The organism is Epibacterium sp. HA2-3 (assembly GCF_055693725.2).
Map to the genome: position 1 here is coordinate 369,150 of NZ_CM172490.1, position 54,735 is coordinate 423,884.

A 54,735-nucleotide genomic window follows, 5' to 3' on the forward strand; every position below is an offset into this window, starting at 1 on the left:
TTCTGAGCCATTACCGCAAGGCCGGAGATGGCGCGGTTCTCGCCGGGGCGAGCCCCTTTGAGGTAGACCGCGCTCTGGTGAACTTTGGCCTTGCCATGGGGCCCTACGCGGTGAGCGATCTTGCAGGGCTGGATATCGGCTGGGCCACGCGCAAGCGGCTTGCGCCGACGCGGGACCCGCGAGAGGTCTATGCCGAATTTGCCGACCGGTTGTGCGAAGCGGGGCATTTTGGGCGCAAAACCGGCAAGGGCTTTTACGTCTATGATGACGGCGGGCAGACGCCCAACGCAGAGGTGATCGACCATATTGCCGAGGAACGCGCAGCCAAGGGCATTGCCGCACGCGAAATCCCCGAACAGGAAATCGTGGATCGCTATATGGCGGCGATGATCAACGAAGCGGCCCGAGTCGTTGAGGAGGGTATCGCGCTGCGTCCGCTGGACGTCGATGTGACGTTGCTCAACGGCTATGGGTTCCCCCGCTGGCGTGGTGGTCCAATGCAATATGCCGACACCGTGGGTCTGGAGAAAGTCCTCGCCGACATCGAGCGTTTTGCGCAGGAGGATGACTTCCTCTGGCAGCCTGCACCGCTTTTGAAACGATTGGTGGCAGAGGGAAAGACCTTTGCCGATCTCAATAACGCCTGATCGCCCAGAGAGGAAAAGACTATGAAACAAGCAGTTATTGTCTCAACGGCCCGGACCGGCCTCGCCAAATCCTATCGCGGGGCGTTCAACGACACCCATGGCGCGCAGATGGCAGGGCATGCCATCGAACATGCCGTTGCCCGCTCCAAGGTGGATCCGGCGCTGATTGAGGACGCATTTATCGGCTGTGGCTACCCCGAGGGCTGGACCGGCGGCAATATCGCCCGCCAAGCCGTTGTCCGCGCAGGACTGCCCGTGACGGTGGCGGCGGCGACGGTGAACCGGTTCTGCTCCTCGGGTCTTCAGGCGTTGGCGATGGCGAGCCATGCGGTCACTATGGAGGGCGCCTCTGCCGCAATTGCGGGCGGGGTCGAAAGCATCAGCCAGATGCCCCCCTCGCGTCCGGCGCAGCGCCGCGACGCCTGGATCGAGGCCAACAAACCCGATGTCTACATGACCATGATTGAGACGGCGGACGTGGTGGCCAAGCGCTACGGCGTAAGCCGAGAGGCACAAGACGAACTCGCGCTTCAAAGCCAGATGCGGACTGCTGCCGCGCAGGCTGCGGGCAAATTCGACGATGAGATTGTTCCGATTACCGTCACCCAGAAACTCACCGACAAGGAAACCAAGGAAGTCTCTTACAAAGAGGTGACCTTTGCGATGGATGACTGCAATCGCCCGAACACCACGCTCGAAGGGCTGGCGGGACTGAAGCCGGTACGAGGTGAAGAACACTTTGTAACCGCGGGGAATGCCTCGCAATTGTCTGATGGTGCTGCCGCGCTGGTGGTGATGGATGCTGATCTTGCTGCAAAGCAAGGGCTGGAGCCCCTAGGCGCGCTCAAGGGGTTTGTGACCGCCGGCTGCGAGCCCGATGAGATGGGGATTGGCCCTGTCTTTGCGGTGCCGCGCCTGCTGGAGCGTCATGGTCTGAAGGTCTCCGACATCGATCTGTGGGAGCTCAACGAAGCCTTTGCCTCACAGGCGCTCTACTGCCGGGATCGGCTCGAGATTGATCCGGAGATCTGCAACGTGAACGGCGGGTCGATTTCCATTGGCCACCCCTTTGGCATGACAGGCGCACGGATGAGCGGGCACCTCTTGTTGGAAGGCAAACGGCGCGGCGCAAAGCTCGGCGTTGTCACCATGTGCATTGGCGGCGGCCAGGGCGCTGCGGGGCTGTTCGAGATCTTCTGACGCGGGTCCGCCCCGCGGAACATCAGCCACGACGTCCAAGTCCGGGCGTCGTGGCCCCAAAAGTGCAAATGCCCCAGAAAACAACTGTGAGACTATGGCAAAGGCGTTGAGGCAGCAGCAAAACTCTCTTTTCTTGACGCGAGAGAACTTTGTATGATGGTGCCTCCCGGTGACGGTAAAGGACGAAAAATGATGCGTGATCTTGAGCAGGATCGCCGATACGCCAACACCCTGGCGCGTGGGCTGAAGATATTGCGCGCGTTTCGTCCGTCCGACAACGGCTTGGGCAATCTCGAAATCTCGGAGCGCACCGGTATTCCGCGCTCCACCGTCTCCCGGTTGACGTTCACGCTCTGTGCCTTGGGCTATCTCACGCATGGGCGTCACTTTGACAAATACCGGCTTGGGCCTGCGGCGCTCGCGCTTGGCAATATCGCGTCTGCAGCGTTTGGGTTTGTGACGGTGGCCGCACCGATCATGCAGGAGCTTGCCAACAAGGTGAATGCCCTCGTCGGAGTTGCGATTCAGGACGATGGCACCATGCTGATCGTAAAAACCTGGCGGCCCGAGGGGTCGGGAGCGATCTGGCTCGATGTGGGCTATCGCATGCCGGTTCTGACCTCTTCATCGGGTGTGGCCTACCTTGGGGCGTTGACGCAGGAGGAGCGTGAAAAGCTCGAGGCGCTTTTGCCCGAGGAGGGGGCCGAGATCTGCGAAGAGGTCTGGCAGCACCAGAGCGCGCAGCTGCGGCGTGTGGGCTATGCCTGTGTGGCAGAGGATATGCGCTATTCTCGCGCGATCCATGCGGTCGCAACCCCGTTTCGCCCCTCCGAAATCGGCGAACCGGTGTCGATCTTCTGCGGGGCCAATGTGGATGATCTGAGCACCGAACAGATGCATGTCGAGGTCGGCCCCGAGCTTGTGAAGGCGGTCAACAGGCTGAAGCTGCTCACGGGGCACGCGGTTTCGGCCGTAGCGTCGGCCTGAGATTGACGTGCTTTCTGTTCTGTCGGGGTCACTGATTTCTGAGCGGATGCACCATCAGGGCGCCTGCGCCTTGATGGGAGCGTGGCCAGCGACACGATCAGCCGCTGTTTGAGGGCGATGTTTTTTGTGGAATTTGTTTGCGCTAACACTTGCGTCTGGAGCGCTCTTGGGCGACAGTCGCGCGGGTTTTGGCCAACGATCAGCAAAGCGGTCGCGAAATGACCGCTGGGGCTTGACCCGCGCGCGCTTAGCCTGTTTGACCCATGGCAACTGACAACCTGAGCATCGGCTTTGCCCGCGCCTGTTTGGTGTGGCGAACTGGAGGGGCTAAGATGTGGAATCTGATCGCTGACGTCGGCGGAACAAACATGCGGCTGGCGGCCGTGAATGCGGAGGGGGAGATCCTCGAGCAAGCCCGGTATGACAGCAAGGGCACGCAGAACCTTGAAGAGGCCTGTGCAGATTTTGCAGCCCATCGCGGCAGCGCGCCTGGCCGTGCCGTCATTGCGGCGGCAGGTGTGGTGCGGGGCGGCTCCGTTCAGTTGACCAACGCCAACCAGAGTTTTTCCGAACGCGGGATTGCCGTAGCCCTGCAAACCGAGCGGGTCAAAGTTCTGAATGACTTTGAAGCCGCTGCCTGGTCACTGGCGTCGGTGAGCGCGGGGGATGTGACCGTGCTGCAGGGGCAGGCGGTGTTCCCCAAGGAACCCTGCCTGATCATCGGCCCGGGCACCGGGCTTGGCGTGGGGGCCCTGATTTGGGCCAATGGCGAACCCTGCGTTGTCCCTGGCGAAGGGGGGCATGTTGCCATCGGCCCGCGCACGGCCGATGAGGTCGCGATCTTTGAGGCGCTACGCGAGGAATGGCCCGAGATCGGCATGGGGCCGGGGCTTGCGGTAGAGGCCGAAGGCATCCTCTCGGGCACAGGGTTGCCTTACTTTTACCGCGCGGTTGCGCGCAGCATGGAGCTGACCGCGCCGCTCACGACTGGGGCGGAGATTTTTCAGTCCGCGCAGGCGCGGCTCGACACCGCAGCGGTGCGTGCGGTGTCGCTCTTTGCGCAGTATCTCGCCGGAGTCGCGGGGGATCTCGGTCTCGTCTTCGCGGCCAAAGGGGGCGTGTTCGTCACCGGGGGCGTTGCCGCCGCAAACCCGTGGATCTTTGATGCCGCCTTTGTGGAGGCGTTCAACGCCGGTGGGCGCCACACCGCGTGGCGCGAAGAGCTGCCACTGCATCTCTATCATCAGCCCAATTTCGGCCTGATCGGCGCGCGCAATTATCTGCGCGCCCGCTGAGGTCGATGCGCCGTATTTGAGCCGCATCATCCAGCGCGCCCTGGCGTGTGTCCGGCCAGTCTCATCTTGATATTCCAAGACAGAAGGCCAAGCATTGCAGTCATTCTTTTGACCGAAGCGGAGTTTCACAGCCTCTATGACGGATAGCACATTGCCTTCGCCGCAGATTTTTACCTTTCGCGGTCAGCCGGTGATCCGGGATGCCGAACTTGCAGAGCTGTTTTCCTACACAACCGGGAATCTCAACAAGCTGGTGAACAATAATGCCGACCGCTTTGGAGAGGATTTTGCCTTTCGGCTGACTGACGAAGAGTTTGCCGAGTTGAAATTCCAACTTGGAATATCAAAAACGCATGGAGGACTGCGCCATCCTCCGATGATGTATACCGAGCATGGTGCGGTGATGGCGGCGACGCTGATGCGATCGCCACGCGCAGCAGAGGCCTCGCGGTTTGTGGTCCGCAGCTTTGTGGCTGCGCGGCGTGGCCTGATGGCGAAGGCGCAGGGGCAGAACCTGCCACTATCGCTGCCAGTCAATGATCTGGTGCCCATCGCCGGGCGCGAGCGTAGCGGTCTCGTCGGAAAGCTGGATGCTGCTCTGGGGCGGGTGCTCGATGCCATTGCTGATCCGGTGCAGGAAACAACGGTGCGCGATGAGGCGCGCCAGATCGCGCTTGAGGGGCTGTCGGCGATCAAGGCGCATTTGAAAAAGCAGGACATCGCCAATGAAAAGACATTGGCCGAGGTGCAGAAGCTTTTGAAGGAGGCCGAGGCGATTGATGCCGAAATTTCGGCCCGCCACATCGAGAACAATCATCGCCAGATGGCATATCTTGCCAAGCAGTTGCGGATTGTTATTGAAGTGCAGCGTTATCTGGATCAGGGCGATGTGGACACGCTGTTAGCAGTGTTGAAGGACCTCGGCACCTGATGCCGGGTCGTCCAGCGGAGCGCCTGCGGCGCGGGCCGTGCTAACTCTCACCGGATGCCGCATCGCTGCGGCGGAGTGCTCCGGAGACTTGCTGCAAATGCTGGCGCATGGCGGCGCGGGCGTCTTCGGCGGATCCGGCGCAGATGGACTGCGCTATGTCGCGGTGCAGCGCCGAGAGGCGCGCGATGTCGTCGCCCGTGAGCGCTGCGCGCCGCGTGCGTTGCCAGTCGCCTGCACGTCGCAGGGTGCGAATTTCTTCAAAGAGTGACAGGAACAGCGGGTTTCCAGCCATCTCGGCAATCTTGTAGTGAAAGAGATCATCCGCGTGTTCGTAGCGCTCAATATCGTCCGCCGCGAGGCTGTGTTCCATAAGTTGAAGCAGGCGTGTCTTGTCCTCTGCGCTGCCGCGCCGGGCGGCATGGGCAGCGAGCGCCGGTTCGAGATCGAGACGGACCTCCATCAGATCGCGCGGCGTGACGCGTCTGGCAAGCGTGCTCAGGCGCTCCGCAGCCTGCACGGGAGGTGGCTGCAAAAACGTACCCTGTCCGTGACGGCGAAAGATCAGCCCATCTCGCGCCATCGCGTCCAGGATGCCACGCAACTGGGTTCGAGAGATCGAGAGCTGCGCCGCGAGGATCCGTTCGGGTGGCAGGCGGCCATCGGGTGACGCGCCCGCATTGAGGATGGCTTCGCGCAGTGCTTGCTCCGGAGGGTTGGGGTGGCTCAGAGCCACCCCATTTGCTCCGCGAGATCGGCAAACATGCGCAGGGAGGTCGCCATCAAAAAGACCCCAAACGAGAGTTTGAGTGCACGGCGGGGGATCGAGTGGGCCAGTTTCACGCCCACCCGGGCAAATGTGGTCGAGAGCGGAATGATTACCGCCGCCAGCAGAAGGTTCACGTAGCCCAGCGAGAGCGGCGGCAACCCTTCGGCGCCAAATCCGGTGGCCATATAGATCACTGCACCGGGCAGGCCAATGATGAACCCGATGGCAGCCGAGGTGCCGACCGCCTTGCGAATGTCATATCCCAGAAAGCTCAGGGTTGGGACGCAGACCGTGCCGCCGCCGATGCCCATCATGGCCGAGACCGCTCCGGCAAAGACGCCGAGTGCAGCCCAGACCGGTTTGGAGAAGGAGCGGGGCTCTGGGGAGTCGTTGGGTTTGCGCAGCATCAGGTCCAGGGCCACGGCCATCGCGATGGTCGCAAAGACCACCAGAAGGACGATGCCTGACACTAGCCCGCCCAAAACGCCGCCGATAACCACGCCGCCAAGGATGGAGGGTGCCCAGAGCTTGAGGAGCGCCATGTCGATTGCGCCCTTCTTGTAGTGGCCATAGCCCGACGACAGCGCGGTGAACACGATTGTCGCAAGCGATGTGCCCACGGCGACCTGCATCGTCAGGGCAGGGTCCATGCCGGTGAGGCCAAGCGCAAAATAGAGCGCGGGCACGATGACAATGCCGCCTCCGACCCCCAAGAGCCCAGCAAGTATGCCCCCGGCGACGCCTGCACCTGCGGCCACGCCCAGCAAGGGCAAGAGCGTTTGAAATTCGAGCATATCTGTCCTGTCCCTCTCCGGGTGTTGATGGGAATACCAATTTGAAATTGGTTTAAGCGCTGCGCAACTCGCGCGTCAAGCCCCGCAACGGATGGCACGGTCCGGCGCTTGCGTGTGGTTCGCGGGTGTCAGCTTGTGGCAGTGAAACCGGCGTGAGTATCAAGGAGATACTGCGCAATCAGGGGTTTGGCGGCCGCTCCAAGGGCCGAGGCATGCGGGCCGATCTGGCCCTCCTGGACGTCGGGTAGGATCAGGCCGCGGGCATCCAGCTTGGGGAGCTCTTCGCGAATGCGATCGACCAGGCGTTGGCGGATGGACCTTGGCAGTACCCCATCTACCACAACAGCCTGAAAATCAATGACCGCGCAGGTGGTCAGCGCTGCACGCGCCAGGGCGCAGGCGGTTTCTTCGAGCCATTGATCCACCTGCGGGGCAAAGGCACTCCAATCCTGCGGTTGCTCCCAGAGCGCGCGTGGATCAATATCGGCCTCATTCAGAAGCCGCTCGAGCTCGCGGATGGACGCGCTGTCGAGCAGGCGGCAATTGCTGCCATCAGCTCGTTGCGAGGGCAGGGGCCCTAGAGCCCCCGCATTGCCCATGCCGCCTTCATAGACGGAGTGATTGAGCACCACGCCACCGCCAATGAAGGCCGCGATGAAGAAATAGATGCTGTCGCGCCAACGGCTGCTGGCGCCGAACATATGCTCGGCTCGGCATGCTGCGGTGGCATCATTGATGACAAAGACCCGCAGGGGGCTGAAGCGGGCAATTTCGATCGTCGGATCCAGCGCGCGCCATGCGGTGAGGCTGGACTTTGGGGCGCCGACTTGTGCATGCCAGCGCCAGAGATCAAAGGGGGTCGCAACGCCGATGCCGCAGATCCGCGCCTGTTGCTCCGGGCTCAGATCGGCGCTGATGTCTTCTATGCCGGTTTTGATAAACTCAAATACATCGTCAGGTTGCGGATAGGCGTATCGCAGTTGCCGCTCGGCGCGCAGCCCGCCTCGAAAGTCTGTGAGCACCAAATCCGTACTGCGCCGGCCAATCTTGACACCAAAGGAAAACAGGCCCTCGGGATTGATGCCCATCGGGACCGAAGGCTTGCCCACGCGGCCTTTCTGGCTCTCGCCGCGCAGCACCAGACCGTCCTGTTCGAGCTTGCGCAGGATCACAGAGACGGTCTGGGACGACAGCCCGGTGCGCCGTGCCATTTCACTGCCGGGTAGGGCGCCACCTTGGTGCAAGAGCGTGAGCAACAGGCGTTCATTGTAAGCACGAAGCTCACTCTGGCTTGCGCCGGTGGAGTAGGGGCGTGGATCTGGCATGACTGGTCTATGCGCTCCTCCTGCATTTGAGGCAAGAGCCTGCATGGGTCGCTTTAATAAATCAACTTTATTTATTTATTGACAGAGATGCGGAATCACGGCTTTGATGCAGGCATCGACCGCAACAGCCCCACGGAGGAAGAGGGCTGAGCGACGCAAACTGACTGAGTAGAATGTTGTTTCTGGGAGGAGACCATGAAGAAACTACTGCTGACCACCATTGCCGGTGTGGGCTTGCTGGCGGGTGCTGCGCAAGCGGATGAAAAGGTGACGGCCTGCCTGATCACCAAAACGGATACCAACCCGTTCTTTGTCAAAATGAAAGAAGGGGCGACCGCCAAGGCCGAGGAGCTGGGCATGGAGCTCAAGGCGTTTGCGGGCAAGATCGACGGGGACCATGAAACCCAGGTGGCCGCGATTGAGACCTGCATTGCAGACGGCGCCAAGGGTATCCTGCTCACCGCGTCTGATACGTCCTCGATTGTACCCGCTGTTCAGCAGGCGCGCGATGCGGGCCTCGTGGTGATCGCACTCGATACACCTCTCAACCCGATTGATGCGGCTGATGCGACCTTTGCCACCGACAACTTCCTTGCTGGCGAGCTGATTGGCCAGTGGGCGGCAGCGGCCCTTGGGGATGACGCGGCTAATGCCAAGATTGGCATGCTCGATCTGGCCGTGAGTCAGCCCACCGTGGGCGTGTTGCGCGATCAGGGCTTCTTGCAGGGCTTTGGCATCGACATCGGGGACCCCAACAAATGGGGTGACGAGACCGACCCGCGGATCGTCGGCAATGACGTCACGGCGGGCAATGAGGAAGGTGGCCGCAAGGCGATGGAGAACCTTCTCGCCAAAGATCCAATGATCAACGTGGTTTACACCATCAACGAGCCGGCTGCTGCCGGGGCCTATGAGGCGCTGAAGTCCATCGGTCGGGAAAACGATGTGCTCATCGTCTCCGTCGATGGCGGCTGCCCTGGCGTGCAGAACGTCAAGGATGGCGTGATCGGCGCCACCTCGCAGCAATACCCGCTGATGATGGCCTCGCTGGGCGTTGAGGCGATTAAGAAATGGGCCGAAGAAGGCGTGAAGCCGGAGCCTACTCCGGGCAAGGCGTTCTTTGACACCGGCGTTGCGCTGGTGACGGACCAGCCGGTTGACGGTGTTGAAAGCATCGACACCACAGAGGGCACCAACCTCTGCTGGGGCTGATTTGACCCAAAGGCGAGGCCCACGCGGCCTCGCCTGATCCGGAAATGACTGCCTTTACCTCGAGGCGAGGCGTCAAGAGGCGTACTTAGCACTCAATTCAGTCGGGCGGCGCGCCTTCGCCGCCCCTTTGGCCCTATTACAACAATGATAAAAACAAACCCCGCCGTTGCGGGTGATTTGGAGGAGTATGATGTCAACCCCGCAGAGCTATGAAGCCGCGGTCGCCGGAAGCCCGGACAAGGTCGCCGAATTTGATCAGGGCCCGCAGAGTTTCATCCAGAAATTCCAGCACGCCCTGCATGTGACGCCTTCGCTTGTGCCGTTGATCGTGCTGGTGCTGTCCATCATCATATTCGGCCTCTTGTTGGGGTCGAAGTTCTTCTCTCCGTTTGCGCTTACGTTGATCCTGCAACAGGTTGGAATCGTGGGCATTGTCGCCTGTGCTCAATCGCTGGTTATCCTCACCGCGGGCATCGATCTTTCGGTTGGGGCCATCATGGTGCTCTCGTCGGTCGTGATGGGGCAGTTTACATTCCGCTATGGCCTGCCACCGACCCTCGGGGTGGCCTGTGGGCTTTTGTGCGGCACGCTCTGCGGCTACATCAATGGCTGGCTCGTTGCGAAGATGAAACTGCCGCCGTTCATTGTGACGCTCGGCATGTGGCAGGTCGTCCTGGCATCGAATTTCCTCTATTCTGCCAATGAAACCATCCGCAGCCAGGTGATCGCCGAAGAGGCGCCCTTCCTGCAGTTCTTTGGCGAGAAATTCAAAGTGGGCGGTGCGGTCTTCACCTACGGTGTGATCTTCATGATCGTCTTGGTGCTGGTGCTTGCCTATGTGCTGCGTCACACCGCCTGGGGGCGACATGTCTATGCGGTTGGCGACGACAAGGACGCAGCCGAGCTGTCGGGGGTCAATACCGACAAGGTGCTGATCTCTGTCTATATGCTCTCGGGTCTTATTTGCGCCTTTGCGGGCTGGGCGTTGATCGGGCGCATCGGTTCGGTGTCTCCCACCTCGGGGCAACTCTCCAATATCGAGTCCATCACCGCGGTGGTGATCGGGGGCATTTCTCTCTTTGGCGGGCGAGGCTCGGTGCTTGGCACGTTCTTTGGCGCGCTGATCGTGGGTGTGTTTACGCTTGGTCTTCGACTGCTCGGGGCAGATGCACAGTGGACCTATCTCCTCATCGGTGTGCTTATCATTGCCGCCGTGGCCGTGGATCAGTGGATCAGAAAGGTGTCGGTATGATGGAACCCATTCTCAAAGGCCGCAATCTCGTCAAACGCTACGGGAAGGTCACGGCGCTCGATCATTGTGACTTCGACCTGATGCCGGGAGAGATTCTCGCGGTGATCGGAGACAATGGCGCGGGCAAGTCCACGCTGATCAAGGCGCTCTCGGGCGCGGTGATCCCGGACGAGGGCACGGTGGAGCTGGAAGGCAAACCGGTGAATTTCCATTCGCCGATCGATGCGCGCGAGTCCGGGATCGAGACCGTCTATCAGACCCTCGCGATGTCGCCTGCGCTCTCGATTGCCGACAATATGTTCATGGGGCGCGAGCTGCGCAAACCCGGCTGGCGCGGGCAACTCCTGCGGCAACTGGACCGTAGCCGGATGGAGGAGATTGCCCGCCAAAAGCTCAATGATCTGGGGTTGATGACAATCCAGAACATCAATCAGGCGGTGGAAACCCTGTCGGGCGGCCAGCGCCAGGGCGTTGCGGTGGCGCGGGCGGCGGCCTTTGGGTCGAAGGTGATCATCCTGGACGAGCCCACGGCCGCGCTTGGGGTGAAGGAAAGCCGCCGCGTGCTGGAACTGATCCAAGACGTGAAGTCGCGGGGCATTCCGATCATCCTCATCAGCCACAATATGCCACATGTGTTTGAGGTCGCGGATCGTATCCATGTGCATCGTCTGGGGCGCAGGCTCTGTGTGATCGATCCCAAAGAGCACGAAATGGCCGATGCGGTGGCCTATATGACCGGCGCAAAGGAGCCTGATGCGGAGCTGTCGGCGGCATGACCCTCGCGGCGCTCTGCCAAGGCGTTCTGGAGCGGCTCGACCCTCGCCAGCCGGGACGACAGTTGGTGGCTCTCTCCGGGGCGCCCGGAAGCGGCAAGTCCACCCTGTCCAACCCGCTGGCCGCCGCTCTGAGCGCGCAGGGGCTCCTTGCGGAGGTGGTGCCAATGGACGGGTTTCACCTCGACAATCGCCTGTTGGAGCCACGCGGGCTGCTGGCGCGCAAAGGCGCACCTGAAACCTTTGATCTCGAGGGGTTTCAGCGTCTGTGCCATGCGTTGAAACACCAAGAGCGTGTGATCTACCCGCTGTTTGACCGGGCGCGCGACATAGCCATAGCGGGTGCAGCCGAGGTCGGGCCGGAATGTCGTGTGGCGATCATCGAAGGCAACTATCTATTGTTTGACGCGCCCGGTTGGCGCGATCTGGCTGCAATCTGGGACGTGTCAATCCGGCTTGAGGTTCCAATGGCGGATCTTGAGGCGCGGCTGGTGCAGCGTTGGCTGGATCACGGGCTGGATCATGCAGCGGCGGTGGCGCGGGCGCAGGGCAATGACCTGGCAAATGCGCGCGCGATCGAGGCCGCGCGCCTGCCGGCGGACCTTACATGGCCGCAGGCCTGAGTTATGGACCTACAAAAGGAGTGCGGGCGTGAAACGCTCTGAGGTGAATGAAATACTGGACCGGAGTTGGTCTTTCATCAAAAGCCACGGGGTGCATCTGCCCCCGTTTGCGCACTGGACACCCGACCAGATGCGGGCGCCGGAGGCAGCCGATATTCGGTCGCGCGGCTTGGGATGGGATATTACCGACTACGGTCAGGGGCGGTTTGACGAGTTGGGTCTGTTCCTTTTTACCGCGCGCAACGGGAGCCATGAGGATCTGAGCGAAGGCCGCGGGATGCTTTATGCGGAGAAGATCATGATCTCGCGGGCAGAGCAGCTGTCTCCGATGCATCGTCACAACATCAAGGCCGAGGATATTATCAATCGCGGCGGCGGCACATTGGTGATCGAGCTCTTTGCCCCGGATCGCGATGGAGGCATTGATCGCGCGGCCCCGGTGACGGTGGCCTGCGATGGGATCGCGCGCACGCTTCCTGCGGGCGGCAAGCTCAAGCTCGCACCCGGTGAAAGCGTCACCCTGATGCCGGGGATCTGGCATGCGTTCTGGTCCGAGGGAGGCGATTGCCTGATTGGCGAGGTGTCGACCGTCAATGATGATCGCACCGACAATGTGTTTGAAATGGAGATCGGACGCTTCAGTCAGATCGAAGAGGATACAGCCCCGACGCATCTTCTGGTCTCAGACTACTAAAGAACGGGTTGGTTTTATGCGAAACACCGGGGCGGCGCCCTGCTGCGCCCGTTTGACTTAGCGAGGTGCGCTGCCCTGCGCGCGCCCCGGTATCTTTCTCAAGAAGATGAACCAGGACACTATCTGTGCTGAGGAACCCTTGTAGTACGGGGGCTGGAGTTCGATAAGACTGTTCCAACGTGGATTTGGTGGCTTTCAGGCGCTCAGAGGGGCGGGAAGCACTGTTCCAGATCTTGATACTGCGGGACCCAACCCGTCGCTGCTCGAAGGCGCGCTCCACTGAGCCTCTGGTCGAGCATTGGCCCCTCCGCCCAGTGCCCTGCAAGTGCCTGAGCCTTGGCGCGAGAGAGGGAATTCACGGTTCCATCATGTCCGTGGGCACGGGCGAGCGTTGCGGCGATTGCGCCGATCTCGACCCCGCATTGAGCAACCGCGTTGAAATGCCCGGTTAGGTCTGGGTTCTCTGCGAGCAACCGATAGACAACCGCGAGATCCTTGCGGTGGATCAGTGGCCAGCGGATGCTGGCGTTCCCCCACAGTTCAATCGGGCGCTCTGCCGCGATGTCTGCAAGCATGCGATCAAAGACGCCGCCTTCTTGATGGTACACCATTGCTGGATGCAGTGTGGCTGTGGAGAGAGTGGGCGCCCTCATCAGACGTTCGGCCTGATTCAGAAAGGGGCGAAATGCAGGAATTGGGTTAAACCCGTCTGCCTCGTGTAGAATTCGACCTCGGGTGTCGCCGTAGAGCCAGCATCCCCCGGTATAGATCACGCGCAGGGCAGCAGCGCGCGTCTGGGCCGCGTTGATCAGCGTGTCGACAACCTGACGGTCGGCGGCGGCCATCTCTTCATCGAAGGTGATGGCGGCATGGATCACCACATCCTGGCCCTCAAGCGCAGGGGCCCAATCCTGAGGCGCGCGCATGTCGCCGCGACACACTTTGGCACCCTGCGCATCTACGGTCCTGGCCGCTATGTCAGAACGGCAAAGTGCGGTGACATGATGCCCCGCGGCCAAGAGTTCGGGCAGGAGGGCAGTGCCGATGGAGCCCGTGGCCCCCAAGAGGAAAATACGCATGGTTTTGTCTCCGGTAAAACGTCTCTGGGATGTTGTCGGATCTCAACCATGATTGAGGGCAAGCGGTATTTCAGCGACGGGAATGATTTTGGGGCAATCCATCAGTTTTATCAGCCGCAGCGATGCCATCGACCCATTTGGCCCGGTCTGACCAGCAGATGCCCGCGCTGATCGTGACTTCGGGCACCTGATCGAGACAGCCTGCGGGGATCACAATGCAATCGGGCTGAACCTGAGGCATGGGACTTGCACAGGTGGGGCAGAAGCTGCGGCAGTGGCGGCTGTTGTTGTGCTGGTACTGGCGCAGATGTTCCGCGCCACGGGTCCAGTAGATCAACGCGTCGGGAGCGAAGAGATTTGCAGCATGGGCGCTGCCCGTTCCTTTGCGGCAGCGCGAACAATAACAAAGGAAGAAGGCGGCGATATCACCCGTGAGTTCAAACGCAATGGCGCCACAGAGACAGCTTCCAGTGTAATCTTGCGTCATGGGCGCTCCGTTGGTTGTGAGGGTGCGCGCAGGCTGTCGTGGCTTTGGGGGCGGGTCAAGCCTGGGTCTGTAGAAATGTACCGGGCGCCGCTGGCTGGCGGCGCCCGGTACAGGTTCTGTAAGGTTGATCATGGCCCCTTCAGCGGGCGAGCGTGCTTGCCTCGCGGGCCAGGTCTTCAATGGCTTTCCAGTCGCCTGCCTCGACGAGTTTGGCCGGTGCAACCCAACTGCCGCCTGCGCAGACCACGTTGGAGAGGCTCAGATAGCTTTCGGCATTGCTGGGGCTGACGCCCCCGGTGGGGCAGAATGAAATCTGCGGCAAAGGCGCGCCAATGGCCTTGAGCGCGGGCGCGCCCCCGGAAGCTTCGGCGGGGAAGAATTTCAGCATGTCATAGCCACGCTCCAAGAGCGCCATGGCCTCAGAAGCGGTGGCCGCACCCGGCAGCATCGGCAGATCCGCAGCCAGAGCCGCATCAAGCAGCAGGGGTGTGGAGCCGGGGGAGACGCCGAACTTTGCGCCAGCTTCAACAGCAGCGGTCACGTCTGCGGGCGTGACCAGCGTCCCGGCACCGACAACACCGCCTTCGACCTTGGACATCTCGCGGATCACATCAAGTGCAGCCGGGGTGCGTAGGGTGACTTCGAGGGCTGGCAGACCGCCAGCGACCAGTGCTTCGGCCAAGGGGCGGGCGTGGGCGACGTCATGCACAACGAGGACCGGAACGATCGGGGCGAGGGCGCAGATTTCGCGCGCCTTCGCGCTGGACTGTTGCGGGGTAAGTGTCATGAGGTCAAACTCCAAATACGGTTGCGCCGGTGTCGGCAGAGGTCACGGAATTGCGAAACAGGGCAAAGAGCTCGCGCCCAGTGCCGTGTCGATAAGAGGTAAGATCGGCGGTTGCCGCCGGGCGGTCTAGCACGCCCTCTGTCAGGACTTCGAGATCGCCCGATACCGCATCCACCCGCACAACGTCGCCATCCTGCAGCTTGGCGATTGCGCCGCCATCGAGGGCCTCGGGGACGACATGGATCGCGGAGGGAACCTTGCCAGAGGCACCCGACATCCGACCATCGGTCACAAGCGCCACTTTCTGCCCGCGTCCTTGCATGATCGACAGGAAGGGCGTCATCGAGTGCAGCTCCGGCATGCCATTGGCCTTGGGTCCTTGGAAACGGACCACGATCACGACGTCGCCTTCATCAAGCTCACCCGCCTTGAAGGCCGCTTTGGCCTCGTCCTGGTCGTGGAAAACGCGCACGGGTGCCTCAACGACGCGATGTTCTTCGGCCACGGCAGAGATCTTCATCACCCCGGTGCCGAGGTTGCCTGTCAGGCGTGCAAGGCCACCGGTCTTTTGGAACGGATCCGAGGCAGGGCGCACGATCTTGTCGTTCAGGGATTCCGTGGTGCCCTTGCGCCATGTGAGCGCGCCACCGTCGAGGAAAGGCTCCATCAGATAGGCGCCAAGCCCCTCGCCGGTCACGGTTTTTGTGTCGGGATGCAGATAGCCATTCTCAAGGAGCTGCCCGATCATGTATCCAAGCCCCCCCGCGGCGTGGAAGTGGTTCACATCCGCCAGCCCGTTGGGATAGACGCGCGCCAGCAGCGGCACCACATCGGAGATCTCGGAGAAATCCTGCCAGTCGAGGATGATGCCGCCCGCGCGGGCCATGGCAATAAGATGGATCAGCAGGTTGGTAGAACCACCGGTCGCCATCAGCCCGACCATGCCGTTCACAAAGGCCTTTTCATCAAGAATATCGCAGGTCGGCGTGTAGTGATTGCCAAGCGCCGAGAGCGACAGCGCGCGTTTGGCGCCTTCGCGGGTGAGGGCGTCGCGCAACTCGGTGCCGGGATTGACAAAGGACGACCCGGGCAGGTGCAGCCCCATGAACTCCATCAACATCTGGTTGGTGTTGGCGGTGCCGTAGAACGTACATGTGCCGGGGCCGTGATAGGCGGCCATTTCGGCCTTGAGTAGCTCGTCCCTGCCGATCTCACCCTTGGCAAACTTTTGGCGTATCTGCGCTTTTTCGTCGTTTGAGAGACCAGAGGTCATCGGGCCTGCGGGCAGAAACACGGCGGGCAAATGGCCAAAGGCCTGGGCGCCGATCACAAGGCCGGGAACGATCTTGTCGCAAACGCCCAGAAACACGGTGGCATCAAAGACGTTGTGCGACAGGGCGATGCCGACGGACATCGCAATACTGTCGCGCGAAAAGAGCGACAGCTCCATGCCTGCTTCGCCCTGCGTGATGCCATCGCACATTGCGGGCACGCCACCGGCCACCTGCGCGGTGCCGCCCGCTTCGCGCACCGCTTCACGGATCAGCATGGGGTAGGTTTCAAACGGCTGATGCGCCGAGAGCATGTCGTTGTAGGCGGTGACGATGCCGAGGTGCCCGCCAGTGCCGGTGGCCAGTGTCTCCTGATCCGGGCCGGTGGCGGCATAGGCGTGGGCCTGACCGGAACAACTCAGATGCGCGCGGGCCGGGCCTTTGGAGGCGGCGGCGCGCATCCGCGCCAGGTAAGCCTCGCGCGTGGGGCGGCTGCGTTCGATGATACGGTCAGTGACGGCGGCGAGTGTTGCATTGAGCGACATTGGCGTGCCTCCTTTTCAGATCTCAGTACAGGGTCAGGCGCCGATGGAGCGCCAGCGGCGGCCATCCCGGTGCAGCAGCAAAAGCGCATCCTCGGGGCCGGAGCCGCCTTGGTCATAGGGTTGCGGCGCGCGGGTGGATGTGTCCCACGCGTTGATGATCGGGTCGGCCCAGGTCCAGGCGGCCTCGACCTCATCGCCGCGCATGAACAGGGTCTGATTGCCCCGGATCACATCCATGATGAGACGCTCATAGGCGTCCTGCGGGCGACCCGCTTCGGGCAGGCTGTCAGCAAAGGTCATGTCGAGATCCGCAGACGTCAGGCGCATGCCTCCGGGGCCGGGATCTTTGATCGTGGTTTTGAGCGTGATGCCTTCGTCGGGTTGCAGGCGAATGACCAGCATATTGCCATCAATCGCATTGTCCTCGCCAAAAATATTGTGCGGCGGTTTGCGAAAATACACCGCAATCTCCGACACGCGCTCCCGCAGGCATTTGCCGGTGCGCAGGTAGAACGGTGTCCCTGCCCAGCGCCAGTTTGCCACCTCGACCTTCATCGCGACAAAGCTCTCGGTGCGCGACTGCGGGTCACCTGCGTGGTCAAGGTAGCTGTCATCCCCGGATTTGGCGCGATACTGGCCACGCACGATGTCATCTGCGGCCACGGGTACGAGGCTCTCGATTACCTTGAGTTTTTCATTGCGCACCGCATTGGGGTCAAAGGTGGAGGGAGGCTCCATCGCGGTGAGGCACAGAAGCTGCATCAGGTGGTTCTGCACCATATCCCGCATGGCGCCGGATTTGTCGTAATACTCGCCCCGACCCGCAACCGAGATGCTCTCGGAGACGGTGATCTGCACATGGTCGATGTGATGCGAATTCCACTGCGGCTCAAAGAGCGAATTGGCAAAGCGCAGCGCCATCAGGTTCTGCACCGTTTCTTTGCCAAGGTAGTGGTCGATCCGGTAGATCTGGCTTTCTTCAAAGTGCTCGCGCAGGGCGGCATTCAACGCCTGTGCCGAGGCCAGATCGTGACCGAAGGGTTTTTCCACCACGATGCGGCTCTGGTCGTCCGCGATGCCTGTGGATTTGAGCCGCCCGGCGATGTCGCCAAAGAGCGAAGGCGCGACTGAGAGATAAAACGCCCGCACTACGCCATCGCGCAGCTTGCTGCCCAGATCCGACCAGCCGCCATCGCCCTTGGCATCTACCGATGCGTAATCCAGAAACGACAGAAACCGCTCCACATCTGGTTCTGCATCGGCGGGGATGTCGCCAAATTCCTTGAGCGCATCGCCCACGAGGGTCTGAAACTCACCCTGATCCATCTTGGAACGCGAGGCACCGATGATGCGGCTGTTGTCGTCGAACTGGCCGATCTGAAAGCGGTGGAACAGGCTTGGCAGGATCTTGCGTCGGGCAAGGTCGCCGGTGGCGCCGAACAAGACGAAGTCGAAACTGTCGACGGGGATGACGCGGGATACCATGGGTGTCTTCCTCTTGGTTGACGGTCAGGTGGAGAGTTTGGCGAGCAGGCCGCGGGTGGAGGCGTCTTTTTGGGATGCATCTGCCCCTTCGACCATCGGCAGAAGGCGGGTCGCCAGTTCTTTGCCCAGCTCAACCCCCCATTGATCAAAGGAGTTGATCCCCCAGATCACGCCTTCGGTGAACACACGATGTTCGTAGAGAGCAACGATCTGACCAAATACGAATGGCGTCAGTTTGGGGTAGGCGATGGTCACCGAGGGACGGTTGCCGGGAAAGCTCAGATGCCCGGCCATACGGTCGGCATCCACCCCGTCAAATCCGCGCGCGATGGCAATCTCGCGCGCCTCATCCCAGGATCGCCCCAGCATCAGCGCCTCGGACTGAGCAAGGCAGTTGGCTTTCAGAAGATTGTGCTGATGGGCCAGCTCGGGCTCGTGACCTGTTGCAGCAATCAGGAACTCGGTGGGGATCACCTGCGTACCCTGATGCAGCAACTGGTAAAACGCATGCTGACCGTTGGTGCCGGGCTCGCCCCAGACCACGGGACCGGAGGCGCGGGGCAGGGGGCTGCCATCGAGCGCGACGGATTTGCCGTTGCTCTCCATATCAAGCTGCTGAAGATAGGCGGGCAGGCGGGACAGGCGCTGATCATAGGGCAGGACCGCGCGCGAACCATAGCCGCAGATGTTGTTGTGCCAGACGCCAATGAGCCCGAGCAGCGCAGGCAGGTTTTCCATCAGCGGCGCATCACGGAAATGCTGATCCATCGCGGCTGAGCCTGCGAGGAATTCGCCAAATGCCTCCGGCCCAACGGCAATCATGATCGGCAGACCGATCGGCCCCCACATGGAGTAGCGTCCGCCCACCCAATCGGCAAAGCCAAAGACACGGGCGTCTGGAATGCCCATCGCGGCCGTTTTGTCCAGTGCTGTCGACACGGCCGCCAGATGGGTCGAAACATCTTCACCCAGCGCGCCTTTGAGCCACTGGATAGCGGTCTCGGCATTGGTCATCGTCTCGATGGTGGTAAAGGTTTTGGAGGCGATCACGACCAGAGTGGTTTCCGGGTTCAGACCGGCCAGCACGTCATGGATATGCGCGCCATCCACGTTGGACACAAAATGACAGGCGGGCCCGTCGTGATAGGGGGCAAGCGCCAGCGTGGCCATCACCGGGCCAAGGTCAGAGCCGCCGATGCCGATGTTCACAACATCAGTGAAGGCTTTACCGGTCTTGGTCTGGTAGCTGCCCTCCCGCAGGGCGGTGGCAAAGGCGCCCATCTGCGCCAGGACCTTTTGGATGCCAGGGACGACGTTTTCGCCGTCCACCTCAACGACTGCATCCTTTGGCGCGCGCAGGGCCGTATGCAGCACGGCGCGGTTCTCTGTTGAATTGATCTTGGCCCCCGACATCATCGCCGCGATCCTCGACTTCAGATCCACGCTTTCGGCCAGTTGGACCAAAAGGTCGCGCGCGGTATCGTCCAGCGCGGTCTTGGAATAGTCCAGCAACATCTCACCGGCAGAGGCGGAGTAGCGCGCGAACCTGTCGGCGTCCTGTGCAAAGTAGTCGGTGAGCGGGGTGGCCTCGGTCGCGGCGCGATGGGCTGAGAGTTGCTGCCAAATGTCACTCATCAAGTGGGCTCCTCGTTATTCGCATCGAATAGGCGGCGCTGGTGGCGCGCCTGCGAGATCCGGTTCGCGGCCTGTATGCCAAGTTAGCGCTAACAATGCTAGTTCAAATTCCAAATTTTCGCAAACTTGCCACTGACGGGTTGGTCTTTGACGCCTGCGGATCCTGAGCCAAGCCCAAAGGCGCGGGGCTGGCGAGTTCAAGTCCCAGCTTATCGCATGCGCGGTGGTCTGGTCCAAGCGAAGGTCGAAGTTTTTTGCGCCTTATGTGAACCGCTTCATATTTTGCATGCAAGCTGCACGTTAAACCTGCTGGTGTGAGGGGCGAATGTTGCCCTTGTCGCCAGAGGATACCGATATGATCCAACATATTAAAACAGGTGCATTGGTGGTTCTGATCGTCGGCGTGAGCCTGACCAAATCCTATGCACAAAACGAATATTGCTCTGATGTGGTCCCTGCCGGACAGATGGCCCAGACACAGGCAGACCAGACACAGAGTATCTAGGTCCAAGACCCGCGGTCTTTGGCCTGGTCCCAGATATAGGTCCCCGACACCTCGTGAGACGCCGCTTCGGGTTTGCCCGGGCGGCGTTCTCTTTATGTCACCGCGCCCGAGTCGATGCCGCCGATGTCAAAGAGATGGCGCAGCACGGTGTCGACTCCTTCGCCATGACGCAATGCAGTAAAGGCAAATGGCAGCCCATTGCGCATGCGCGTCGCATCGCGTTCCATCACCTCAAGCGAAGCCCCCACGTGGGGGGCAAGGTCGGTCTTGTTGATAATCAGAAGGTCTGAGCGGGTGATGGCCGGGCCACCCTTGCGCGGGATCTCTTCGCCTGCGGCCACGTCGATGACATAGAGCGTCACGTCCGCCAGTTCCGGCGAGAACGTGGCCGAAAGATTGTCACCACCGCTTTCGATCAGCACGATTTCCACCTCGGGGTGACGGTTTTGCATCTCGGCCACCGCCGCGAGATTGATCGAGGCATCCTCGCGGATTGCCGTGTGCGGGCAGCCGCCGGTCTCAACGCCGATCACCCGGTCCTGTGGCAGGATTTGCTGGCGCATCAAGGCCTCGGCATCTTCCTGTGTGTAGATGTCGTTCGTGATGACGCCGATGGAGTGATGATCCTTCAGCGCGCGGGCAAGCTCTGCCGTGAGCGTGGTCTTGCCTGCTCCCACGGGGCCGCCGATGCCGACGCGGAGCGGTCCATGGGGCGCATTTGTCTGCGATGTCATGAGCGAAAGATCCTCGAATATTGGGTTTCATGGCGCATGGAGGCAATATCAGCGGCAAAACTCGCACCAAAGAGATCGTCGATCGTACCGGAGAGCGCCGCGTCGACCGTCCTGCGCAGTTGTGGCCCGCAGGCGTTGAGGCGTTGCTGTGCCTCCGTCTGTCCAAGCGAAAGAAGCCTTTGACCGGCCGCAACAAGGTTGGAGAGGAAGGCATGCAGATACATGTTCAGCGTAAGATCCAGCGCAATATCATTGAGTCTGGCCGCGTGCCCCACGGCCACGGGGTAGGTGAGGCTAGGCAATGCTGTGTCCCAGATCGCGGCCGTGGTCCGACAAAAGGCCGCGCCCTGCAGGTCGGTCTCATGCAGACGTTCCGCCGAGGGGCAAAACGCGCGCGCGGTGTCGTCGATCTCCGCCAGCGACGCTGCGGTTTCTGTGCGATAGGCACAGGCCAAGAGCAGCGCATCCGAGCGCGCGCCACCATGGGTCAGCAGGTCGCTCAGCCAGTCCGACAATGTGTCCCCGTCGCGCACATGCCCCTCTGCGACGGCGCCTTCGAGTCCGTGCGAATAGGCAAAAGCCCCCACCGGATAGGCCGGCGAAAGCCATTGCATCAGCTTCAGCGTCGCCTCACTGGTCATGGGAATGGTCGTGGCTGTGGCCAGGATCTGCGTGATCGTGGTGCTGGCCGTGATGGTGCGTATGGCCGTGTTCATGGGCGTGGGTGCGCCCGTGACCATAAGCGCCGCCTTCGGGCGTGAAGGGCTCCTCCACCTCTCTGAGCTGCGCGCCGAGCTGTTCGAGCATGGCCCGGATCACATGATCGCGCTGGATCAGCAGCCGGGACGCCTCGATCTGGCAGGGGGTGTGGCGGTTTCCGATGTGCCAGGCCATTCGCGGCAGATGATCGGCGGTGACCTCCAAAAGTGGCTCTGGGGCCGCAACCACACGGATCTCGCCGCCGCCTTCGAGCAGCAAGACACCATCGTGATCAAGTGATGTCGTATGCGAAAGGTCCACCAGCAGACGCTCTCCGCTCTCACAGGTCAGAACCTTTCGGCGCAGGAAGCGGGCGTCGTAATCAAGCACCACGCAATCTCGCGGGCTTTCGTCATGGGGGTGCCCGTGATAGTGTCGGGCGATCAGCCGGGGGGTGCTCATGATCGGCCCCCCCCGCTGGTCAGGTTTTTGATGCGCGATGCGCGGGTCGTCAGACGTACATGATGTCCGAGAAGACGTGCTTTACAACGTCTTCGCGCTTCAGGCCGCGCTGTGCCAGTTCTTCGTCCGACAGCTCCATCAGGGTGCGGGCGCGGTTCACGCGGTGGTTGGATTCTGCGAGATGCACCAGACCATTGCCAATCGCGCGGAAAAAGCCTGCGATCAGGCCGAGCGGATTGAAGGGGGCGCTGGTTTGTGCGTTCGATGCGTATGCCATGGGGACGTGCTCCTGTGTTCAAGACTGTCTCTCCCGTGGCTTCAACATAGCCGCATCGCAGCAAATAGGTTAGCACTTCTGACGCATTCCCGGCATGCGTCAGAGGCAAGGCTGTTGCGGTTGGCAGGGTCTCATCGGTCACTTCACGCTCCTGATGGATTGATATTCATAGGTTTCTTCGCCTTCCGCCGTGATATTGCCCGCGAGATACGAAATCCCGAGCGCGGGCAGGTAGTGCAGAACATCGCGATCCGTGAGTGGAGTTTCGCTGTAGTGGACATGGACCGGAAGGACGTCGTAGGTGCAGTCGCCGTAGCTCTTCTCGAATTTTGGCTGCGGGGTGAAAGTCTGCGTCTCCTGGTCAATGTAGCCCACGTCATTATAGGCCACTTTATAGCTCCATTCCGCGAGGCCATTGGTCTCGGTTTCCGGGAGAAGAAGCGCGTCCGCCGCGACAGGAAAGGCATAGGTCAGCCGGGTGTTCGGCTGCAGTTCGCCGCGCTCGAGCTCGATGATTTCCAGAACATAGAGCCCCTTTGCGAGCAACACCCGCGTGGCGCCGGAGGCTTCTGCGTCATGCGCGTAAACGCTCTCGATCAGACCGGGGCGCAGCTCGCGAAATGTCTCGGAGTCGCCTTCTTCGAACTCAAAAATGATCCCCCCCTCAGTCAGATCCGACGCAGTCGGACATGCCTGTGCCCACAGGGGCAGCGGCAGAATGGCAGCAAGAAGAACGGCAGAAAGGCGCGACATTATGGGCTCCTGAATTGAGGGTCGCTCAACCTTAGAAGAGGAAATATCGCTGTGCCAAGGGCAGTTCCTCGGCGGGCTGACAGGTCAAAAGCTCCCCATTCGCGCGTACCTCATAGGTTTCAGGGTGAACCTCGATCTCAGGCGTGGCGGTGTTGAGCTTGAGTGCTGACTTTCCGATCCCACGTGTGCCCTTTACCGTAAGTGTCTGTTTTGCAAGACCCAATGTCTTACCGATGCCTGCGGCCTGCGCGGCCTCGGACACAAAGGTGACGGCAGAATGCTCGACCGAGCGCCCGTAAGCGCCCCACATGGGACGCGAATAGACCGGCTGCGGCGTCGGAATGGAGGCGTTGGGATCGCCCATTTGCGCGCAGGCGATGGTGCCGCCCATCAGGACCATCTCGGGCTTTACACCAAAGAAGGCAGGGTTCCACAGCACCAGATCCGCGCGCTTGCCAACCTCGATAGAGCCGATTTCATGCGCGATCCCATGCGCGATCGCCGGGTTGATGGTGTATTTTGCCACATAGCGCCGCACGCGAAAGTTGTCGTTCTCACCTGTTTCCTCGCTCAGGCGGCCGCGCTGTTTCTTCATCTTGTCTGCGGTCTGCCATGTGCGAATGATGACCTCGCCCACGCGTCCCATCGCCTGGCTGTCGCTTGCGATGATCGAGAAGGCCCCCATGTCGTGCAAGATGTCCTCGGCGGCAATGGTTTCGCGCCGGATCCGGCTCTCGGCAAAGGCCACATCCTCGGGGATGGATTTGTCGAGGTGATGACAGACCATGAGCATGTCGAGGTGCTCTTCGATGGTGTTCACGGTGAAGGGGCGGGTCGGGTTGGTCGAGGAGGGCAACACGAACTCCTCACCGCAGATCTTGATGATGTCCGGTGCGTGGCCACCGCCCGCACCTTCGGTGTGAAAGGCGTGGATGGTGCGGCCTTTCATGGCCTTGACGGTGTGTTCCACAAACCCCGACTCATTGAGCGTGTCTGTATGGATCATCACCTGCACATCCATTGCATCGGCCACCCCGAGGCAGCAGTCGATGGCAGCGGGTGTGGTGCCCCAGTCCTCATGCAGTTTCAGCGCGCAGGCGCCTGCGTTAACCTGTTCTTCAATGGCGGCGGGCAGCGAGGCATTCCCTTTGCCTGCAAACGCCAGGTTCATCGGAAACGCATCTGCGGCCTGCATCATCCGACCCAGGTGCCAGGCACCGGGGGTGCAGGTGGTGGCCAAAGTCCCATGGGCTGGCCCGGTGCCGCCGCCGAGCATGGTGGTCAGACCCGAGTGCAGCGCATCCTCGATCTGTTGCGGGCAGATATAATGGATATGGCTGTCAAACCCGCCCGCCGTCAGGATGCGCCCTTCGCCCGCGATCACCTCGGTGCCGGGGCCAACGATAATGGTCACATTGGGTTGAGTGTCGGGGTTTCCGGCTTTGCCGATGGCAAGGATGCGCCCATCCTTCAGCCCGACGTCAGCCTTGTAGATGCCGGTCCAATCAAGGATCAGCGCGTTGGTAATCACGGTATCGACCGCGCCGCCCGCGCGCGTCGTCTGCGCCTGTCCCATCCCGTCGCGGATCACCTTGCCGCCGCCAAATTTGACCTCTTCGCCGTAAGGGCCGGTGAGGTCGCGCTCCACCTCGATGATCAGGTCGGTATCGGCCAGCCGCACGCGGTCGCCGGTGGTCGGCCCATACATGGCGGCATAGTCAGAGCGAGGGATGTTGGCGGGCATGATTGAATTCCTATCGGAGGAGACGGTCGAAAATCTCAGACGAGACGTTTAGAAGGCGAAAGACAGGCCGCGGCGTACTTGCGCCTGAAAGCTGCAGACGGTTGGTGGCGCATCACAGATCCCCCATGATTTCGGCGTTGAACCCAAAAATCCTGCGTGCCCCGCCGATGGGGATCAGCTGCACCTCACGGCGTTGGCCGGGTTCAAACCGCACGGCGGTTCCGGCTGCAATGTCGAGACGTAGGCCCCTAGCGGCCTCACGGTCAAAGTCGAGCGCAGGGTTCGCTTCGGCGAAATGGTAGTGGCTGCCCACCTGCACCGGGCGGTCACCGGTGTTGGCGACCATCAGTGTGAGGGCCTCGGCGCCCTCATTCAGGGTCAGATCACCTGCGGCGGGCATCAGCTCTCCTGGGATCATTTGCGACTCCGAAACCACGAAATGGTGCCACCGACCACGGCGGCAGCAAGGATGAGGGCAATCCAGACCTCGGCCCCGTGTGGATGCACATGCGCCCCACCATGAGCGAGGGCCGGACCAGCGGTGAGCGCGAGGGCAGGCGCGAGAGCGAGCAGGTGTTTCATGGGTCAAGATCTCCGGTTTGAGCTGTCAACGGATGGGGTTGTGTACGGTCACGAGCTTGGTGCCGTCGGGAAAAGTGGCCTCGACCTGCACTTCGTGGATCATCTCGGCCACGCCGCTCATGCATTGATCGCGGGTGATGACTTCGGCCCCCGCCTGCATCATCTCCGCTACCGATCTGCCGTCGCGCGCCCCCTCGACCACGGCGTCGGTAATGAGCGCGATTGCCTCGGGATGATTGAGTTTCACCCCGCGCGCCAGTCGCTTGCGCGCGACTTCGGCCGCCATCGCGACCAGAAGCTTGTCTTTTTCTCTCGGTGTCAGATTCATGAGCCTGTCGCTTTCATGGTCTCAAAGTCTCCAGCATCGGGGCAGGCTGCCCTCGGTAAGCTTGTCAAGAATGGGCAAGAGGCTCTGGCGTAAGACAAAACTGTCGCGCGCTAAGAGCCGCATATGCAACAGATCCGGCGCGAGGAGGGACGCCCCGCCATAGGCCTCCTGGCCCGCAGGCAACTGCGTGCGCAGCCACGCCAAGGCGGCTTCGGCACCGGGGCTTGCCAGAACGAGTGTGACCATGGCGGTGCAGGGGCCAGACAGAACGCCGGCAATGCCCGGGCGCTTGAGCTGTGCCATAGCATCCCCGTCGAGCCGGATGGCATCGCGAAATACGACTCGCCCTGCGCGTCGGATCTGGATCTGGTCGTGAAAGCGCAGCGCGGAGAGATGCTCGCCCATGGCAACGCGGCCAAAGACAAGCGGCTCGACCAGCAAGAGCTCTGCATCGTCGGCGAGTTCCACATGAAGGCTGCGCCGGAAGGCGCTGTGCTGAAACAGGATTGTCTCTTGCGGCACCCATCGAAGGCGCGCTTGTGGCTCCACGCTCAGCCGCGTTGTCATCTGTCCGGTCTGATGCGGCTGTGCGCGATAGACCCGTTCGGCGGCTTGTGTTGTCAGGGTGAGCTGGCTTTGGGCGCCAGCCTTGGCCGTCAGCGCGAAGTCATCACCGCCCGTGATGCCGCCTGCGGTGTTGACAGTCACCGCCTCAAGATCTGGCCGACCGGTCGGGAACAGAAGCTTCAGCGCCCCGGATTGGTGAAGCGTATCGAGGGCTACTGCGCCATCATCGCGCCGTTTGCTGCTGACATGGGCCCGCCCCCGAGCGCGCGGCGGCTGACCAGCTGCCACAACATCCCCAGGGGCGCTTGGGCGTTGGGGCGCTGTCGCGATATCTGCGGCCTGCGGCATGGCAGCTTCCCTGAACATTACACTAGAGCCTTCGAGGGGTTGCGGGACGGATTTCGTCGAGAGTGCGAAATCTTGCGGCAGTGCGCTATCTGCGCGGAGTGGCTGGGGATCATCCAACCGCTCCGGTGCTTAAAACATAGGCGCAATGGGGTCGTGTGGCGCAAAATGAGGCATTCGTGGGTCGCGGGCGCACTCCCGCCCGCTTTGTCAGCATTGAAATGCAGTCAAACCCGTTGGGCCGGGCAGCGCACCTGCGGTGTGCTGCGGGGGTCGCACGCGGGTCCGGGGGAGGGGGCGAAGCGAAGGAGGCTTGGCCTTTGAGAGCGCGGTCCGCTATGCAGGGAACCAAAGTGATTAACGTGCAAAGGAAGTCGCCGCATGACACCGCTTCATGGCCTCAAGGTTGTTGAACTCGCTCGTATTCTGGCTGGTCCCTGGATTGGTCAGGCGCTCGCGGATCTGGGCGCCGAAGTGGTCAAGGTCGAAAGCCCCGAGGGTGATGACACCCGCCGCTGGGGGCCGCCCTTTGTGGAGCGGGAGGGTGACAAAACGGCCGCCTACTATTATGCCGCCAACCGGGGCAAGACCTGTGTCACGGCTGATTTTCGCACATCAGAGGGGCAGGCCCAGGTGCGCGATCTGGTCCGCGATGCCGACATTCTGATCGAGAATTTCAAAGTGGGCGGGCTGAAGAAATATGGCCTGGATTTCGAGAGCCTCTCCGCTCTCAATCCGCGTCTGATCTATTGCTCTGTCACCGGCTTTGGTCAGGATGGTCCCTATGCGACGCGCGCGGGGTATGACTTCTTGCTGCAGGGTATGTCGGGGCTGATGTCGATCACCGGGGCTGCTGATGGCGAGCCGCAAAAGGTTGGCGTGGCGATCACGGATGTGGTGACGGGGCTTTATGGCAGCATCGGTATTCTGGCAGCGGTGGAGCAGCGGCACCGCACCGGGCGTGGGCAGCATATCGATATGTCCTTGCTCGATTGCGCCACAGCGATGCTGGCCAATCAGAACATGAACTATCTGGTAACCGGGGAAAGCCCCACCCGAATGGGCAATGAACATCCCAATATCGCACCCTATCAGGTGATGGCGGTGCGCGATGGTCATGTCATTCTTGCGGTTGGCAATGATGGTCAGTTCACCCGACTGTGCGATGTGCTGAACCTTGCGGGGCTCAAGGATGATCCGCGCTTTTCCACCAACCAACTGCGGGTGGCGCACCGTGCAGATTTGACGCCGCTGCTGGCGGCGGCGCTTGCACAGTGGAGCCAGTCGGATTTGCTGGCTGCGCTTGAGGCCGCGACCGTTCCGGCTGGGCCGATCAACACCATCGGGCAGGCTTTTGAGGATGCGCAGATCAAACATCGTCAGATGCAGATTGCGCCCGAGGGCGTGCCAGGCGTGCGGGGGCCTTGGGTATTTTCTGACGCGGACCTGGCGCTTGACCGCTCGGCCCCCGTCCTGCCGCGCGACACGAAGCCCGAGAAAGATTAACTGGGTGCCAAAAGGTCCGATACGATACTGAGCGGCGAGTCATCTCCGAGGAGGCGCCGCACTTTGGGGTCAAGGCGCGGGCTGTCCTTTGCCAGGGTGCCCGTGGCGGCAAGTGCTGCGCGGGCAGAAGTCTTTTCTTCGATCCTGACCCAGACGGTGCGGGTGGAAAAAGGTCGGCGGTTTGCGCCTGCAGAGACGCCGAGCACGAGACCCTGCAGGTATGAGATCTGATGCGGGTGCTCGGGCATTAGGATCGTCTCTGAGAGCGCGCCGACGGCATTGCGGGGGCGCTCCAGTAAGCAGAGCCGACCACCACGTTCTGCGACCAGGCCGCGATAGCTGCAGCGCTGGTGGATGCTGCCATCCAGCGAGCGGGCGCGCTCGAACGTGTGGCTCGTGACATAGCCGTCGACGTCCCGGAGATGAATGAGCGTGCGAAGCACCTGCCCGGGCCAGGTCGGGGTGGTGAAATAGCCATGATAACTGCCCAAGAAACGGCGCAAGATTCGCGCCTGATCGGCAAAGCCTGTCCCGAGATGAAACAGTGGAGCGGGCAATTGGGGGCTGCGCTTGGGGCGGCGCGCGGCTGCAAATTGATCGGGGTTTGTGAACAGATCGGCCTCCGGCACATCAAAATGGCGGGCGATGCGGCGCAGGTTATGTGCCGAAGGCAGGCCTGCTCCGGAAAGATAGCGATTGAACTGCTGTCGGTTGAGGCCGATGTCGCGGCAGGTCTGCGCAATCGAGGGAGTCTCGGCGCAGAGAAAACGCAGGTTCTGGCTAAAAGAGGTGCGCATGTCTTGTCCTTCGCGATATGACGCTGTCTTGCGTACATCTGCATCATATCGCGTACAAGCGCGCAGTTTCCCCGGCCCGAGATTTCGCGCAGAGTTTGCAGACATCGCCAAGACCGAAGAGAAATCTATGACACAGTCCTCTGCCATTACCGTGACCGAACATTTGTGGATTCCGCTGCCTGATGGCCGCAGGCTTGCGGCGCGAATGTGGATGCCCGAAGGCAAAGGTCCGTTTCCTGTCATTCTTGAGTATCTGCCTTACCGCAAACGCGATGGCACGGCGCCGCGCGATGCCACGACGCATCCGGTCTTTGCCGCAGAGGGCTATGCTTGCCTGCGTGTGGACATCGCAGGCTCTGGCGATAGTGACGGGCGGTTTGACGACGAATATTCCGAGCAGGAACTATCGGATGGTGAGGCAGTGCTAGAGTGGATCGCGGCGCAGCCCTGGTCGAGCGGAAATGTCGGTATGATCGGGATTTCCTGGGGTGGCTTCAATGGCTTGCAGATGGCCTACCGCCGCCCCGAGGCGCTAAAGGCGGTGGTCTCGGTGGCCTCTACCGTGGATCGCTACGCCGATGATATTCACTACATGGGGGGCTGTCTTCTTAGCGACAACAAGAATTGGGCGAGCCAGATGTTTGCCTATATGACGCGACCGCTAGACCCGAAACTGCGTCCGGATTGGCGGGAGGAATGGCTCGGGCGCATCAACGATCTTCCTTTTATGGCGGCTGATTGGCTGAAGCACCCAACCCGGGACGCGTTCTGGAAACATGGATCTGTCTGTGAGGACTGGTCGGAGATCAAGGCGCCGGTTCTGGCGATCACGGGCTGGGCCGATGCCTATGTGAACGCACCATCTGCGCTCGCCGCGAAGATGACTGGCGCCCCTGCCAAAGCCTTGATGGGGCCGTGGGAGCATCGCTATGCACATATTTCCCAGATCGAGGCGGCGGATTTTCACGGTGAGGTCCTGCGCTGGTTCGATCACTATCTCAAAGGCGAGGACGCCGGGGCAGAAGCGTTGCCGGATTACCGTGTTTTTCTGCAAGAGTTTACCGAGCCGAGCCCCAAGAACCTGCCGCAGAACGGCCGGTGGGTGGCCGAGGCGCATTGGCCGTCGCCCAATGTCAGCGATGTGACATGGCCGCTGGCGCGTGCGGGATTTGCGGCTGCCCCGCAGGCGGGAACGGTCGTGGTCAAGAGCGCGGCAACCGTGGGGCAGGCGGGCGGGTATTTTTGCCCCGGGATCCGGATCGACAACGAACGTCCGGGTGATCAGAGCGTGGATGACGCGGCCTCGACCTGTTTTGACAGCACACCGCTCCTGGCGCCGATGGAGGTCCTGGGCCGCCCGCGTGTCCGGTTGGCCTTTAGTGTCGACAAACCCGTGGCGCAGGTGGTGGCGCGGCTTTGTGATGTGGCGCCTTCGGGGCAATCGCAACGTATCGCTTATCGACCGCGGAACCTATGTCATGATGACAGTCATGAGGTCGCCGCCAAACTCGAACCCGGCAAGCGCTATGAGGTGGAGTTTGAGCTCAATGAATGCGCCCATCGCGTGCTGGCGGGGCATCGACTGAGGCTTGCGCTCTCGACCTCGTATTGGCCAATTGTCTGGCCCGCGCCGGAAGCGGCGGAGATTACGCTGCATCTGGAAGACTGCGCGCTCGTCCTGCCGGAGCGCCGCGTCGAGGTTGAGATTGACGCGCAGGCACCGGGCGCGGCGCGGGACTACCCGAGGTATCAAGCACAGGTGTTGGAAAAGCCCTGGGGCGAGGCAACAACCAAGATCGAGGCGGATGGAACCCATGTTCTGGAGAGCTATGACAGCTACGGGGCCGCGCGCGATCTCTCCCATGGCCAGCAGGTGAGCAGCAATGTGCGGATGCGCTATGCCATCCACCCGGATGATCCGGCCAGCGCGCGGTTTGATTGCGCCTGGGTCTTTGCTTTTGGGCGCGAGACAGACGGGGATGCTCCGGATTGGAACCTGCGCATCGAGACCGACAGCGCGATGTGGTGTGACACCGAAACTTTCACGCTCTGGCGCGAGATCAAGGCCTTTGAGGGCGAAGACTTGATCCTGACTCGTGACTGGAAAGCGGTGATCCCGCGCGGCTGTCACTAGGCGCGGCGGTTACAAAAGAGCCCACCGCGTGCGGCGGTGGGCGTCATTCTGCGTTGAGCGATCGCTCAGGATTGTGGCAGGGCGCGGGGGTCGAACTGGCACATCTCGCCCGCCTTGGCCAAGGCCTGATCGAACCCTTCGAGGGAGAAACCGCCATACAGCCATGTCTCGCCATCCACGGCGCGGTCGACGGCAAAATCAAACCGCTCACCATTGGCGATCATTTCGGCCGTCAGTTCAGAGATGAAGCCGGGGGTGAGGCTTGCGCCATAGGTAAAGCCGGGGCCGGTATAGAAGAACATCTCTTCTCCATACCAGACCGGCTGATCCCCGATGTAGAGCGAAACGCTGTCCATGGACTCGTCCCAGGGGGCGTCGATCTCATCGGGCGTGTAAGGCGTGTAGATGTAGTCAAACGTGGCGTTGAAGCCGTTGTTCTGGAAGGTGAACTCGAGATAGCCCGATGTGTCCCGCGCCGAAGAGAGCGTGTAGACGTGGCAGGTGTCGCCTTTGTAGACCGCCGCCCAATTGCCGGCCTCAAGAAACAGCGATGAAGCCTGAGCGAGGCTGCCGACCAGAGAGAGTGCAAGTGCCGCAAAAATGGAGTTCCGCAAGAATCATATCCCTATCAATGATGTTTGGCGCCAAAATAGGACGCGAAAGATGCGGAAACCTTAAGCCGAGCTGCCGTATGGGGAAATAGGGATTCTTCGCACGGCTGCCCGGCTTGCGCTCGCCTAGTCCTCGGTCACATGGATCGCAAATTGTTCCAGACCTGCCGATTGGGCCTCGATGACGCGGAAGCTCTCGCGCACACCGGCCTCGGTCAGCTCGCGCGCCACGGTCAGGAGCGTGTTGGGATCGTGATCCTCACAGAGCTCGGCCATATGGTCGATTTCGGCCTCTGCCACAGGGCGGGCGCTTGCAAGATCCGGGGCGCCGTAGATTTCCATGAAATGCTGGGCGAGTTGCTCGACGAGTTTCGTGACCTCTTCGGGTTCGATCTGGGTGACCGCGACAAAGGTCACCCGCCCAGCGGTTTCGAGCCCCATCCAGCCGTTTGCAAAGGCCTGACGTTGTTTGCCGACCAGATCGCCTTCGCTCCAGTTGGAGAACTCAAAGCCCCCGGAGATGCACCATTCTCCTGTCCGTGCGGGGCTGGCAAAGACGTTCATGTCGCTTTCGTCAAAATGGATGGCGCGGGCCAGTTTCATCACGTCTCTCTCCTGTCAGTCCTGCACCAGAACGGTGGTGAGCGGGATCAGATGAGTGGTGGTCTCATCCCGCAAAAGCATTCCGAAATCCTCGTCTACACCAAGGAACGTGCCGCTGCGCCCGGCTTCGGTGCGCGCTTCGCCCATGCCATGCGCAAGGCCGCGCCATTCGCCGTGGATCGTCTCAAGCTCGCCCTCATCCCATCGGTTGATCCAATGCAGGCAATGGCGCGCCCAGCTTTCCAGCAGGCGCGGTGCGGCAACATCAGCACAGCCTTCGGCATAGAGCGCGGTTTCGTCGGGGGTCTCGCCGCCATCGCCTTCAGGCCAGAGCGGCAGGTCCAGCGCCACCACAAGCCAGTCCGGTTGCGTGTCCGGATCATCTGTGCTGGCGGCGATCCGCAATCTGCCACAGCGTGCGCCATTGATGCGCAGGGCGCCGTTCCAGTCCAGATGCACCGCGACCTCTGGCGGAGCGAGGGCGCCAAGCGCGTTCTGGAACCCGACCCCGCAGACCGGCAGCATCGCCATAGCCTTGGCGAGTGGCACCTCGGGGGCCAGCACGAGGGCCGCCCGCAGCACGTCTGTTCCGAGCTCATAGACCACAAGCCCCGCATCGACACCGAGTTCTGCCTTCTGGCATGCAAGGTCAAAGGGATCCTGTCCCGGGCCTGCGGCCTCCCCCGTCATCAGGGGAGGGAAGGTGATCGTCTCGCTCATGCGGCGCCACGCTCCACGAGGGCTCCTGCGATGTCCTGAAACGCGCGCGCCTGGGCGCTGTCAGGTTTGGAGACCACGATCGGTGCGCCGCCATCCGCCGCCAGACGAACGTCAAGATGCAAGGGCACCTCGGCGAGCAGCGGCACATTCAGTTTCTCGGCTTCGGCGGCAACGCCACCATGGCCAAAGATGTGCTCCTCATGGCCACAGTTGGAGCAGATATGGGTCGACATGTTCTCGATCAGACCAAGGATAGGGACATTCAGTTTGTGGAACATATCAATGCCTTTGCGGGCATCAATAAGCGCAACGTCCTGCGGTGTGGAAACAACGATCGCACCGTCCACTTGCGCCTTTTGCGCCAGTGTCATCTGCACGTCGCCGGTGCCCGGCGGCAGGTCGACAATCAACACGTCAAGCGCGCCCCACTGCACTTGCATCATCATCTGTTGCAGCGCGCCCATCAGCATCGGTCCACGCCAGACCACCGCCTGGTCATCATTGGTCATGAGGCCAATCGACATCATTGTGACGCCGTGATTGCGCAGCGGCAGGATGGTCTTGCCATCCGGGCTGGCGGGGCGACCGGACACCCCGAGCATCCTCGGCTGGGAGGGGCCATAGACATCTGCATCCAAAAGCCCCACGCGACGCCCGGCCTGAGCCAGTGCACAGGCGAGGTTGGCAGAGACTGTCGATTTCCCGACGCCGCCCTTGCCAGAGGCAACCGCGATGATCTTGGCAATGCCGGGGATCTTTTGCGGGCCTTGCGGCTCTGCTGGTTTGTTGGGCTTCAGATCCGGCGGCGCCTTGGTGCTGTGGGCCGTCATCAGGGCCGAGACCTTTTCGACCCCGGCCAGAGCGCTCACCACTGCCTCGGCCTGATCGCGCACAGGCGCGTAGGCGTCGGATTTTGCAGGATCGATTTCGAGGACAAAACGCACGGTGCTGCCTTCGAGAGTAAGGGCACGGACAATGCCTGCGGCGACGATGTCGCTGCCGCTAACAGGGTCATTGAGGGTCTTCAGGGCGTCGAGGACGGCGTCGCGGGTGATGGACACGCGGGGCTACTCCTTGCTTGGTCTATTACGGTCTCGCGCGGGCATGGTGCCCGTTGTGGGCGCGGGGGGAAAGGGCGGAATGGTGCGGGTCTGATTTAATGATCACGGCGCGTGCTGAGATAGTCTTCCGTGGTGCGGACGCGCGGGCGTTCCTTGCTCGCAAAGGGCGAGTCCTTCTGGTGGAACTGCGCATTTACGCGGCAATCATCACACATCTGGATCATCTTGGCGGCCTCGGAGCTCGCAAACATCGCGTGATTGCCCGCAAGCTTCTCCATGATCCGTTCGACTGTGGATTTGACCCCAAAGAGGCTGCCGCACTCGATGCAGGCGAAGGGCTCTTCTTCGTTCAGTACTACTTGATCCAGCGCCGATGGGGCGAGGTTCAGGCGGGGTGCAAATGTGATTGCATCCTCCGGACAGGCATTGGCACAGAGACCGCATTGCAGGCAGGCGTCCTCTTGAAAACGCAGCTGCGGCAGATCTTCGTTGTCGCCAAGCGCGCCAGAGGGGCATAGCGACACACATGACAGGCACAGCGTACAGGCGTCAGTGTCCACAACCACGGCACCATAAGGCGCGCCCTCGGGCAACGGCAGCTCGGTGTCAGCCGCGGTCAAGGCCAGGGCTGCCTGACGGGTGATCTGTCGGCGGGTGCCCATGGGGCGCTGTGGTGTCTCCGGCGCGGCGGGCAGGGTGCGCGCCTCATAAAGCGCATCGCAGAGGGCTTCGGGTTCGGCGGCGTGCAGCAGGCGAGCCGCGTCGGCCGAGATTGCATTGGCCAGCTCCAGTTCACGTGTTTGCACATCGAGATCGGCGCGGGGGCCGGGCAAGAGGCACACTTCGCGAAAACCAGCTGCGCGTGCCGCGAGAATTTCGGCATGGCCAAAAGTGTTGAAGGCTTCGACTTCGAGTGGAATGACAGCTGCAGGCAGACCGCGATCAAACCGTGCCGCGAGGCGGATCATCTCGGCTCCATGCGCATCAACGACCAGCAGGCGCGGGGCTTCGCCCCCCGCGTCGAGATAGGCTTTGGCAAGGGTCTGGATCCGCAGGAACAGGCTCTCGGTGGGTGGCGCGTCATAGGTGATCGCGCCCGAGGGGCAGAGCGAGGCGCAGGCCCCGCAGCCAGCACAGATCATCGGATCAATGGCAACGCTGTCCCCATTGGGGGTGATGGCACCGGTGGGGCAGGCATCGAGACAGCGCGTGCAGCCGGTCTGGCGGGCGCGGGAATGCGCACAGAGAAGTGGCTCGGCTTTGACATAGAGCGGCTTTTCGAAGGTGCCCACCAACTGGCTTGCGGCAAACACCGCATCCGCCACCGCCACAGGCGATTTGGGATCTGCACGCAGATAGCCTTCGCGCTTTTCAGGCGCGGGGAACAGGGGCGTGCCGCCGCGCAGATCGAGGATGATGTCGCACTCTGAACGGCCGCCGTCACGCGGTGCGCTCCAAGACCATTCTCGCCCGGTCACATCAAGCGATTGCAGCGCGTCTACCGTGATCTCAAAACCGCCAAGCGCCCCTTGCGCGCTGCGCAACTGGCCGCGGATCGTGTCAAAGCCTCGGCTGAGGGGCGGTTCTGCAGCGTCGGTCAGCAGGACGGTGACGCCAAGACTGTCTTGCAGTTTTTCTGCTGCCGGGAGCGCCACGTCCGCAGTTCCCACGATGAGGCACAGACCCTCGCTTACCACATCGACGCTTTTGGCAGGGCGCAGGTCCAATTGGGCCTCTGACACCAATGCGGACATTTTGGGTAGTACATCGGCTGCCTTCAGGGCGTCACGGGACCATCCAGCACGGTCTCGCAGGTCCAGGAAGGCCGGGGCATCTTGGCCCAGCTCCTCGGCAAGGGCGGTGAAAAACCGACTTTCCTGCCCGCAACAAAAAATTGCATCCGGGTCCTGGAGGGCGGCCGCGGCGGCCTCTGACTCGGTTGTGCAGAGGTGTGAATGTACCTTCGAACAGGGCAGGCCGGTGGCCGCGCTGAGCGCCTCTGAATCGAGCGGCTGGGAACCGGAACAATCACACAATATCAGGTGCTTGGGCATGTTTTCCTCGCTGGCGGTCGCGCTGGCATTTGGCCGCGAAATCGCGGTATCGGAGCATATCCTAGGCAGGTTTCTTCGCGTTCGTAAACCACCCCGACGGCGAAGACGGGTCGCAAAAGGCCGCCACGAATTGTGGTGATTCGGGAAAGCATCGCAAAATTCGAATACCCGAGTGAAAAGCTAAGTTTGGACAAAACGTCCACTGCCGACCTGCGCCGTAAAAACCGCGAGTCAAAATGTCCCCTTAAGCGTGAAATGCTCAATCTGGGGGCACTGTGTGCTTTCGCATGCAGGCCCTTTTGCGGCAAGCTTGTCAAAACAAGCCAGGGAACATCCGTGAACCAAGCCAACGCAAAGACAGTGGTTATGCCCCTTGGAGTCGTGATCCGGCGCACGCCGGGTGTGACGCCTTGGGCCAAATGGTCTTGGCGCGCGGTTGCGGTTCTGCCTGGCGCTGCAGAAGCCGATTGGAGCCTGCTGCGCGAAGAAGGCGAGGCGAGCGAATTTCACGCCGCGACCCTGCCGCTGGAACTCCACCGTGCGGATGCCGAGGCCTACATGCAGGGGCTCACCGCCAATCCGCCTAGCATCTATGTCGTGATGCGCCCCGGTGCGGATGCGCGCCCAGAGGTGGCTCTGGTCACGGCATCGCCTTTCGAGGCGCAGGACTACGCCGATACGGGCGAGGACCAGGTTGAGAAAGTTGACATGCCTGCCGGTCTGGTGGCCTGGGTGCGCGACTTCACGTTGGCGCATTTCAAAGAAGAGGAATTCAAAAAACGACGCCGCGACAGGCAACGCGTGGATCTCGAAGAAGAGGGCGTTGGCGATGCACGTATCCCGCAGCTGTCGGACGTCTACCGCGCACCTGTCAAAGCCCGCAAGGAGCGTCTGCAATGAGTGCGCAGGATTTCTGGTCCCGCCGCCGCGCTGCGGTTGAAGCGGAAGCCGCACAGGGCGAGCGCGCCCTGAAAGAGGCGGAAGCAGCAGAGCGTGACGCCGAGGCCGCCGAGCGCAGCGATGAGGAGCTGCTGGCAGAGCTTGACCTGCCAGATCCCGATACGCTTGGGCCAGGTGATGACTTCAAGGCGTTTTTGAGCGAGGCGGTGCCAGCGCGTCTGAAGACACGCGCCCTGCGTCGGCTCTGGATGACCAACCCGGTGCTGGCCAATCTCGACGGTCTTTTGGATTACGGCGAGGATTTTACCGACGCCGCGATGGCGGTCGAAAACATCCAGACGGCCTATCAGGTTGGTAAAGGCATGACCGCCCATGTGGAAGAGCTGGCGCGGCAGGCAGAGCTTGAGGCGGCCGCGGCGCGTGCGACAGAGGAACAGCCAGCCGAAGATGCGCCAGACGTCGTTCAGGACGATGCGGATTTCGACGCGCCAGCCGAGACGAATGAGCCGCCCGCAACTGCGCCTAAGGATGCAACCCCATCCGTGACCGCGCATGCGAGTGCTGCAGGCGGGGATCACGAAGAAGAGGCCGTGGCGCCCGTCACATCGCGCCGCATGCGCTTTGTGTTCGAGGACGGGGCGGCCAGCACATGACACAGGAGAGCTCGATGACTGAGGCAGCCGTGACTGCAGAGACGGTCACTGAAGAGGACCGTCTGCGCGCGGATCTTTACAACTATCTCGGCCTGATGCTTGCGGCCCCGCCGGCAGAGATGCTGCTGGAACAGACTGCTGGGCTCTCTGGGGACGCTACGCCCTTGGGGGAGTCGATCACTCAATTGGCCCGGGTGGCCAAACGCACCAAACCCGCCGCGGCTGAACGCGAGTTCAACGCGCTGTTCATCGGTTTGGGTCGTGGCGAGCTCTTGCCCTACGCAAGCTACTATCTGACGGGTTTTCTCAACGAAAAACCTCTGGCGGCGTTGCGCAACGACATGAGCGCTCGCGGCTTGAGCCGCGCGCCGAACGTATTCGAGCCCGAAGACAATATCGCATCGCTCATGGAGATGATGGGGGCGATGATCGTGGGGCGGTTCAACACTCCGGTCTCGTTGGCGGAACAAAAAACCTTTTTCAACAAGCACATCGGCCCGTGGGCTGCGCATTTCTTTGCGGATCTCGAAGGAGCGAAAAACTCTGTGCTTTATGCCTCGGTGGGCGCGGTGGGTCGCGCCTTCATGGAGATCGAGGCCGAAGGATTTCGGATGGGGGGCTGAGGCCCGCAATCCAAAACGGCGCGCCTGCAGGGGGCAGGTGCAGGGTGGGGCGGCCCGGACGCCCGAATGACTGGACCCAAGACGACCCAAAAGGAGGAGGATCCACATGTCACGGAAAGAGGATGGCGCAAGCCGCCGCGACTTTCTGAAACTGGCTGCAACCACCACGCCCGCAGCGGCAGTGGCGCTTGCAACCACCGGAGGCGAGGCGGAGGCCGCGACCCCGGACCTGTCATCAAGCAAGATGCAGGATACCGCGCATACGCGCGCTTATTACGACAGCACCCGGTTCTGATCGGTTGCTTTTCGTGCCTTGGCCGACTGGTTGCGTGACGCCCGACCGAGCGAAGGTTTCTCATTGAACCCAGCGCGCTTCTGATTTCAGGGGCAAGCAAGGGAGGTTTTAAAATGCTTAGGAAAAAGACCAACGGGGTTGCGCGACGCCCCCAGCGGACCAGTATCCTGTCCAAGGTCGGTGAGTCAGCCGTCGACCGCCGCGCGTTCCTGCGCGGATCTGGCCTTGCCATCGGCGGGCTTGCTGCCATCAGCGCAACCGGTGGTACAGTGACGCAAGCCAATGCGGCGGCGTCTGCAACCGGCGCGATGGAAACGATCAAATCCGTCTGCACCCACTGCTCGGTCGGCTGTACCGTGGTGGCAGAGGTGCAAAACGGTGTCTGGGTTGGCCAGGAGCCAGGCTGGGACAGCCCCTTCAACCTCGGTGCGCATTGCGCCAAGGGCGCTTCGGTGCGTGAACACGCTCATGGTGAGCGCCGCCTGAAGTACCCGATGAAGAAAGAAGGCGGTGAGTGGAAGCGCATCAGCTGGGAGCAGGCCATCGACGAGATCGGCGACGGCATGATGCAGATCCGCGAAGAAAGCGGCCCTGATAGCGTCTACTGGCTCGGTTCTGCCAAGCACAACAACGAACAGGCCTACCTGTTCCGCAAGTTCGCCGCCTACTGGGGTACGAACAACGTGGATCACCAGGCCCGGATCTGTCACTCCACCACGGTTGCGGGTGTTGCGAATACATGGGGCTACGGCGCCATGACCAACAGCTACAACGACATCCATAAATCCAAGGCGATCTTCATCATCGGTGGCAACCCTGCCGAGGCGCATCCGGTATCGCTGCTGCATGTGCTGAAGGCCAAGGAAGAGAACAACGCGCCGCTGATCGTCTGCGATCCGCGTTTCACGCGTACGGCGGCCCATGCGGATGAATATGTCCGCTTCCGTCCCGGCACCGACGTGGCGCTCGTTTGGGGCATCCTGTGGCATATCTTTGAAAACGGTTGGGAAGACACCGAGTTCATCCGCACCCGTGTTTGGGGTATGGATCAGATCCGGACCGAAGTGGCCAAATGGACGCCCGAAGAGGTCGAACGCGTCACCGGCACCCCGGGTAGCCAGCTCAAGCGCGTTGCGCGCACCCTGGTCAACAACCGACCCGGCACCGTCATCTGGTGTATGGGTGGCACCCAGCACACCAATGGCAACAACAACACCCGCGCCTACTGCATCCTGCAGCTGGCCCTTGGCAACATGGGTGTGTCCGGCGGTGGCACCAACATCTTCCGCGGCCACGACAACGTGCAGGGGGCAACCGACCTTGGCGTACTGAGCCACACTCTGCCGGGCTATTATGGTCTGTCGGCTGGCGCATGGGGCCATTGGGGCCGCGTCTGGGGCGAAGACATGGACTGGCTGAAGGGTCAGTTTGAAACCGTCAAAGGCGCCGACGGCAAGGATAAGAACCTGATGAACCTGACGGGCATTCCGGTGTCCCGCTGGATCGACGGTATCCTTGAAGACAAGGAAAACATGGACCAGCCCAACAATGTTCGGGCCATGGTTCTCTGGGGCCACGCGCCGAACTCTCAGACCCGGATGACGGAGATGAAGACGGCGATGGAGAAACTCGACATGCTTGTCGTGGTTGACCCCTATCCGACCGTCTCTGCCGTGCTGCATGATCGCACCGATGGTGTCTATCTGCTGCCCGCCTGTACCCAGTTTGAGACCCGCGGTTCTGTCACGGCCTCGAACCGTTCGCTGCAGTGGCGCGATCAGGTGGTGGAGCCTCTCTTTGAGAGCCTGCCGGATCACGTCATCATGGCCAAATTCGCCAATAAGTTCGGCTGGGCAGATCGTCTCTTCCGCAATATCGAAATGGAAGACGCCGAGACCCCCAACATCGAAAGCATCACCCGTGAGTTCAATGCGGGCATGTGGACGGTGGGTTACACGGGTCAGAGCCCGGAGCGCATCAAGCTCCATATGGCCAATCAGCACACCTTTGATCGCACGACGCTTCAGGCCGTTGGTGGCCCGGCGGATGGCGATTACTACGGGATGCCATGGCCCTGCTGGGGCACGCCGGAAATGAAGCATCCGGGCACACCGAACCTCTATGACATGTCCAAACCTGTCGCCGAAGGTGGTCTGTGTTTCCGCGCCCGTTTCGGGGTGGAGCGTGATGGCGAAAATCTCCTGGCAGAAGGGGTCTCCAACCCCGGTGCGGAGATTCAGGATGGCTATCCTGAGTTCACCATGCAGATGCTGATGGATCTGGGCTGGGATGGCGACCTGACGGCCGAGGAACGCGCGGCGATCGACGCTGTTGCCGGGCCAAAGACCAACTGGAAAACCGACCTCTCCGGTGGGATTCAGCGGGTTGCGATCAAGCACGGCTGCGCGCCCTTCGGGAACGCCAAGGCTCGTGCGGTTGTGTGGACCTTCCCGGATCCGGTGCCGCTGCACCGCGAGCCGCTCTACACCAACCGGCGTGACCTGGTGGCGGATTATCCGACCTATGAGGATCGGAAATTCTATCGTCTGCCCACCATGTATGCCTCGATCCAGAAGAACGATGTCTCCAAGGAGTATCCGATCATCCTCACCTCCGGCCGTCTGGTCGAATATGAGGGCGGCGGTGACGAGACCCGTTCGAACCCGTGGCTTGCAGAACTGCAGCAGGACATGTTCGTCGAGATCAATCCGCGCGATGCCAATGACATCGGAATCCGCGATGGGTCTCAGGTCTGGGTCGAAGGCCCGGAAGGCGGCAAGGTCAAGGTGATGGCCATGGTGACAGAACGCGTCGGGGCCGGTGTGGCCTTCATGCCGTTCCACTTTGGCGGGCACTTCCAAGGTAAGGATCTGAGGGATAAATATCCAGACGGGGCCGACCCTTACGTGCTGGGTGAAAGCACCAACACCGCGCAGACCTACGGCTATGACTCTGTCACGCAGATGCAAGAGACCAAAGCCACCCTCTGCAAAATCTCAGCAGCCTAAGGAGTAGAGAAACATGTCAAGAGCAAAGTTCCTCTGTGACGCCGAACGCTGCATCGAGTGCAACGCCTGTGTCACCGCTTGTAAGAACGAGCATGAAGTCCCCTGGGGCATCAACCGTCGCCGTGTTGTGACCATCAACGATGGTAAGCCCGGCGAACGCTCGATCTCGGTTGCCTGCATGCATTGTTCCGATGCTCCCTGCATGGCGGTCTGTCCTGTAGACTGTTTCTACCAGACCGAGGATGGGGTGGTTCTCCACTCCAAGGACCTCTGCATCGGCTGTGGGTACTGCTTCTATGCATGTCCCTTTGGCGCGCCGCAGTTCCCGCAGGCGGGTAACTTCGGATCTCGCGGCAAGATGGACAAATGTACCTTCTGTGCAGGCGGTCCCGAGGAGAACAACTCTCAGGCGGAGTTCCAGAAATACGGGCGCAACCGGATTGCAGAAGGCAAGTTGCCGATCTGCGCGGAGATGTGCTCCACCAAGGCGCTTCTGGCGGGCGATGGCGATACCGTTTCGTCGATCTACCGCGAGCGCGTGGTGGCCCGTGGCTTTGGTTCCGGCGCCTGGGGTTGGGGCACGGCCTACGATCAGAAAGGTGGCTAACGCCTCCTTTTGATCCCAAAACGCCTACAACGGGAGGCGGCCCGCCGTTTGGCGGGCCCCTTCCCCTATACGAATAATTCATCTTAACAAATCCGGCTCAACGGGAGGTCCATCCATGCCGCGCCTGATTTTCGTATTCGTCCTCAAACTGGCCTTGCTTTGCGGCCTTTCTGTCAACGCGCAGGAGGCGAGCCCAGCTGCGCCTGACCGCTCCGCCACCGGCGGCGCGCAGACGCTCGAGGATATTCTCGCGCGGCAACGTGGCGAGGAGCTGGACGACAGCTTCCGCAGCGAGGCCACGGGCAACCCCGAGCTTGCCGCCGGGATTGAACAGCAGCTTGGCACCCTTGGAGGCCAGTCCGACCCCGAACTCTGGCGCGCATTGCGCTATAATTCTGCCGACATCAGTGTTTCGGCCGGCGGCGATGTTGCCACGGTTCTGGTGCAGGATGGCGGCATGAGCTGGCTGAGCTTCCGCGAAGGACCGCTGCGTCAATATGGCGGGTGGCTCCTTTTGGGTACGATTGCCGCGCTCGCTGTCTTCTTTGTGCTGCGGGGCCGGATCGGTATCGATGCAGACAAGACCGGACGCACCGTGACCCGCTTTGCCTTTGTTGAGCGCATGGCCCATTGGACGCTTGCGGGATCGTTCATCCTGCTGGGTATCACCGGGCTTTTGACGCTCTTTGGGCGCGTCGCAATCCTGCCCTACCTGGGCAAGGATGTGAATTCGGTGCTGCTCATCGGCTCCAAGTGGATCCACAACTCCGTATCGTGGGCCTTCATGCTGGCGCTGATCGTGGTCTTTTTCATGTGGGTGGCGCATAACATCCCAAACAAGCTCGATCTTGTCTGGCTCAAGCAGTTCGGTGGTATCATCGGCAGCAAGCACCCGCCCGCAAAGAAATTCAACGCAGGGCAGAAGGTGATCTTCTGGTCGGTGATCTTGCTCGGGGCCTCGATTTCCGTCTCTGGTCTGTCGCTGCTGTTTCCCTTCGAGATGCCGCTCTTTGCCAAGACCTTTGCCGCTCTGAACAGCACGGGAATCCCGGAATTGCTGGGCTTTGGGGTTCTTCCCACCGAGCTTACGCCACATGGCGAAATGCAGCTTGCACAGCTCTGGCACGCCATTGTCGGCTTTGTCCTTATGGCGATCATCATCGCGCATATTTATATCGGCTCTGTCGGCATGGAAGGCGCCTATGATGCCATGGGGTCGGGCGAAGTGGATGAGGCCTGGGCCCATCAGCACCATTCGATCTGGCTCGAAGAAGTGAAGGAAAAAGAGCGCGCAAAAGGCAGCGACGCGAGCGCCACTCCGGCGGAGTGACGCGATGCTGCGGCGACTGGCTCTTGGCCTGCTCCTCTGCGCCGCCTCTGGGGTGAGCGCGGAGGAGTTCCAGACCCTCAAAGGACACGGAGGGCCGATCATGGCGCTTGCCGTGAACGATCGGGGGCACGTGGCCAGCGCCAGTTTCGACAATTCCGTTTCACTCTGGCAGGAGGGAGCGCCCAGCTGGCTCGAGGCACATGAAGCAGCCGCGACCGTGGTGGCTTTTGGCCCTGATGATACCCTGTTCAGCGCGGGCGATGACTTTGTGATTTATCGCTGGCAGCAGGGCCACCCCCAAGAGATCGGACGGCATACCGCCAAGATCCGCGCCTTGGACCTCTCGCGCGATGGGGAATGGCTCGCCTCCGCAAGCTGGGATGGCGGCATCGGTCTTTGGCCTCTGAGTGCGGGCACGCCCCGCCGCATCGCGGTTGGAACGGGCGTGAACGATCTTGCCTTTGACGGGACCGGGCGCCTCTTTGTTGCCACCATGACCGGGCAGATCCAAGTCTTCGACAGCCCGGAGGCTGCCCCACGAATTCTGGCGGAACAAGGGTTTGGCATCAACCGTTTGGTGCTCTCTGATGCTGGCTGGCTGGCCTATGGCGCCGTTGATGGCGGCACCCGTGTGATCAACGCAGAAACCGGGGCCGAGATTGCCGATTTCACCCTCGACCGGCGGCCCATACTGGCCCTTGCGCATCATGCCGAGAGCCAGCAGATCGCCGTGGGTGATGGGCATGGCTATATCATGATGATCGACACACACGACTGGAGCATTGCGCGCGATTTTCGGGCCATGCGCGAAGGCCCCGTCTGGGCTCTGGCGTTTTCAAAGGACGGCCAGCGGGTCTGGGCAGGCGGCATACACGATGTGATCTATGGCTGGCCTATCGCGCTGATGGCCAACAGCCCAGCGGCGGGAACCGAGACCCGCACATTCCTGCAGGCGCCTGAAACCATGCCCAATGGTGAGCGCCAATTCATGCGAAAATGCTCGGTTTGCCACGACTTGGTCGCCACAGAGCAGCGGCGCGCCGGTCCTCATCTGGCGGGGCTCTTTGGACGACCGGCCGGCAGTCTGCCTGGCTATCGGTATTCCGACACGCTGGCGCAGTCTGACATCATCTGGGGTGCCGAGACCATCGATGCCCTGTTTGATCTCGGCCCTGACCATTATATTCCGGGGTCCAAGATGCCGATGCAGCGCATCACCGCCCCCACAGATCGCCAGGATCTGATAGACTATCTGAAAACCGTGACACAACTTTCGGAGGATAATTGAAATGAAAGCCATGCTAACAGGCTTTGCCCTCATCGCCGTCATCGCCGTGGGCGCAGATCTTGCGCTGGAGCAGGCAGGGTATTCGGCGCAGGAGCAAAACTCCGGTACCGCCGTGCGCCTGAACTGACACCCTCAGATGAACGTCTCCAGCGTCATTCGCGACGAATACTCCGAATCACTGTCGTCAGCGTCGATCCTTGTGATTGATGACGAACCCGGGATGCGTCATTTCATGACAAAAATCCTGGAACCCCGCTGCAAGCGCGTGGAGCAGGCCGCGTCGGCGGCCGAGGCGTCGGATATTCTCGACAAGGCCCATTTCGACCTCATTGTGCTTGATAACATCATGCCGGGCAAAACCGGCCTTGATTGGGTGGCTGAACAGCGCCGGGTCGGTTTGTTTGCCGATACCATCCTGGTCACAGCCTATGCGGACCTCGATACGGCGATTCAGGCGCTGCGGATCGGAATTGCAGATTTTGTGCTCAAGCCGTTTCGCGCCAATCAGATCCTCAATGCGGTGGCGCGCGCCCTCGACCGCAAGTACCTGCGGCGTGAAAACTACCTGTTGAAACACGAGCTCTCTGCCGAGAAATCCAGCGCGCGGGGGCGTCTTCTCGGAAAATCTGCCGCCATTGAGAAGGTGCGAAAGATGTTGCAGCGTCTCGCGCCGCTGCCGACGCCGGTGCTGTTTACGGGGGCGTCGGGAACCGGCAAGGAGATCGCGGCCCGCACACTGCATTCGCTGTCGGATCGCGCAGAGCAGCCCTTTGTTGCCATCAACTGTGCCAGCCTGTCGCCGGATCGGCTTGCCGAAGAGCTTTTCGGCGTCGTGGACGCGCAAGATCGCCGCCGTGATGGGCTGTTTTTGCATGCAGATGGTGGCACGCTGTTTTTGGATGAGGTGGCGCAGATGCCCGAACAGGTGCAGGCGGCCCTGTTGCGGGTTCTGGAGGATCAAAAGGTTCGCCCGGTAGGCGCCGAACGTGATATTCCGCTCAACCTGCGCTTTTTGTTGGCCACCAATGCGGATCTGCCGCAGGCGGTCGAGGAGGGAAAATTCCGCGCTGACCTTTATCACCGGATCAATGTGGTCAATATCGAGATGCCCGCCCTCAAAGAGCGCATCGAGGATATTGTGGAACTGGCCGCTCTGTTCATGGATCAATTTGCGCTCAGCCTCGGCATGCCCGCGCTGGAACTTGATGAGGAAACACTTCTGAAATTCTCGCGCTATGCGTGGCCAGGTAATGTGCGCGAGTTGCGTAATCTGATCGAACGCTCTGTTATCCTTGGCGCTTTTCCCGAAGAGTTTTCCGGCACGGGCTCTGTGATCGGAGCCGCCGCCGTCGAAAACCTCGATATGGTCATGCAGCGCCACATCATGCACGTGTTGGACGCCTGCGATGGGAACCGGGCCGAGGCGGCCCGACGACTGGGCGTGTCGCGCAAGACTGTCGACAGGAAATGCGCAAGCTGGGGGCTATAGCGCCGCCTGCGTCTTGCGCGAAACAGCGCGTTATCTCTGATCCGGGTCATCCGCGTCAGTTGGCTCTGGCAGCCAGATCAAGAACTCCGCCCCCCGCGCGCGTCTGTTGCGCACCGTGATGCGCCCGCCAGCCCGCTGAATGAGGGTCTGGCTGATGGACAGCCCAAGCCCCGTGCCTTCGCCCTGTTTTGTCGTAAAGAAAGGGTCGAATATGTGATCTATCCGCTCCATGGGGATGCCGGGGCCGGTGTCGGCGATCCGCAGGGCAACACCTGTCTGTGCATCGCGTACCTCGCCTGCAACAGAGATCGCAAGCGTGCCTTTGCCCTCCATCGCCTGACTGGCGTTGATGATGATATTGATCACCACCTGTTGCAATTCGCCGGGGTCGATGCGGACGTGTGGCGCGGCGTCAAACTGTGTGAGGACCCGCACCTCTTGTTTCGAGATGACGTGATCCACCAACACAAGACAGTCGCGGACCACGGCGGCCACATCCACATGCTCGGCAAAGGTGCCAAACTCCGACGGGCGCGCGAACTGCAAGAGTTTGCCCACGATGGCCCCGATGCGCATCACTTGATTGTCGATCAGATCGAGCTCGGTGCGCACCGGCTCTGCTGCGTCGCCAAGGGTCATACGCATCACATCCACATTGCCCTGGATCACCGCGACGGGATTGTTGATCTCATGGGCGACACCTGCGGTGATTTCCCCGATCGAGGCCAGTTTTTCACTCATCACCAGCTGGCGAAAGGTCTCTTCGAGTTTGGCATTTGCGACTTGCAACTCTCGCGTGCGCTCTTCGACGCGCAGGTTCAGCTCTCCGGCCCAGTTGCGCAGCCGCCGGTCTCGTTCCTGGACCTGATCAAGCAATGTGTTGAGGTGATTGGCCACCTGACCGATCTCGTCACCGCGCGCCGAGGTCTGATTGCGGGCGGTGAGGTCGCCGCGCTCCACCCGCGCCATGGTGCGCGTCATCTGCTCGAGCGGGGCAAAGATCCCTTTAGCCAACCACAAGAACAGCGGCGCGGTGAGTGCGATCACCAGCACAAATGCCCCAACTACCGTCCAATAGGCCGCGCGTTTTGCGGTCTCATAGGGGGCTTCCAGGAAGCCGACGTAGAGCATGCCGACCCGTTTGCCAAAGCTGTCGCTGATCGGCAGATACCCCGAAATGTACCAATCATTCACGACAAAGGCGCTGTCGAGCCATGTGCGCCCCTTGCCGAGCACCGCGTCACGTACCGCCGCTGACACCCGCGTGCCAAGCGCACGCACGTCCTCGAAGAGGCGCACATTTGTGGAGACGCGGGTGTCTGATAAAAACAGGGTGGCGGTGCCTTGTCGCCCATCGCTGTACTGTCCTTGCAGATAGACGAGTTCGTTGAGCGTATCGATGAAATCAAGGTTGCGGTTGAGCAAGATCCCCCCCACCAACACCCGGATCTCGCCATTCACGCGCACTGGGGCTGCGGTGTGAACCACCATGCCCCGATCCTCCACGGTGTGATCGGCAGGGGCGGCGGCTTCGGTCTCGATCAGCTCAATCCGGGCTTCTGCCGCCAGCGCGGGGGAAAGGGCCGCCAGATCGCTGGCCGAGAGAATATCGATCTCCGAGACCATGCGGCCAACGGCAGCTTGAAAGATGACTGGCCATTTTTCTTTGGCGTCAGTCAGCTCATTGCCTTGTAAAAGATAGAGAAAATCGAGTCCAAGGCGATCCTGGCTTTGCTCCAGAAAGGCTGGCGTCAAACCTGGGTCGCGCGTGAGGACGTCTGCGATCTCGGCTGATTGGGCAAGTCCTTGCAGCGCACGCGCCGAGTTGCTCTGAAGGTGGCCGAGATATTGCTCGGCGATGCGCAGATCGCTTTCGACCTTTTCGATCAATATTTTATCGTAATCCGCATTCCAACGCGCCATCGCCACCACCATCAAAAGCGGCATCAACACGATAAGCGGTAGCAGCGCCAGAATGAGCAGGCGCAAGCGGACAGATTTCAGCATGAATGGGGCTCCCTCCCAGCGCCGCCAGACGGCGCGCCATGTGCGAACAGTCTCGCTGGAACGCGCCTTGGGTGCAAGACGGGCGCGTTGGGATTTGGATTAGGCTGGTACCTCCGCACCCGCCCAGTCGAACTGTTTGCCGCTGTCTTTGGGGGTCAGTTGGCTCAGGACGGAGGCCAGGCATTTTGCAGAGTATTCAGGCGTGAACAGTTTGCCTTCGGGAACATTGCCCTGAAACGGGGCGGAAAGCCCCGTGTCTACGGTGCCGGGGTGCAGGCAGACGCAGATCGCATCTTCGTTCTTGCGTGCAACCTCGATGGCGTAGTTGCGCATCAGCATACACAATGCAGCCTTGGAGGCACGATAGGCGTGCCAACCGCCGAGGCCGTTGTCGCTGATGGATCCCACCCGAGCGGCCAGTGCCGCAAAAACCGTGCGTCCCTTGCGGGGCATCCGCCCCAGAAAGTGTTTGGCCACCAGCGCAGGGCCGATCGTGTTGATGCCGAACACCTGCTCAAACGCGGCTTTGTCCTGATGCCGGTAGCTCTTTTCCGGTGAAAGCCCTGTCCCTTGGTCGGTCAGAATGCCGGTTGCCACAATCACCATATCCGCCGCACCGATCCGCGTTGCGAGTGCTTCAAGATCCGAGTCGGATGTTATATCTGCTTGATGTTGAGCGATTTTCTCTTGGCCAGCGGGCGACCCTTCAAAGGAGATGTCACCCCCGCGGGATACGGCATGGACCGTCTCAACCGCCGACATGCCGGCATAGGTTTCCACCAGGGCGCGGCCAATGCCGCCTGAGGCTCCAAAAATCACGACTGTGCGCGGGTCTGTCATATCAACCTCGTTACCAATTTGCGGGGCAGGAGTGCAGCGATGCGAAACACCCACGAAAACGGCGCGGGAAAAGAAGTCTGGAACCGATTTGAGCGCATCGCCTTGATGCAGCAGGCAGCGGCATCTTCGGGGGTCTGGATCATCGGCATCTTGAAGTCATTCTTGGCCGTAAGCCGGGTCTTGATAAAGCCTGGATTGACCACCTGTACTTTCACGCCGCTGTCGCGCAGATCGCGGTGCAGGTTCTCGCCCAGATGCATCACTGCCGCCTTGGAGGCGCCATAGCCGATTGCCCCCGGAAGCCCGGTGAACCCCGCGAGCGAGCCAATCAACACAATATGCCCATGCCCGCGTCTGGCGAACCGTGGGGCCACCCGTCCCATGGCGCGCATTGCGCCCATGAAATTGACTTCGCAGATGGCCTCTGCGGTTTCGGGTTCCCATTCCTGTACTGTCATCGGGTCGTACAGACCGGCACAATAGATCACCCCGTCAGCATCAGAGGCGGCTTCGGCGGCACTCGCAACCGAGCGCGAATCGGTGACATCCATAGGCAGGGCTTGCGCATCACCGAGCCCGTCAGAAAGCGCCTGCAGACGGTCTGCGTTGCGTGCAGACAGGATCAAGGATGCGCCTTCTTGGTCGAGGGCTTCGGCCAATGCGCGCCCAAGACCCTCGCTCGCGCCGATGATCCACCATGTTTGATTTTTGAAGCTCATGACTGTTCCGGTGCGTCTGTGTCGGGCGCGGGGCGAATGGTGGCGACAAGCTCTGCAACCTTGATGCCGAATTTGCGCATCTCGGAACGGTTCATGATGGTCCCATTCTCCATTAGATACATCCAGTCAGTCACATCAAGCACATGACCACCGGCATCCTTGGGCAGGCGAATGCGATACTGAAGCCGCACCGTGGCGCCTTCGTGCTGGCCTGTGCCCGTGCCGATGATATCCTCTGCAGTTGCGGTGAAGCTGCCGTTTTCGTGGATCTCGAGGTTCCATTGTCTGGCCTGTGTGCCACCGCCAGCATAGGAAAAATCTTCTGACAGCGTGCCACGGGTGCCGTCCCAGGTGCCGTTCATCTCAGCCACAAAGCGGGAGACCACGCGGCCGGTTGGCCCGTAGATCATCCCTTCGGAAATGAAACGCCCGTTCAGATGTGTGCGGATGTCAAAGGCAGGACCTGTGCCGGTGTAGTCAGAGGGGCGCTGGGCGCGAAAGCCAAAGCCGGGCCGCCACAAAAGCAAGAGCAGCACGAGGACAGTGATGCCGAGGAGGAGTTTCATGCATGGACCTCTTCACGGGGAAGTTGCAGCGCCAGCACGATTGCGGCGCATTTGATGACACAGGGCAGAACCGCGTAGGCGAGGGTCAGCGCGGTCAGCGCCGCTGCGGGATTTGTTTCGCCGGGCCGATAACCGCTCACTTCGAGCAGCGGCAGCAGCAGTGCCGCCGCGCTTGCGAGTGCAAGCTTTGCGGCAAAGGACCAAAGCCCGAAGGCGCGACCAGCTTGCAGCCCTGCACGATCGAGCGCGCCTGCAAAAAGGGCGGGCAGGATGACCATATCTGCGCCAAGCGCAGCGCCGGACCCAATGCAGATCAGCGCAAATCCAAAGGCTGCACCCGCAGGCAGGAGAGCGGCGCCGACAAAGGCCAGAATGGCGAGGCACATCGCAAAGATCAGGCTGCGAGTCGCCCCATATCGCGCTGCGGTGCGGGTCCAGACCGGCACCGAGAGCCCGGCTGCGAGAAAGAACAGGATCAGGAAGGGGCCGGCAAACTCCGGCAGCAGAAGCCTGTCTTCGACAAAGAACAAGAACAGCGTCGAGGTGATTGCCACCGGCAGCGCATTCACAAACGCCAGCGCCAGAAGGCCGAGGGCCCCCGAGCTGCGCAAGTCGGACAGGGTCAAAGGGGCGTCAGACGCACTTGGGACGCGCCAGAGCGGGCGGCTTGACCAGAGCGCGACGAGGCAGATAGCGGCCAACAGGATACCAAATGCGCCGTATCCACTGCCCGATGCCCCAAGTGCCACCAGTGCCGCCGGGGCACTCGCGGCAATGATAATGCCCGCCAGCGTGCCTGCCTCACGGTAGCCGGCCAGTGAAATCAGCCCGTTTCCCTGCGCCGCCAGTGCGGCGCTTTGCCCGTAAAACAAGATCGTCCCAAGGCTGTAGGCGGTGAATACCACCGCAAGGGCTGCGGTAAACCACACCGTGCTGCCCGTCTCGGGCCGCAGCGTGTAGAGCATCACAAACCCCAGTGCCATGCCCAGAGCGGCAAGGGTGGCAAAGGCAGGCTTTTGACGCGGGTAGCGGTCCACCAGCCAGCCAATCGCGGGGTCCTGTGCAAAATCCATCACCCGGATGCCGGCCAGGATCACGCCGAGGGTGGCAAGACTCATGCCAAGCTCCCCCGTCGCGTATCGCGGTAGGTGGATATAGAGCGGCAAGCCAGCCGCAGCCAGCATCAGTGCATATGTGCTGACCCGCCAGTTCACTGTCACTCCCCCCGCAGTTGCGCAGACAAACGCGCAGAGCGGCTGTTTGGCGAGAGCCAGATCCCGAGGAAACGCTTGCGCAGATCCGGATGCGAGATCCGGCAGGTGCGTTGCCCGTTGAGGCGCATGTCGATGACGTTGGCAGCAGGAGAGACGGCAACATAGCTGTCGCCTGAGTTTACATCGCGAAAGCAGCTGGCAAGCTTTTGCAGCATCTGGGGCTGGTCGGACCGCGCACCCTCAATCCGCTGAAGCTCTTTCTCGGTGCCTTCAAGGAGCTCCGCATCGGAAAACCCCCGCGCATAATCAATGCGAAGCGACAGCGGCTGGTTCCAGTCAAAGCGCCGCGCTCCCTCAATATGGAGCGTCGCCGTGTAGATCTCGAAGCCCAGAAACCGCAGCGTTGCCTTACCCAGTTCCACAGGGGCGCGCAGCCCGGTGGAAACCGGGTTCGCCGCAAGCGGCGTCGCCAGCGTCACGGCCGTAAAGAGCGCGACGCCTGCAAACAAGGAACATAGGGTGGGGAGGCCGTTTTTAGGTCGCATGAGCCAGCTCCACCTGAACCACATCGGTCTGGCGGGTTTCGAAAGAGGCTGCGCAAATCTGCAGGTAGAACTGCCAGTTCCGCAGGAAACTCTGGTCATACCCGAGACCAAGCACCTTGTCCGAGGCTGCACTCAGGCGCTCGGACCACATGCGGCAGGTGCGGGCGTAATCCTGACCGAAGCCAAAGTTATCCGTGACCTGAAGCCCTGCATTGCGCGCGTGATGTGCGATCATGGCATCCGACAACAGCATACCGCCGGGAAAGGTGTATTGCCGAATATAGTCGGAGCCTTTGCGGTAAATGTCGAAATAGGCGTCAGGCACCGTGATAGCCTGCACCACCGCCCGTCCGCCTTCGGCGAGGCGGTCCTTCAGCATCGCGAAATACTGCGGCCAATATCGTTCTCCGACCGCTTCGATCATTTCGATCGACACAATGCCGTCGAATTTGCCGCTGGTATCTCGGTAGTCGCAGAGCTGAATATCGGCCCGCCCATCGAGGCGTGCATCGGCAAAGCCATGTTGGCTGGGCGAAATCGTGATGCCAGTCACATGGCGGCCATGGTCTGCGGCGCGCTCGGCAAATCCGCCCCAGCCGCAGCCAACCTCGAGAATGCGCTCGGCCTCGCCCGTGCGGTTGAGGATGCGGTCATATTTGCGGTGCTGGGCGTCCTCCAGCGTGGCATCCCCCGGCGCAAAAAGGGCGGAGGAATAGGTCATGCTTTCATCGAGCCACAGCTGGTAGAACTCATTGCCGACGTCATAATGCGCCTTGATGTTGCGGCTGGCACCAGAGCGCGAATTGGCGCGCAGGATGCGATCTACGATGCGGAATTTGAGCGTGGCAAGGCGGCTGGGATAGGCGAACCCCTCGAGATAGTCGAGGTTCAAAAGGGCCACCTGCGTGACGGCCTCAATCGACGGGGTGTCCCAGAGGCCCGCGACATACGTCTCGCCGAGCCCGATGTCGCCGCGAGACGCCAAAGCTGTGACCACGCTCCAGTCGTTGATCTGCATCTCGGCCGCCGGTTCGCCTTGGCCGAACTCGTAGACTTCACCCTCAGGGGTGATCAGACGCAGGCTTCCACGCCGAATGCTGGCGCAACTGTCGAGAAAATCACGTTTTACGCGGTTGGTAATAAACAGCATCAGCTGACCTCCTGTTCGGGCGGGAGCGGGCGTCTTCGATACCGGGCGCCCTTGAGTTTGAGTTTCAGCGCCTGCCAGTAGATCAAGGCGACCGTGCGCATGGCCCCAAACGGGCGACGCAGGCTGGCTTTGATCAGGCGGGCGTTATTCAAGTCGTGCAATTCGCCCATCAGGGTTGCGATGACGCCTTCGGAGCCGTTTTTGTGGGCGATGCGGATCGCGATCCGAGTCTCTGTTATATCAAAGGTAAATCGATAGTCGCCCGCGACCTCCTGAAAGGGGGAGACGTGAAAGATTTTCTGCGCGCTCAGGCAGGATTTTGCGGTAATCGGTGCAAATTCAGGCTCAGCACAAAGATAGCTGTGACGGTCGCCAAAGGTGTTTGACACCTCTGCGATCACGCCCCTGAGGGTCGCTCCGTCGTATGCGAGCCAGAAGCTCACCGGGTTGAAGATGTAGCCCAGAAAGCTCGGCTGAGTGAGCAACAGGATCCGGAGGTTTTGAGGGGCAAGGCCCGCGTGTTCGAACACCTCTTTCGCCCAATCCAGACCGCGTCCTTTTTTGGGGGCGCCACCGTGGTTTCGATCCATGACAGAGGCAAGGTTCCAGCGGTTGCGCGAAAAGAGCAACGGGCCGCGGGTCGATTGCGGATCAATTAGAACATAGTCCACGCCATATCGAAACGCGTTCTGGATTGCGCCGCGTCTGGCGTGGGTGGTGGTGCCTGCCAGATGCAGCGGCCCTTTTACCAGGGGGGATATGGGCGCGCTTGCGCTCATGCGACAAGGTCCTGCGCGCTGCGGCTACCCATGGTGCGCGCATCAATGGCCCGCGCGACGCGAACTGCACTGGCAAACCCGTCTTCGTGAAACCCATGGCGTAGATAGGCGCCTGCAAACCAGGTGTGGTTTTCGCCCTGCATGGCCTGAACGGCCCCCTGCGCGCGGATCGCGGCGCGATCAAAAACCGGATGGCGGAAGGTCTTGTCATCGTAGATCAGCTGCGGATTGACGTCCTGCACCGGGTTCAGGGACACGAACAGCGGATCGTTTTCCGGCAAGTTCTGCAGACGGTTCATCCAGTAGGTGACACCAATAGCTGGACGGTCGTCGCGCAGATCGGCCTTGTAAACCCACGAGGACCAGCAGGCGCGCCGCTTGGGCATCTGGCTTGCGTCACGGTGCAGGATCATGTGGTTGTCCTGATAGCGCATCACCCCGAGGGTGGCCTG

At 61.3% G+C, this 54,735-nt stretch carries 57 protein-coding genes (2 of these 57 running past the window's edge); 23 read left to right on the plus strand and 34 right to left on the minus strand.

All coding sequences use genetic code 11. The features are described 5' to 3' along the window. From ACZ1HH_RS01820 to ACZ1HH_RS01840, 5 genes are all read left to right on the plus strand, one after another. Positions 1 to 647, plus strand: the end of a protein-coding gene (locus ACZ1HH_RS01820) for a 3-hydroxyacyl-CoA dehydrogenase NAD-binding domain-containing protein (RefSeq protein WP_472637148.1). Its footprint begins 1,444 nt before the window's first position; only the last 647 of its 2,091 coding nucleotides appear in the window; its start codon lies off the left edge, out of view; the stop codon is at positions 645 to 647. Between the two features lie 21 nt (positions 648 to 668). Then, positions 669 to 1,847, plus strand: a complete 1,179-nt coding sequence (locus ACZ1HH_RS01825; RefSeq protein ID WP_472637149.1) for an acetyl-CoA C-acyltransferase — start codon at positions 669 to 671, stop codon at positions 1,845 to 1,847. Positions 1,848 to 2,039: 192 nt separating this feature from the next. Next, positions 2,040 to 2,834 (plus strand): IclR family transcriptional regulator, encoded by a 795-nt coding sequence (locus tag ACZ1HH_RS01830; RefSeq protein ID WP_044027000.1) that lies wholly within the window; start codon positions 2,040 to 2,042, stop codon positions 2,832 to 2,834. Between the two features lie 332 nt (positions 2,835 to 3,166). Further along, positions 3,167 to 4,129 carry a glucokinase gene (locus ACZ1HH_RS01835; RefSeq protein WP_011537711.1) on the plus strand — a complete coding sequence of 321 codons (963 nt, stop codon included), beginning with the start codon at positions 3,167 to 3,169 and terminating at the stop codon, positions 4,127 to 4,129. Positions 4,130 to 4,265: 136 nt separating this feature from the next. Next, positions 4,266 to 5,060, plus strand: a complete 795-nt coding sequence (locus tag ACZ1HH_RS01840) for an ORF6N domain-containing protein (RefSeq protein ID WP_472637150.1) — start codon at positions 4,266 to 4,268, stop codon at positions 5,058 to 5,060. 40 nt (positions 5,061 to 5,100) lie between these two features. Here the strand turns inward: ACZ1HH_RS01840 and ACZ1HH_RS01845 are convergent, their stop codons facing one another. The 3 genes from ACZ1HH_RS01845 to ACZ1HH_RS01855 all read right to left on the minus strand — a co-directional run bounded on the left by ACZ1HH_RS01845 (position 5,101) and on the right by ACZ1HH_RS01855 (position 7,945). Further along, positions 5,101 to 5,793 (minus strand): FadR/GntR family transcriptional regulator, encoded by a 693-nt coding sequence (locus tag ACZ1HH_RS01845; RefSeq protein WP_472637151.1) that lies wholly within the window; start codon positions 5,791 to 5,793, stop codon positions 5,101 to 5,103. Next, positions 5,784 to 6,620, minus strand: a complete 837-nt coding sequence (locus tag ACZ1HH_RS01850; protein WP_472637152.1) for a sulfite exporter TauE/SafE family protein — start codon at positions 6,618 to 6,620, stop codon at positions 5,784 to 5,786. Before ACZ1HH_RS01850 ends, ACZ1HH_RS01845 begins: the two co-directional genes overlap by 10 nt. A 128-nt stretch (positions 6,621 to 6,748) precedes the next feature. Further along, on the minus strand, positions 6,749 to 7,945 hold the full coding sequence (locus ACZ1HH_RS01855; RefSeq protein ID WP_472637153.1) for an ROK family transcriptional regulator: 1,197 nt from the start codon (positions 7,943 to 7,945) through the stop codon (positions 6,749 to 6,751). Positions 7,946 to 8,140: 195 nt separating this feature from the next. On the opposite strand from ACZ1HH_RS01855, the gene ACZ1HH_RS01860 reads away from it, so the two are divergent. From ACZ1HH_RS01860 to ACZ1HH_RS01880, 5 genes are all read left to right on the plus strand, one after another. Beyond that, complete coding sequence (locus ACZ1HH_RS01860) at positions 8,141 to 9,157, plus strand: sugar ABC transporter substrate-binding protein (RefSeq protein ID WP_011537716.1); 1,017 nt, start codon at positions 8,141 to 8,143, stop codon at positions 9,155 to 9,157. Between the two features lie 190 nt (positions 9,158 to 9,347). Then, a complete protein-coding gene (locus ACZ1HH_RS01865; protein WP_168610298.1) occupies positions 9,348 to 10,409 on the plus strand; it encodes an ABC transporter permease in 1,062 nt (353 codons plus the stop codon). After that, positions 10,409 to 11,185: an ATP-binding cassette domain-containing protein gene (locus tag ACZ1HH_RS01870; protein WP_044027002.1), complete on the plus strand. Its 777-nt coding sequence runs from the start codon at positions 10,409 to 10,411 to the stop codon at positions 11,183 to 11,185. The genes ACZ1HH_RS01865 and ACZ1HH_RS01870 overlap by 1 nt, the downstream gene beginning before the upstream one ends. After that, the gene (locus ACZ1HH_RS01875) at positions 11,182 to 11,805 is read left to right on the plus strand and encodes a nucleoside triphosphate hydrolase (protein ID WP_472637154.1); all 624 of its coding nucleotides are present in this window, start codon (positions 11,182 to 11,184) and stop codon (positions 11,803 to 11,805) included. Before ACZ1HH_RS01870 ends, ACZ1HH_RS01875 begins: the two co-directional genes overlap by 4 nt. 28 nt (positions 11,806 to 11,833) lie before the next feature. Then, a complete protein-coding gene (locus tag ACZ1HH_RS01880) occupies positions 11,834 to 12,499 on the plus strand; it encodes a D-lyxose/D-mannose family sugar isomerase (RefSeq protein WP_472637155.1) in 666 nt (221 codons plus the stop codon). A 203-nt stretch (positions 12,500 to 12,702) separates the two neighbouring features. Here the strand turns inward: ACZ1HH_RS01880 and ACZ1HH_RS01885 are convergent, their stop codons facing one another. From ACZ1HH_RS01885 to pgi, 6 genes are all read right to left on the minus strand, one after another. After that, complete coding sequence (locus ACZ1HH_RS01885) at positions 12,703 to 13,578, minus strand: NAD-dependent epimerase/dehydratase family protein (protein ID WP_472637156.1); 876 nt, start codon at positions 13,576 to 13,578, stop codon at positions 12,703 to 12,705. 70 nt (positions 13,579 to 13,648) lie between these two features. Next, the gene (locus ACZ1HH_RS01890) at positions 13,649 to 14,065 is read right to left on the minus strand and encodes a GFA family protein (RefSeq protein WP_472637157.1); all 417 of its coding nucleotides are present in this window, start codon (positions 14,063 to 14,065) and stop codon (positions 13,649 to 13,651) included. A gap of 139 nt (positions 14,066 to 14,204) precedes the next feature. Continuing rightward, positions 14,205 to 14,852: a bifunctional 4-hydroxy-2-oxoglutarate aldolase/2-dehydro-3-deoxy-phosphogluconate aldolase gene (gene eda / locus ACZ1HH_RS01895; protein ID WP_472637158.1), complete on the minus strand. Its 648-nt coding sequence runs from the start codon at positions 14,850 to 14,852 to the stop codon at positions 14,205 to 14,207. 4 nt (positions 14,853 to 14,856) lie between these two features. Further along, a complete protein-coding gene (gene edd / locus ACZ1HH_RS01900; protein WP_472637159.1) occupies positions 14,857 to 16,668 on the minus strand; it encodes a phosphogluconate dehydratase in 1,812 nt (603 codons plus the stop codon). A gap of 33 nt (positions 16,669 to 16,701) precedes the next feature. Next, positions 16,702 to 18,153, minus strand: a complete 1,452-nt coding sequence (zwf, locus tag ACZ1HH_RS01905) for a glucose-6-phosphate dehydrogenase (protein ID WP_472637160.1) — start codon at positions 18,151 to 18,153, stop codon at positions 16,702 to 16,704. A gap of 24 nt (positions 18,154 to 18,177) precedes the next feature. Further along, positions 18,178 to 19,788 (minus strand): glucose-6-phosphate isomerase, encoded by a 1,611-nt coding sequence (pgi, locus tag ACZ1HH_RS01910; RefSeq protein ID WP_472637161.1) that lies wholly within the window; start codon positions 19,786 to 19,788, stop codon positions 18,178 to 18,180. A gap of 355 nt (positions 19,789 to 20,143) precedes the next feature. Here pgi and ACZ1HH_RS01915 point away from each other — a divergent pair, with 355 nt between their 5' ends. Continuing rightward, complete coding sequence (locus tag ACZ1HH_RS01915; RefSeq protein WP_472637162.1) at positions 20,144 to 20,293, plus strand: hypothetical protein; 150 nt, start codon at positions 20,144 to 20,146, stop codon at positions 20,291 to 20,293. Between the two features lie 92 nt (positions 20,294 to 20,385). On the opposite strand, the gene ureG is transcribed toward ACZ1HH_RS01915, so the two are convergent. The 10 genes from ureG to ACZ1HH_RS01965 all read right to left on the minus strand — a co-directional run bounded on the left by ureG (position 20,386) and on the right by ACZ1HH_RS01965 (position 26,787). Next, positions 20,386 to 21,027: an urease accessory protein UreG gene (ureG, locus tag ACZ1HH_RS01920; protein ID WP_472637163.1), complete on the minus strand. Its 642-nt coding sequence runs from the start codon at positions 21,025 to 21,027 to the stop codon at positions 20,386 to 20,388. Then, on the minus strand, positions 21,024 to 21,668 hold the full coding sequence (locus tag ACZ1HH_RS01925) for an urease accessory protein UreF (RefSeq protein WP_472637340.1): 645 nt from the start codon (positions 21,666 to 21,668) through the stop codon (positions 21,024 to 21,026). The genes ureG and ACZ1HH_RS01925 overlap by 4 nt, the downstream gene beginning before the upstream one ends. Then, complete coding sequence (gene ureE, locus ACZ1HH_RS01930) at positions 21,658 to 22,188, minus strand: urease accessory protein UreE (RefSeq protein ID WP_487320347.1); 531 nt, start codon at positions 22,186 to 22,188, stop codon at positions 21,658 to 21,660. The genes ACZ1HH_RS01925 and ureE overlap by 11 nt, the downstream gene beginning before the upstream one ends. A gap of 49 nt (positions 22,189 to 22,237) precedes the next feature. After that, positions 22,238 to 22,465: a DUF1127 domain-containing protein gene (locus ACZ1HH_RS01935; protein ID WP_168610286.1), complete on the minus strand. Its 228-nt coding sequence runs from the start codon at positions 22,463 to 22,465 to the stop codon at positions 22,238 to 22,240. 138 nt (positions 22,466 to 22,603) lie between these two features. Next, positions 22,604 to 23,218, minus strand: a complete 615-nt coding sequence (locus tag ACZ1HH_RS01940) for a hypothetical protein (protein ID WP_416367874.1) — start codon at positions 23,216 to 23,218, stop codon at positions 22,604 to 22,606. A 31-nt stretch (positions 23,219 to 23,249) separates the two neighbouring features. Beyond that, a complete protein-coding gene (ureC, locus tag ACZ1HH_RS01945; protein WP_472637165.1) occupies positions 23,250 to 24,962 on the minus strand; it encodes an urease subunit alpha in 1,713 nt (570 codons plus the stop codon). A gap of 112 nt (positions 24,963 to 25,074) precedes the next feature. After that, positions 25,075 to 25,380 carry an urease subunit beta gene (locus ACZ1HH_RS01950; protein ID WP_472637166.1) on the minus strand — a complete coding sequence of 102 codons (306 nt, stop codon included), beginning with the start codon at positions 25,378 to 25,380 and terminating at the stop codon, positions 25,075 to 25,077. Then, positions 25,377 to 25,544 (minus strand): hypothetical protein, encoded by a 168-nt coding sequence (locus tag ACZ1HH_RS01955; protein ID WP_472637167.1) that lies wholly within the window; start codon positions 25,542 to 25,544, stop codon positions 25,377 to 25,379. Before ACZ1HH_RS01955 ends, ACZ1HH_RS01950 begins: the two co-directional genes overlap by 4 nt. Positions 25,545 to 25,569: 25 nt before the next feature. After that, positions 25,570 to 25,872: an urease subunit gamma gene (locus ACZ1HH_RS01960; protein WP_011537735.1), complete on the minus strand. Its 303-nt coding sequence runs from the start codon at positions 25,870 to 25,872 to the stop codon at positions 25,570 to 25,572. A gap of 21 nt (positions 25,873 to 25,893) precedes the next feature. After that, entirely contained in the window at positions 25,894 to 26,787 is an 894-nt protein-coding gene (locus ACZ1HH_RS01965) for an urease accessory protein UreD (protein WP_472637168.1), read from the minus strand. A gap of 378 nt (positions 26,788 to 27,165) precedes the next feature. Here ACZ1HH_RS01965 and ACZ1HH_RS01970 point away from each other — a divergent pair, with 378 nt between their 5' ends. Then, positions 27,166 to 28,290 (plus strand): CaiB/BaiF CoA transferase family protein, encoded by a 1,125-nt coding sequence (locus ACZ1HH_RS01970; protein ID WP_011537737.1) that lies wholly within the window; start codon positions 27,166 to 27,168, stop codon positions 28,288 to 28,290. On the opposite strand, the gene ACZ1HH_RS01975 is transcribed toward ACZ1HH_RS01970, so the two are convergent. After that, positions 28,287 to 29,087, minus strand: a complete 801-nt coding sequence (locus ACZ1HH_RS01975) for a helix-turn-helix transcriptional regulator (protein ID WP_472637169.1) — start codon at positions 29,085 to 29,087, stop codon at positions 28,287 to 28,289. The genes ACZ1HH_RS01970 and ACZ1HH_RS01975 overlap by 4 nt on opposite strands. 127 nt (positions 29,088 to 29,214) lie before the next feature. Here ACZ1HH_RS01975 and ACZ1HH_RS01980 point away from each other — a divergent pair, with 127 nt between their 5' ends. Beyond that, complete coding sequence (locus ACZ1HH_RS01980) at positions 29,215 to 31,221, plus strand: CocE/NonD family hydrolase (RefSeq protein WP_472637170.1); 2,007 nt, start codon at positions 29,215 to 29,217, stop codon at positions 31,219 to 31,221. Positions 31,222 to 31,286: 65 nt separating this feature from the next. On the opposite strand, the gene ACZ1HH_RS01985 is transcribed toward ACZ1HH_RS01980, so the two are convergent. The 5 genes from ACZ1HH_RS01985 to ACZ1HH_RS02005 all read right to left on the minus strand — a co-directional run bounded on the left by ACZ1HH_RS01985 (position 31,287) and on the right by ACZ1HH_RS02005 (position 36,270). Continuing rightward, positions 31,287 to 31,835, minus strand: a complete 549-nt coding sequence (locus ACZ1HH_RS01985; protein WP_416367882.1) for a hypothetical protein — start codon at positions 31,833 to 31,835, stop codon at positions 31,287 to 31,289. Between the two features lie 123 nt (positions 31,836 to 31,958). Next, entirely contained in the window at positions 31,959 to 32,435 is a 477-nt protein-coding gene (locus tag ACZ1HH_RS01990; protein ID WP_011537741.1) for a DUF6505 family protein, read from the minus strand. Positions 32,436 to 32,450: 15 nt separating this feature from the next. Next, positions 32,451 to 33,155 (minus strand): DUF4444 domain-containing protein, encoded by a 705-nt coding sequence (locus ACZ1HH_RS01995; RefSeq protein WP_472637171.1) that lies wholly within the window; start codon positions 33,153 to 33,155, stop codon positions 32,451 to 32,453. Continuing rightward, the gene (gene apbC / locus ACZ1HH_RS02000; RefSeq protein ID WP_416367883.1) at positions 33,152 to 34,216 is read right to left on the minus strand and encodes an iron-sulfur cluster carrier protein ApbC; all 1,065 of its coding nucleotides are present in this window, start codon (positions 34,214 to 34,216) and stop codon (positions 33,152 to 33,154) included. Before apbC ends, ACZ1HH_RS01995 begins: the two co-directional genes overlap by 4 nt. A gap of 95 nt (positions 34,217 to 34,311) precedes the next feature. Continuing rightward, positions 34,312 to 36,270, minus strand: coding sequence for a 4Fe-4S binding protein (locus tag ACZ1HH_RS02005; RefSeq protein WP_487320348.1), 1,959 nt, complete (start codon positions 36,268 to 36,270; stop codon positions 34,312 to 34,314). Positions 36,271 to 36,636: 366 nt separating this feature from the next. Between ACZ1HH_RS02005 and ACZ1HH_RS02010 the strand changes: the two genes are divergently transcribed. From ACZ1HH_RS02010 to ACZ1HH_RS02055, 10 genes are all read left to right on the plus strand, one after another. Then, positions 36,637 to 37,170, plus strand: coding sequence for a DUF3305 domain-containing protein (locus ACZ1HH_RS02010; protein ID WP_472637172.1), 534 nt, complete (start codon positions 36,637 to 36,639; stop codon positions 37,168 to 37,170). Then, the gene (locus ACZ1HH_RS02015; RefSeq protein WP_472637173.1) at positions 37,167 to 37,823 is read left to right on the plus strand and encodes a DUF3306 domain-containing protein; all 657 of its coding nucleotides are present in this window, start codon (positions 37,167 to 37,169) and stop codon (positions 37,821 to 37,823) included. Before ACZ1HH_RS02010 ends, ACZ1HH_RS02015 begins: the two co-directional genes overlap by 4 nt. Positions 37,824 to 37,837: 14 nt before the next feature. Then, entirely contained in the window at positions 37,838 to 38,446 is a 609-nt protein-coding gene (locus ACZ1HH_RS02020; RefSeq protein WP_487320349.1) for a TorD/DmsD family molecular chaperone, read from the plus strand. 106 nt (positions 38,447 to 38,552) lie between these two features. Then, the gene (locus ACZ1HH_RS02025) at positions 38,553 to 38,741 is read left to right on the plus strand and encodes a twin-arginine translocation signal domain-containing protein (RefSeq protein WP_416367887.1); all 189 of its coding nucleotides are present in this window, start codon (positions 38,553 to 38,555) and stop codon (positions 38,739 to 38,741) included. 113 nt (positions 38,742 to 38,854) lie between these two features. After that, the gene (locus ACZ1HH_RS02030) at positions 38,855 to 41,749 is read left to right on the plus strand and encodes a formate dehydrogenase subunit alpha (protein WP_011537749.1); all 2,895 of its coding nucleotides are present in this window, start codon (positions 38,855 to 38,857) and stop codon (positions 41,747 to 41,749) included. 13 nt (positions 41,750 to 41,762) lie between these two features. Beyond that, positions 41,763 to 42,356 carry a formate dehydrogenase FDH3 subunit beta gene (gene fdh3B, locus ACZ1HH_RS02035; RefSeq protein ID WP_011537750.1) on the plus strand — a complete coding sequence of 198 codons (594 nt, stop codon included), beginning with the start codon at positions 41,763 to 41,765 and terminating at the stop codon, positions 42,354 to 42,356. Positions 42,357 to 42,471: 115 nt separating this feature from the next. Beyond that, on the plus strand, positions 42,472 to 43,686 hold the full coding sequence (locus ACZ1HH_RS02040) for a formate dehydrogenase subunit gamma (RefSeq protein WP_472637174.1): 1,215 nt from the start codon (positions 42,472 to 42,474) through the stop codon (positions 43,684 to 43,686). Positions 43,687 to 43,690: 4 nt separating this feature from the next. Beyond that, entirely contained in the window at positions 43,691 to 44,974 is a 1,284-nt protein-coding gene (locus ACZ1HH_RS02045) for a c-type cytochrome (RefSeq protein ID WP_472637175.1), read from the plus strand. 1 nt (position 44,975) lies between these two features. Beyond that, on the plus strand, positions 44,976 to 45,101 hold the full coding sequence (locus ACZ1HH_RS02050) for a hypothetical protein (RefSeq protein WP_256378211.1): 126 nt from the start codon (positions 44,976 to 44,978) through the stop codon (positions 45,099 to 45,101). A gap of 9 nt (positions 45,102 to 45,110) precedes the next feature. Beyond that, entirely contained in the window at positions 45,111 to 46,463 is a 1,353-nt protein-coding gene (locus tag ACZ1HH_RS02055) for a sigma-54-dependent transcriptional regulator (protein ID WP_416367889.1), read from the plus strand. Between the two features lie 30 nt (positions 46,464 to 46,493). On the opposite strand, the gene ACZ1HH_RS02060 is transcribed toward ACZ1HH_RS02055, so the two are convergent. From ACZ1HH_RS02060 to ACZ1HH_RS02100, 9 genes are all read right to left on the minus strand, one after another. Next, a complete protein-coding gene (locus tag ACZ1HH_RS02060; protein WP_472637176.1) occupies positions 46,494 to 48,470 on the minus strand; it encodes a sensor histidine kinase in 1,977 nt (658 codons plus the stop codon). A gap of 99 nt (positions 48,471 to 48,569) precedes the next feature. Next, complete coding sequence (locus ACZ1HH_RS02065) at positions 48,570 to 49,310, minus strand: SDR family NAD(P)-dependent oxidoreductase (protein ID WP_472637177.1); 741 nt, start codon at positions 49,308 to 49,310, stop codon at positions 48,570 to 48,572. Continuing rightward, positions 49,307 to 50,029 carry an SDR family NAD(P)-dependent oxidoreductase gene (locus tag ACZ1HH_RS02070; protein ID WP_011537756.1) on the minus strand — a complete coding sequence of 241 codons (723 nt, stop codon included), beginning with the start codon at positions 50,027 to 50,029 and terminating at the stop codon, positions 49,307 to 49,309. Before ACZ1HH_RS02070 ends, ACZ1HH_RS02065 begins: the two co-directional genes overlap by 4 nt. Next, the gene (locus tag ACZ1HH_RS02075) at positions 50,026 to 50,595 is read right to left on the minus strand and encodes a DUF3833 domain-containing protein (protein WP_011537757.1); all 570 of its coding nucleotides are present in this window, start codon (positions 50,593 to 50,595) and stop codon (positions 50,026 to 50,028) included. The genes ACZ1HH_RS02070 and ACZ1HH_RS02075 overlap by 4 nt, the downstream gene beginning before the upstream one ends. Then, a complete protein-coding gene (locus ACZ1HH_RS02080) occupies positions 50,592 to 51,779 on the minus strand; it encodes an MFS transporter (protein ID WP_472637342.1) in 1,188 nt (395 codons plus the stop codon). The genes ACZ1HH_RS02075 and ACZ1HH_RS02080 overlap by 4 nt, the downstream gene beginning before the upstream one ends. A gap of 32 nt (positions 51,780 to 51,811) precedes the next feature. After that, a complete protein-coding gene (locus tag ACZ1HH_RS02085; RefSeq protein WP_487320350.1) occupies positions 51,812 to 52,354 on the minus strand; it encodes a chalcone isomerase family protein in 543 nt (180 codons plus the stop codon). Beyond that, positions 52,344 to 53,504, minus strand: a complete 1,161-nt coding sequence (locus ACZ1HH_RS02090; RefSeq protein WP_011537760.1) for an SAM-dependent methyltransferase — start codon at positions 53,502 to 53,504, stop codon at positions 52,344 to 52,346. Before ACZ1HH_RS02090 ends, ACZ1HH_RS02085 begins: the two co-directional genes overlap by 11 nt. Then, positions 53,504 to 54,283 (minus strand): DUF1365 domain-containing protein, encoded by a 780-nt coding sequence (locus ACZ1HH_RS02095; protein WP_472637178.1) that lies wholly within the window; start codon positions 54,281 to 54,283, stop codon positions 53,504 to 53,506. Before ACZ1HH_RS02095 ends, ACZ1HH_RS02090 begins: the two co-directional genes overlap by 1 nt. Beyond that, positions 54,280 to 54,735, minus strand: partial view of an NAD(P)/FAD-dependent oxidoreductase gene (locus ACZ1HH_RS02100; RefSeq protein ID WP_472637179.1) — the final stretch only. Its footprint extends 855 nt past the window's final position; the window shows 456 of its 1,311 coding nt (coding positions 856-1,311); its start codon lies off the right edge, out of view — the gene reads right to left on this strand; its stop codon occupies positions 54,280 to 54,282. Before ACZ1HH_RS02100 ends, ACZ1HH_RS02095 begins: the two co-directional genes overlap by 4 nt.

Excerpts from the sequence above, each read along its gene's own strand:
- edd (WP_472637159.1), bottom strand. The coding sequence starts at position 16,668 with ATGTCGCTCAATGCAACACTCGCCGCCGTCACTGACCGTATCATCGAA.
- ACZ1HH_RS02080 (WP_472637342.1), bottom strand. The coding sequence starts at position 51,779 with ATGCTGGCTGCGGCTGGCTTGCCGCTCTATATCCACCTACCGCGATAC.
- ureC (WP_472637165.1), bottom strand. The coding sequence starts at position 24,962 with ATGCCCGCCAACATCCCTCGCTCTGACTATGCCGCCATGTATGGGCCG.
- ACZ1HH_RS02060 (WP_472637176.1), bottom strand. The coding sequence starts at position 48,470 with ATGCTGAAATCTGTCCGCTTGCGCCTGCTCATTCTGGCGCTGCTACCG.
- ACZ1HH_RS01950 (WP_472637166.1), bottom strand. The coding sequence starts at position 25,380 with ATGATCCCAGGAGAGCTGATGCCCGCCGCAGGTGATCTGACCCTGAAT.
- ACZ1HH_RS02025 (WP_416367887.1), top strand. The coding sequence starts at position 38,553 with ATGTCACGGAAAGAGGATGGCGCAAGCCGCCGCGACTTTCTGAAACTG.
- ACZ1HH_RS01990 (WP_011537741.1), bottom strand. The coding sequence starts at position 32,435 with ATGAAACTGGCCCGCGCCATCCATTTTGACGAAAGCGACATGAACGTC.
- ACZ1HH_RS02050 (WP_256378211.1), top strand. The coding sequence starts at position 44,976 with ATGAAAGCCATGCTAACAGGCTTTGCCCTCATCGCCGTCATCGCCGTG.
- ACZ1HH_RS01975 (WP_472637169.1), bottom strand. The coding sequence starts at position 29,087 with ATGCGCACCTCTTTTAGCCAGAACCTGCGTTTTCTCTGCGCCGAGACT.
- ACZ1HH_RS02065 (WP_472637177.1), bottom strand. The coding sequence starts at position 49,310 with ATGACAGACCCGCGCACAGTCGTGATTTTTGGAGCCTCAGGCGGCATT.
- ACZ1HH_RS01935 (WP_168610286.1), bottom strand. The coding sequence starts at position 22,465 with ATGGCATACGCATCGAACGCACAAACCAGCGCCCCCTTCAATCCGCTC.
- ACZ1HH_RS02090 (WP_011537760.1), bottom strand. The coding sequence starts at position 53,504 with ATGCTGTTTATTACCAACCGCGTAAAACGTGATTTTCTCGACAGTTGC.
- ACZ1HH_RS01830 (WP_044027000.1), top strand. The coding sequence starts at position 2,040 with ATGCGTGATCTTGAGCAGGATCGCCGATACGCCAACACCCTGGCGCGT.
- ACZ1HH_RS01875 (WP_472637154.1), top strand. The coding sequence starts at position 11,182 with ATGACCCTCGCGGCGCTCTGCCAAGGCGTTCTGGAGCGGCTCGACCCT.
- zwf (WP_472637160.1), bottom strand. The coding sequence starts at position 18,153 with ATGGTATCCCGCGTCATCCCCGTCGACAGTTTCGACTTCGTCTTGTTC.
- ureG (WP_472637163.1), bottom strand. The coding sequence starts at position 21,027 with ATGACATCGCAGACAAATGCGCCCCATGGACCGCTCCGCGTCGGCATC.
- ACZ1HH_RS01865 (WP_168610298.1), top strand. The coding sequence starts at position 9,348 with ATGTCAACCCCGCAGAGCTATGAAGCCGCGGTCGCCGGAAGCCCGGAC.
- ACZ1HH_RS02070 (WP_011537756.1), bottom strand. The coding sequence starts at position 50,029 with ATGAGCTTCAAAAATCAAACATGGTGGATCATCGGCGCGAGCGAGGGT.
- ACZ1HH_RS01870 (WP_044027002.1), top strand. The coding sequence starts at position 10,409 with ATGGAACCCATTCTCAAAGGCCGCAATCTCGTCAAACGCTACGGGAAG.
- ACZ1HH_RS01915 (WP_472637162.1), top strand. The coding sequence starts at position 20,144 with ATGATCCAACATATTAAAACAGGTGCATTGGTGGTTCTGATCGTCGGC.
- eda (WP_472637158.1), bottom strand. The coding sequence starts at position 14,852 with ATGACACTTACCCCGCAACAGTCCAGCGCGAAGGCGCGCGAAATCTGC.
- ACZ1HH_RS01855 (WP_472637153.1), bottom strand. The coding sequence starts at position 7,945 with ATGCCAGATCCACGCCCCTACTCCACCGGCGCAAGCCAGAGTGAGCTT.
- ACZ1HH_RS02030 (WP_011537749.1), top strand. The coding sequence starts at position 38,855 with ATGCTTAGGAAAAAGACCAACGGGGTTGCGCGACGCCCCCAGCGGACC.
- pgi (WP_472637161.1), bottom strand. The coding sequence starts at position 19,788 with ATGAGTGACATTTGGCAGCAACTCTCAGCCCATCGCGCCGCGACCGAG.
- ACZ1HH_RS01890 (WP_472637157.1), bottom strand. The coding sequence starts at position 14,065 with ATGACGCAAGATTACACTGGAAGCTGTCTCTGTGGCGCCATTGCGTTT.
- ACZ1HH_RS01925 (WP_472637340.1), bottom strand. The coding sequence starts at position 21,668 with ATGACCAGTGAGGCGACGCTGAAGCTGATGCAATGGCTTTCGCCGGCC.
- ACZ1HH_RS01835 (WP_011537711.1), top strand. The coding sequence starts at position 3,167 with ATGTGGAATCTGATCGCTGACGTCGGCGGAACAAACATGCGGCTGGCG.
- ACZ1HH_RS02045 (WP_472637175.1), top strand. The coding sequence starts at position 43,691 with ATGCTGCGGCGACTGGCTCTTGGCCTGCTCCTCTGCGCCGCCTCTGGG.
- ACZ1HH_RS01885 (WP_472637156.1), bottom strand. The coding sequence starts at position 13,578 with ATGCGTATTTTCCTCTTGGGGGCCACGGGCTCCATCGGCACTGCCCTC.
- ACZ1HH_RS02015 (WP_472637173.1), top strand. The coding sequence starts at position 37,167 with ATGAGTGCGCAGGATTTCTGGTCCCGCCGCCGCGCTGCGGTTGAAGCG.
- ACZ1HH_RS01955 (WP_472637167.1), bottom strand. The coding sequence starts at position 25,544 with ATGAAACACCTGCTCGCTCTCGCGCCTGCCCTCGCGCTCACCGCTGGT.
- fdh3B (WP_011537750.1), top strand. The coding sequence starts at position 41,763 with ATGTCAAGAGCAAAGTTCCTCTGTGACGCCGAACGCTGCATCGAGTGC.
- ACZ1HH_RS02075 (WP_011537757.1), bottom strand. The coding sequence starts at position 50,595 with ATGAAACTCCTCCTCGGCATCACTGTCCTCGTGCTGCTCTTGCTTTTG.
- ACZ1HH_RS01940 (WP_416367874.1), bottom strand. The coding sequence starts at position 23,218 with ATGTCGCGCCTTTCTGCCGTTCTTCTTGCTGCCATTCTGCCGCTGCCC.
- ACZ1HH_RS02055 (WP_416367889.1), top strand. The coding sequence starts at position 45,111 with ATGAACGTCTCCAGCGTCATTCGCGACGAATACTCCGAATCACTGTCG.
- ACZ1HH_RS01860 (WP_011537716.1), top strand. The coding sequence starts at position 8,141 with ATGAAGAAACTACTGCTGACCACCATTGCCGGTGTGGGCTTGCTGGCG.
- ACZ1HH_RS01980 (WP_472637170.1), top strand. The coding sequence starts at position 29,215 with ATGACACAGTCCTCTGCCATTACCGTGACCGAACATTTGTGGATTCCG.
- ACZ1HH_RS02010 (WP_472637172.1), top strand. The coding sequence starts at position 36,637 with ATGCCCCTTGGAGTCGTGATCCGGCGCACGCCGGGTGTGACGCCTTGG.
- ACZ1HH_RS02095 (WP_472637178.1), bottom strand. The coding sequence starts at position 54,283 with ATGAGCGCAAGCGCGCCCATATCCCCCCTGGTAAAAGGGCCGCTGCAT.
- ACZ1HH_RS01965 (WP_472637168.1), bottom strand. The coding sequence starts at position 26,787 with ATGCCGCAGGCCGCAGATATCGCGACAGCGCCCCAACGCCCAAGCGCC.
- ACZ1HH_RS02020 (WP_487320349.1), top strand. The coding sequence starts at position 37,838 with ATGACTGAGGCAGCCGTGACTGCAGAGACGGTCACTGAAGAGGACCGT.
- ACZ1HH_RS02040 (WP_472637174.1), top strand. The coding sequence starts at position 42,472 with ATGCCGCGCCTGATTTTCGTATTCGTCCTCAAACTGGCCTTGCTTTGC.
- ACZ1HH_RS01825 (WP_472637149.1), top strand. The coding sequence starts at position 669 with ATGAAACAAGCAGTTATTGTCTCAACGGCCCGGACCGGCCTCGCCAAA.
- ACZ1HH_RS01850 (WP_472637152.1), bottom strand. The coding sequence starts at position 6,620 with ATGCTCGAATTTCAAACGCTCTTGCCCTTGCTGGGCGTGGCCGCAGGT.
- ACZ1HH_RS02005 (WP_487320348.1), bottom strand. The coding sequence starts at position 36,270 with ATGCCCAAGCACCTGATATTGTGTGATTGTTCCGGTTCCCAGCCGCTC.
- ACZ1HH_RS02085 (WP_487320350.1), bottom strand. The coding sequence starts at position 52,354 with ATGCGACCTAAAAACGGCCTCCCCACCCTATGTTCCTTGTTTGCAGGC.
- ACZ1HH_RS01970 (WP_011537737.1), top strand. The coding sequence starts at position 27,166 with ATGACACCGCTTCATGGCCTCAAGGTTGTTGAACTCGCTCGTATTCTG.
- ureE (WP_487320347.1), bottom strand. The coding sequence starts at position 22,188 with ATGAGCACCCCCCGGCTGATCGCCCGACACTATCACGGGCACCCCCAT.
- ACZ1HH_RS01840 (WP_472637150.1), top strand. The coding sequence starts at position 4,266 with ATGACGGATAGCACATTGCCTTCGCCGCAGATTTTTACCTTTCGCGGT.
- ACZ1HH_RS01960 (WP_011537735.1), bottom strand. The coding sequence starts at position 25,872 with ATGAATCTGACACCGAGAGAAAAAGACAAGCTTCTGGTCGCGATGGCG.
- ACZ1HH_RS01995 (WP_472637171.1), bottom strand. The coding sequence starts at position 33,155 with ATGAGCGAGACGATCACCTTCCCTCCCCTGATGACGGGGGAGGCCGCA.